Annotated in this window: 51 protein-coding genes, 1 other RNA gene, 2 pseudogenes and 1 other annotated feature (1 of these 55 running past the window's edge); of the genes and pseudogenes, 45 read left to right on the top strand and 9 right to left on the bottom strand. The window is 37.9% G+C overall.

Annotation, left to right across the window (positions count from 1 at the left end; translation table 11 throughout):
- Positions 1–1,770, top strand: the 3' portion of a protein-coding gene (locus tag A5889_RS04970) for an ABC transporter permease (RefSeq protein WP_087641175.1). Its footprint begins 225 nt before the window's first position; 1,770 of the gene's 1,995 nt are visible here — the last part of the coding sequence; the start codon falls outside the window, past its left edge; it ends in the stop codon at positions 1,768–1,770.
- A 340-nt stretch (positions 1,771–2,110) separates the two neighbouring features.
- Here A5889_RS04970 and A5889_RS04965 read toward each other — a convergent pair whose 3' ends face one another.
- On the bottom strand, positions 2,111–4,834 hold the full coding sequence (locus A5889_RS04965; protein WP_087641176.1) for a serine hydrolase: 2,724 nt from the start codon (positions 4,832–4,834) through the stop codon (positions 2,111–2,113).
- Positions 4,835–5,057: 223 nt separating this feature from the next.
- On the opposite strand from A5889_RS04965, the gene A5889_RS04960 reads away from it, so the two are divergent.
- From A5889_RS04960 to cydC, 9 genes and pseudogenes are all read left to right on the top strand, one after another.
- The gene (locus A5889_RS04960) at positions 5,058–5,375 is read left to right on the top strand and encodes a hypothetical protein (RefSeq protein ID WP_087641177.1); all 318 of its coding nucleotides are present in this window, start codon (positions 5,058–5,060) and stop codon (positions 5,373–5,375) included.
- Positions 5,376–5,414: 39 nt separating this feature from the next.
- Positions 5,415–5,837, top strand: a pseudogene (locus A5889_RS04955) (VOC family protein).
- A gap of 25 nt (positions 5,838–5,862) precedes the next feature.
- Entirely contained in the window at positions 5,863–6,555 is a 693-nt protein-coding gene (locus A5889_RS04950; protein WP_087641178.1) for an aspartate/glutamate racemase family protein, read from the top strand.
- A gap of 275 nt (positions 6,556–6,830) precedes the next feature.
- Positions 6,831–7,376: an NADPH-dependent FMN reductase gene (locus A5889_RS04945; protein WP_087641179.1), complete on the top strand. Its 546-nt coding sequence runs from the start codon at positions 6,831–6,833 to the stop codon at positions 7,374–7,376.
- A 492-nt stretch (positions 7,377–7,868) separates the two neighbouring features.
- Positions 7,869–8,156 carry a hypothetical protein gene (locus tag A5889_RS04940; RefSeq protein ID WP_087641180.1) on the top strand — a complete coding sequence of 96 codons (288 nt, stop codon included), beginning with the start codon at positions 7,869–7,871 and terminating at the stop codon, positions 8,154–8,156.
- A gap of 389 nt (positions 8,157–8,545) precedes the next feature.
- Entirely contained in the window at positions 8,546–9,961 is a 1,416-nt protein-coding gene (locus A5889_RS04935) for a cytochrome ubiquinol oxidase subunit I (protein ID WP_087641182.1), read from the top strand.
- The gene (gene cydB, locus A5889_RS04930) at positions 9,958–10,983 is read left to right on the top strand and encodes a cytochrome d ubiquinol oxidase subunit II (protein ID WP_087641183.1); all 1,026 of its coding nucleotides are present in this window, start codon (positions 9,958–9,960) and stop codon (positions 10,981–10,983) included. The genes A5889_RS04935 and cydB overlap by 4 nt, the downstream gene beginning before the upstream one ends.
- Entirely contained in the window at positions 10,980–12,710 is a 1,731-nt protein-coding gene (cydD, locus tag A5889_RS04925; RefSeq protein WP_087641184.1) for a thiol reductant ABC exporter subunit CydD, read from the top strand. Before cydB ends, cydD begins: the two co-directional genes overlap by 4 nt.
- Positions 12,710–14,467 (top strand): thiol reductant ABC exporter subunit CydC, encoded by a 1,758-nt coding sequence (gene cydC, locus A5889_RS04920; RefSeq protein WP_176372840.1) that lies wholly within the window; start codon positions 12,710–12,712, stop codon positions 14,465–14,467. Before cydD ends, cydC begins: the two co-directional genes overlap by 1 nt.
- A 67-nt stretch (positions 14,468–14,534) precedes the next feature.
- On the opposite strand, the gene A5889_RS04915 is transcribed toward cydC, so the two are convergent.
- Entirely contained in the window at positions 14,535–15,515 is a 981-nt protein-coding gene (locus A5889_RS04915) for a polyprenyl synthetase family protein (RefSeq protein ID WP_087641186.1), read from the bottom strand.
- Between the two features lie 126 nt (positions 15,516–15,641).
- Here A5889_RS04915 and A5889_RS04910 point away from each other — a divergent pair, with 126 nt between their 5' ends.
- The 7 genes from A5889_RS04910 (at position 15,642) to rlmN (ending at position 25,682) form a co-directional block, all read left to right on the top strand.
- The gene (locus A5889_RS04910) at positions 15,642–16,547 is read left to right on the top strand and encodes a prenyltransferase (RefSeq protein ID WP_087641187.1); all 906 of its coding nucleotides are present in this window, start codon (positions 15,642–15,644) and stop codon (positions 16,545–16,547) included.
- A gap of 33 nt (positions 16,548–16,580) precedes the next feature.
- Complete coding sequence (locus A5889_RS04905) at positions 16,581–17,792, top strand: NAD(P)/FAD-dependent oxidoreductase (RefSeq protein ID WP_087641188.1); 1,212 nt, start codon at positions 16,581–16,583, stop codon at positions 17,790–17,792.
- Positions 17,793–18,364: 572 nt separating this feature from the next.
- Positions 18,365–20,740 carry a DNA translocase FtsK gene (locus tag A5889_RS04900; RefSeq protein ID WP_087641189.1) on the top strand — a complete coding sequence of 792 codons (2,376 nt, stop codon included), beginning with the start codon at positions 18,365–18,367 and terminating at the stop codon, positions 20,738–20,740.
- A gap of 224 nt (positions 20,741–20,964) precedes the next feature.
- On the top strand, positions 20,965–21,666 hold the full coding sequence (locus tag A5889_RS04895) for a GntR family transcriptional regulator (RefSeq protein WP_087641553.1): 702 nt from the start codon (positions 20,965–20,967) through the stop codon (positions 21,664–21,666).
- Positions 21,667–21,814: 148 nt separating this feature from the next.
- Positions 21,815–22,564 (top strand): ABC transporter ATP-binding protein, encoded by a 750-nt coding sequence (locus tag A5889_RS04890; RefSeq protein WP_087641190.1) that lies wholly within the window; start codon positions 21,815–21,817, stop codon positions 22,562–22,564.
- A complete protein-coding gene (locus A5889_RS04885) occupies positions 22,554–24,377 on the top strand; it encodes an ABC transporter permease (RefSeq protein WP_087641191.1) in 1,824 nt (607 codons plus the stop codon). The genes A5889_RS04890 and A5889_RS04885 overlap by 11 nt, the downstream gene beginning before the upstream one ends.
- 222 nt (positions 24,378–24,599) lie before the next feature.
- Positions 24,600–25,682 carry a 23S rRNA (adenine(2503)-C(2))-methyltransferase RlmN gene (gene rlmN / locus A5889_RS04880; protein WP_087641192.1) on the top strand — a complete coding sequence of 361 codons (1,083 nt, stop codon included), beginning with the start codon at positions 24,600–24,602 and terminating at the stop codon, positions 25,680–25,682.
- 170 nt (positions 25,683–25,852) lie between these two features.
- Here rlmN and A5889_RS04875 read toward each other — a convergent pair whose 3' ends face one another.
- The 3 genes from A5889_RS04875 to A5889_RS04865 form a co-directional block, all read right to left on the bottom strand.
- Positions 25,853–26,776 (bottom strand): LysR family transcriptional regulator, encoded by a 924-nt coding sequence (locus tag A5889_RS04875; RefSeq protein ID WP_087641193.1) that lies wholly within the window; start codon positions 26,774–26,776, stop codon positions 25,853–25,855.
- Between the two features lie 103 nt (positions 26,777–26,879).
- Positions 26,880–27,647 (bottom strand): DeoR/GlpR family DNA-binding transcription regulator, encoded by a 768-nt coding sequence (locus tag A5889_RS04870; protein ID WP_087641194.1) that lies wholly within the window; start codon positions 27,645–27,647, stop codon positions 26,880–26,882.
- A complete protein-coding gene (locus A5889_RS04865; RefSeq protein ID WP_087641195.1) occupies positions 27,648–28,427 on the bottom strand; it encodes a hypothetical protein in 780 nt (259 codons plus the stop codon). It abuts the gene before it with no gap.
- Positions 28,428–28,613: 186 nt separating this feature from the next.
- Here A5889_RS04865 and ulaG point away from each other — a divergent pair, with 186 nt between their 5' ends.
- The 17 genes from ulaG (at position 28,614) to A5889_RS04780 (ending at position 42,572) form a co-directional block, all read left to right on the top strand.
- Positions 28,614–29,678: an L-ascorbate 6-phosphate lactonase gene (gene ulaG / locus A5889_RS04860; RefSeq protein WP_087641196.1), complete on the top strand. Its 1,065-nt coding sequence runs from the start codon at positions 28,614–28,616 to the stop codon at positions 29,676–29,678.
- Between the two features lie 21 nt (positions 29,679–29,699).
- A complete protein-coding gene (locus A5889_RS04855; RefSeq protein ID WP_087641197.1) occupies positions 29,700–30,158 on the top strand; it encodes a PTS sugar transporter subunit IIA in 459 nt (152 codons plus the stop codon).
- 15 nt (positions 30,159–30,173) lie between these two features.
- Positions 30,174–31,652, top strand: coding sequence for a PTS ascorbate transporter subunit IIC (locus tag A5889_RS04850; protein ID WP_087641198.1), 1,479 nt, complete (start codon positions 30,174–30,176; stop codon positions 31,650–31,652).
- Positions 31,653–31,673: 21 nt separating this feature from the next.
- Positions 31,674–31,973 (top strand): PTS sugar transporter subunit IIB, encoded by a 300-nt coding sequence (locus A5889_RS04845; protein ID WP_087641199.1) that lies wholly within the window; start codon positions 31,674–31,676, stop codon positions 31,971–31,973.
- A gap of 102 nt (positions 31,974–32,075) precedes the next feature.
- Entirely contained in the window at positions 32,076–32,714 is a 639-nt protein-coding gene (locus A5889_RS04840; RefSeq protein ID WP_087641200.1) for a 3-keto-L-gulonate-6-phosphate decarboxylase UlaD, read from the top strand.
- 4 nt (positions 32,715–32,718) lie between these two features.
- Positions 32,719–33,570, top strand: coding sequence for an L-ribulose-5-phosphate 3-epimerase (locus A5889_RS04835; RefSeq protein ID WP_087641201.1), 852 nt, complete (start codon positions 32,719–32,721; stop codon positions 33,568–33,570).
- A 1-nt stretch (position 33,571) separates the two neighbouring features.
- Entirely contained in the window at positions 33,572–34,279 is a 708-nt protein-coding gene (locus A5889_RS04830) for an L-ribulose-5-phosphate 4-epimerase (RefSeq protein ID WP_087641202.1), read from the top strand.
- A 204-nt stretch (positions 34,280–34,483) separates the two neighbouring features.
- Entirely contained in the window at positions 34,484–35,812 is a 1,329-nt protein-coding gene (locus A5889_RS04825) for an APC family permease (protein WP_087641203.1), read from the top strand.
- 563 nt (positions 35,813–36,375) lie between these two features.
- Complete coding sequence (gene comGA / locus A5889_RS04820) at positions 36,376–37,341, top strand: competence type IV pilus ATPase ComGA (RefSeq protein ID WP_087641204.1); 966 nt, start codon at positions 36,376–36,378, stop codon at positions 37,339–37,341.
- Positions 37,235–38,341, top strand: coding sequence for a competence type IV pilus assembly protein ComGB (comGB, locus tag A5889_RS04815; protein ID WP_339088119.1), 1,107 nt, complete (start codon positions 37,235–37,237; stop codon positions 38,339–38,341). The genes comGA and comGB overlap by 107 nt, the downstream gene beginning before the upstream one ends.
- Positions 38,338–38,622, top strand: a complete 285-nt coding sequence (comGC, locus tag A5889_RS04810) for a competence type IV pilus major pilin ComGC (RefSeq protein WP_087641206.1) — start codon at positions 38,338–38,340, stop codon at positions 38,620–38,622. The genes comGB and comGC overlap by 4 nt, the downstream gene beginning before the upstream one ends.
- Positions 38,623–38,630: 8 nt before the next feature.
- Positions 38,631–39,059 (top strand): competence type IV pilus minor pilin ComGD, encoded by a 429-nt coding sequence (comGD, locus tag A5889_RS04805; protein ID WP_087641207.1) that lies wholly within the window; start codon positions 38,631–38,633, stop codon positions 39,057–39,059.
- Positions 39,034–39,357 carry a competence type IV pilus minor pilin ComGE gene (gene comGE / locus A5889_RS04800; protein ID WP_087641208.1) on the top strand — a complete coding sequence of 108 codons (324 nt, stop codon included), beginning with the start codon at positions 39,034–39,036 and terminating at the stop codon, positions 39,355–39,357. The genes comGD and comGE overlap by 26 nt, the downstream gene beginning before the upstream one ends.
- Complete coding sequence (comGF, locus tag A5889_RS04795; protein ID WP_087641209.1) at positions 39,323–39,790, top strand: competence type IV pilus minor pilin ComGF; 468 nt, start codon at positions 39,323–39,325, stop codon at positions 39,788–39,790. Before comGE ends, comGF begins: the two co-directional genes overlap by 35 nt.
- Positions 39,774–40,127 (top strand): competence type IV pilus minor pilin ComGG, encoded by a 354-nt coding sequence (comGG, locus tag A5889_RS04790; RefSeq protein ID WP_087641210.1) that lies wholly within the window; start codon positions 39,774–39,776, stop codon positions 40,125–40,127. Before comGF ends, comGG begins: the two co-directional genes overlap by 17 nt.
- Before the next feature lie 226 nt (positions 40,128–40,353).
- Positions 40,354–41,361 carry a class I SAM-dependent methyltransferase gene (locus A5889_RS04785; protein ID WP_087641211.1) on the top strand — a complete coding sequence of 336 codons (1,008 nt, stop codon included), beginning with the start codon at positions 40,354–40,356 and terminating at the stop codon, positions 41,359–41,361.
- A 26-nt stretch (positions 41,362–41,387) separates the two neighbouring features.
- Positions 41,388–42,572, top strand: a complete 1,185-nt coding sequence (locus A5889_RS04780) for an acetate kinase (RefSeq protein ID WP_087641212.1) — start codon at positions 41,388–41,390, stop codon at positions 42,570–42,572.
- Positions 42,573–42,637: 65 nt separating this feature from the next.
- On the opposite strand, the gene A5889_RS04775 is transcribed toward A5889_RS04780, so the two are convergent.
- The 4 genes from A5889_RS04775 to A5889_RS04760 all read right to left on the bottom strand — a co-directional run bounded on the left by A5889_RS04775 (position 42,638) and on the right by A5889_RS04760 (position 45,214).
- Positions 42,638–43,114 (bottom strand): universal stress protein, encoded by a 477-nt coding sequence (locus A5889_RS04775; protein ID WP_087641213.1) that lies wholly within the window; start codon positions 43,112–43,114, stop codon positions 42,638–42,640.
- Between the two features lie 208 nt (positions 43,115–43,322).
- Positions 43,323–43,601: a hypothetical protein gene (locus tag A5889_RS04770; protein WP_087641214.1), complete on the bottom strand. Its 279-nt coding sequence runs from the start codon at positions 43,599–43,601 to the stop codon at positions 43,323–43,325.
- Between the two features lie 67 nt (positions 43,602–43,668).
- Positions 43,669–43,862, bottom strand: a non-coding RNA gene (ssrS, locus tag A5889_RS04765) — 6S RNA.
- A 62-nt stretch (positions 43,863–43,924) separates the two neighbouring features.
- Positions 43,925–45,214 carry a replication-associated recombination protein A gene (locus A5889_RS04760; protein ID WP_087641215.1) on the bottom strand — a complete coding sequence of 430 codons (1,290 nt, stop codon included), beginning with the start codon at positions 45,212–45,214 and terminating at the stop codon, positions 43,925–43,927.
- Positions 45,215–45,390: 176 nt separating this feature from the next.
- Here A5889_RS04760 and A5889_RS04755 point away from each other — a divergent pair.
- From A5889_RS04755 to A5889_RS04705, 11 genes and pseudogenes are all read left to right on the top strand, one after another.
- A pseudogene (locus tag A5889_RS04755) lies at positions 45,391–46,090 on the top strand (DNA-3-methyladenine glycosylase).
- Positions 46,026–46,511, top strand: coding sequence for a DUF3013 family protein (locus A5889_RS04750; RefSeq protein WP_087641216.1), 486 nt, complete (start codon positions 46,026–46,028; stop codon positions 46,509–46,511). Before A5889_RS04755 ends, A5889_RS04750 begins: the two are co-directional and overlap by 65 nt.
- 12 nt (positions 46,512–46,523) lie before the next feature.
- Entirely contained in the window at positions 46,524–47,471 is a 948-nt protein-coding gene (gene prmA, locus A5889_RS04745) for a 50S ribosomal protein L11 methyltransferase (protein WP_087641217.1), read from the top strand.
- Position 47,472: 1 nt separating this feature from the next.
- Positions 47,473–48,222, top strand: coding sequence for a 16S rRNA (uracil(1498)-N(3))-methyltransferase (locus tag A5889_RS04740; RefSeq protein ID WP_087641218.1), 750 nt, complete (start codon positions 47,473–47,475; stop codon positions 48,220–48,222).
- 17 nt (positions 48,223–48,239) lie between these two features.
- Positions 48,240–48,890 carry a deoxyribose-phosphate aldolase gene (locus A5889_RS04735; protein WP_087641219.1) on the top strand — a complete coding sequence of 217 codons (651 nt, stop codon included), beginning with the start codon at positions 48,240–48,242 and terminating at the stop codon, positions 48,888–48,890.
- A gap of 155 nt (positions 48,891–49,045) precedes the next feature.
- Complete coding sequence (locus A5889_RS04730) at positions 49,046–51,259, top strand: RelA/SpoT family protein (protein ID WP_087641220.1); 2,214 nt, start codon at positions 49,046–49,048, stop codon at positions 51,257–51,259.
- Positions 51,260–51,270: 11 nt separating this feature from the next.
- Positions 51,271–51,717 (top strand): D-aminoacyl-tRNA deacylase, encoded by a 447-nt coding sequence (gene dtd, locus A5889_RS04725; protein WP_087641221.1) that lies wholly within the window; start codon positions 51,271–51,273, stop codon positions 51,715–51,717.
- 79 nt (positions 51,718–51,796) lie between these two features.
- Positions 51,797–52,004 (top strand) — a binding site (T-box leader).
- A 601-nt stretch (positions 52,005–52,605) separates the two neighbouring features.
- Entirely contained in the window at positions 52,606–53,907 is a 1,302-nt protein-coding gene (hisS, locus tag A5889_RS04720) for a histidine--tRNA ligase (RefSeq protein ID WP_087641223.1), read from the top strand.
- 30 nt (positions 53,908–53,937) lie between these two features.
- Positions 53,938–55,707 (top strand): aspartate--tRNA ligase, encoded by a 1,770-nt coding sequence (aspS, locus tag A5889_RS04715; protein WP_087641224.1) that lies wholly within the window; start codon positions 53,938–53,940, stop codon positions 55,705–55,707.
- 150 nt (positions 55,708–55,857) lie between these two features.
- On the top strand, positions 55,858–56,625 hold the full coding sequence (locus A5889_RS04710; RefSeq protein ID WP_087641225.1) for an ankyrin repeat domain-containing protein: 768 nt from the start codon (positions 55,858–55,860) through the stop codon (positions 56,623–56,625).
- Between the two features lie 107 nt (positions 56,626–56,732).
- Entirely contained in the window at positions 56,733–57,608 is an 876-nt protein-coding gene (locus A5889_RS04705) for a YitT family protein (protein WP_087641226.1), read from the top strand.
- Positions 57,609–57,671: the final 63 nt, after the last annotated feature.

Genomic DNA, 57,671 nt, shown 5'->3' with positions numbered 1-57,671 from the left:
AATAGTTTCTTGCTAAAGCAACGAAAAAAAGAACTCGGACTGTATAATATTTTAGGGATGGGCAAAAAAGAGTTACGACATATGCTATTTTGCGAAACGGTTTTATCTTATTTTATTACTATTGTCTGTGGGACGATCATTGGGTCTATATTTTCTAAATTCTGTTTTTTGGCATTAAAAAAAATAACCCAACTCGGAGAGCAGTTTATCTATGATTTTTCGTTCCAAAGTATCCTCTATGTCATTGGGTTGTTTTTTATCATTTATATTCTGCTTTTCTCGTGGAATGTCATACAGCTGCGTTTAGCTAATCCAATTGAACTGCTTCAAGGCTCAAAATCTGGGGAAAAAGAACCTAAAACGAAAGTGTTAACGGCTATCATCGGACTCCTATGTGTGGGAAGTGGTTACTATATATCTGTAACGATCCAATCTCCGATCAGTGCGATCTATCTCTTTTTTATTGCAGTGGTTCTTGTCATTATTGGAACTTATGCATTATTTACGGCAAGCAGTATTGCAATTTTGAAAAGCTTGAAAAAAAACAAACGCTACTATTATCGACCGAATCATTTCATTTCCGTCTCAAGTATGATTTACCGAATGAAACAAAATGCGGCTGGTCTAGCAAGTATTTGTATTCTTTGTACGATGGTGCTGGTGACGATAGCGACGACAGCAAGCTTATATTTTGGTATGGAAAATGTATTGCAAAATCGTAATCCATTTGATATGACGATAGGGGCAAGTGGTCAACAATTCACTAAAGAACAGATGGAAAGTATCAATAATGAACTTGTCCATCTAGCAGAGGAACAGGATGTTAAATTGCATGACAATAAATTATTGCAGGTAGATAATAGTGTACTATTGTCTAAGAAAGCAACAGGCATCTATGAAGGATTTGTTGGTGAAATGGGGGAGACAGCATTCGTTGATTCGGCCATGTTCACCTTCATCACTGAGAAAGAATATGATCGATTAACAGGGGAACAAATAGCTTTATCAGATAATGAAATTGCTGTCTATATGTTGACAGGAACCTATAAAAAAGCATCGATCTCTATTGCAGATCACACATATAAGATCAAGAAACAGATCGATAAGATCGATTTTTTACAGCAAAGTGATTATGGGTTGGTCGATACGTTTTTTATGATTTTCAAAGACAAAGAACAGATTGCAGCATTGATCAGTTCGTTACCTGAAAAAAGTGCAAAAGGTGTAAGCTATTCTCTTTATGCAAATCTTGAAGGAAGTAAAGAAAATCGTTTAGCATTCGGAACTGCTGCACGAGAATTATTAAATCAGCAATCAACAGAGCTTGATTTTTCTTCAATCGACTTAGACAGAGAAGATTCTCTTTCGTTTATTGGCGGCTTTCTTTTTATGGGGATCATTTTTGGTCTAACCTTTACATTGGCAGCAGGAGTCATCATCTACTATAAGCAAATGTCAGAAGGAACAGAGGATCAAGGTCGTTACGATATCATGCAACGTGTGGGGATGAGTCATCAAGAGGTGCAGCAGACGATTCGTAGTCAGATCTTGATGGTTTTCTTTTTCCCGATTGGTTTAGCGGCGCTGCACTTAGCTTTTGCTTTCCCGCTGATGCGAAAATTATTAGTTCTATTTGGATTGACTGACTGGAAGTTTTTCATGCTGGTTTGCTTCCTTACAGTATTTAGCTTTTTCTTTCTTTATTTGCTGATGTACTGGCAAACGTCTAAAGTATATTATCAAATCGTTGAGCGAAAAGTAACAGGGTAGGCAACTGCTGAATTTGTTATGTAGAATAAAAAAAGAAGAGCCCAACACAAAACTACAAATTAGTTTTGTGTTGGGCTCTGATCCTGAATATACAGCGAGAAAAAATGGCTCTTTCGGAAACAAATTGAAAGTGCCGTAAAATACGATGAGGAATGAGTTGATGCTTTTTCATCAGAGACTCATCTCAGATAATCAGTGTTACACATGTCTACTTCACTTGGTTCCGATCACACAAATCTCTAAGGATCAAAGAGACTAAGAATTGAAGGACTTTGTTCACAGGTCTAAATACTTTTGTCTTAGTTTCTTCTTATAGTTGCTGATTTTACATCACTGAGAGTTATTTCATGATGTCATAAATGTCTTTTGAGAGAATCGAGATCGTTTCATAAGAGACATAGTTTTTTGTCATTACACTAAGAATATACGGTTTCTTTGCATAGACGATCGCAACATCGTGGCGATAGTCGTCTACATCACCAATTTTATGTCCGACTTTCACAGGTAAATATTTAGGGATTCTTTGATCATCATAGACAGTATCTTGTAAATATTGGTTGGCAACCCCGCCGAGTTTGTAAATGGCTTGGATCAGTTGTGCATTTTGTTTAGCGCTGGCTCTTAATGTCCAGCTAGTCCAGTTTCTACCGGTAAGGGCGTTTATTTCGTTCAGGAAAGGTTTATCATATTGATTCGCTGAATAATAACCTAAGAAATTAGCACCAACATTATCGGAATATTTTATTGTATTTCTAAGTACTGTTTGAACGGTATAAAATTGGTAGTCAGCATATTTAGGCATGATACCGGCTCCGGCAGGAGAATAAGCACCGCTGAATGAATTCACTTGTGGGGTGTAAAGTAGCGGCTGTGATAATTTCATTGCACCAGAATTCAATTTTTTCTGTGTATAGTAAATGCCTGGGAGTTTTCCTGTGCTTGCTGCAACAAACTCAGTGTTGGGATTGATGGAAGCAGAACCTGTTCCGTTAGCCGGCATAACATAAATACCTAAGCTGCTGCTGTTGTATTTTGTATTCAATAAATGCTGTACTTTTTTTAGTTTATCTGCATAATCATTTTGCTGGTAGCTTTTTGAAAGTGGAGGAGTGTATTTTCCCTTTTGGATAAGTTTCACTTCAAGTGCTTCCATGCGATAACCGTAAGCAGAAGTGCCGGCTTTTTCACCATTTTTCGTCCAGCCTAGCCAACCAAACGATTGCACATGGGCTCGGTAATAAATATCATAATATTTTTTTAAGTCACCAGTTAGACGAAGTTGAACAGCCTCGATCTGAAGGTTTCTACCTGTAGTTCCAGAAAGAGCACCATTAGCAACGAATCCTTGCCAGCCAATATTTTTAATATGACTGTTATATTGGATCGATCCGCTTAAATCGGAGTTGGGGATACTAAACTTAAGAGCTTCCAATTGGCGTTTTTTCCCTGTTGTACCAACGATTTTTCCGCTGGTATCAGCAGGCTGCCAGCCAATGCCTCCTACATGAGCTTGGGTCATTAATTTAGGCGTTTTGATTGCAGGTTTCTTCACTGCTCCAGGCGCTGCCTGACCTTTGACGACAAGTTTGATTCGAATGGCTTGGATACCAAATGAAAAGCCTGTAGTGCCAGCAATTTGATCATTTTTTGCCCAATCCAGCCATCCAAAATTTGCTGCATGAACTTGATAATAGATATCAAATTTTTCAGCATACTCACCAGTCAGTTTCAATTGAACGGCTTCCACTTGTAATTTTTTTCCCGTTGTCCCTGCAGTCAGTCCATTATTCACATAGCTTTGCCAGCCGATGTCTTTCACGTGCGCTCTATAAGAAGCTCCGACGCTTAACGCAGGTTGCTCAAGTTTGACTCTCAATGCTTCGATTGATAAATTCTGACCTGTTGTCCCTGAAGTAGTGCCATTTTTTACATAGTTTTGCCAACCAATTTTTTGGACATGTGTTTGATAACTGAGCTTGGGTGCAACCATAACTGGATGATCTGTGGCCCCAGGAGCTGTTCCATCTTTAGGAACAAGTTTGATTCGAATGGCCTGCATATCAAATGAAAAGCCTGTAGTTCCAGCGATTTGATCATTTTTTGCCCAGTCCAGCCAACCGAATTGAGCTGAATGAGCTTGATAGTACACATCGAATTTTTCAGCATACTCACCAGTTAACTTCATTTGTATAGCTTCTATTTGCAGTTTTTTTCCTGTTGTTCCCGCCATAACTCCATCTGTCACATAATTTTGCCAGCCGATGTCTTTTACATGTGTTCTATAAGAAATTCCACCAGAAAGTTCTGAGGGTTCAAGAGTGATTTTTATCCCTTCTAGTCGTAGTTTTTTTCCTGTTGTACCAGAAATGGCGCCATCTTTTACAGGTGCTTGCCAGCCGAGATCTTTGATATGGCTTTCATAGAAGACGGAAGGAACTCTTTCTGGTTCGACCGGTGTTTCTTCTATTTCTGAAGTGGACGTCTGAGTTTGGTTCTCTTTTTTTTTTTCTAAAAGAGCATCGATCGTTTTTATATGTGTTGCTTGGTCGCTTTTTTCAGCCAGTTGACCGTCGTTTTTCCATTCTGACCATTGTTCTTCATCAGAATAAACACGATACTTGATCGTATAATTCTCTGCTAGTTCATTGGAAAGAGTGAAGGAGATATTTTTAAGTGTGTGCTCTTTGAAATGCAGTGTCTCTCCATTAGTTGCTTTCAGTTGTTTTCCATCAGTCGTTTCGAGTGCATAAGTGATTCCATTTGGTATCGTTTGCAAATGTTGATCGGAAAGGCTTGCTTTTATTCCTAGAAGCGGCTGTTGTTCATCAATTGAGGTCGTCCAGCTTTCCCCAAAAAGCATTGAAAAATGCAACTGGATACCCTCTTTTTCTGTAGTAGCAGTTGTATCTGATTCTTGCGTCGTACTTTCTATTGCAGTTGACTGCTCAGCAGTAAAGCTTGGTTCACTGGAAGATTCACTTGATTCCACTGTCGTGGCTTCTACTTTAGGACTTCCAGCAAGAAAGATGAAGCATGTTAAAAGAAGACAAACAAACTTTTTCATTTTTTAATAACCATCCTTTTTTTTATATATCATAATTATAATTTATTTTGTTTTTTTTAACTAGGATAAGTTAGAAGTAAAATACAAAAATCAGTTTGTTACGGTAATAGCTATAAATTAGAGAAAACGAATATTACGTGAAGAAAAATTTAATGATATAATAGATTATTAAAAGGATTTAAAATGTTGAGAAAGAATGTCATAAATGAAAAGGGGTTTTTTTATGAATAGGAAAAGAGTATTGTTTTCTTTTTTGTTGATAGCGATACCAGTGTTGATTGGTTTTATTATTAGTTTTTTTATAAAGCTTCACGCATTATATATCATAGGTGGTGTATATGCAGTCATGCTCTGGTTCATGCTGCCATCGGATGTTTTTTCTAGAAGTACCTTAGATTACAATATCAAAAGTGTTAACCCAACCTATAAACATGAATCACCAGATTATGTCGGTGGAACAAAACAACAATTAGTGAATTTTTTATTAGTTGCGCTAATGCTTGCTGGGTGTCTATTTTTGATTTTTTTGCTAGGTGATTAATAAACAGCTAGACTCAAAAGAGTAGATTAGAGTAGAAAAATGAAACAAGCGATTGTACATATTGCATTAGTTGTCGAGGATTATGATGCAGCGATCGATTTTTATACAAAGCAGCTAGATTTTATTTTAATCGAAGATACCTACTAGCCCAAACAAGACAAAAGATGGGTCGTTGTGTCACCAAAAGGCTCAAGAGGGACGACTATTTTATTAGCAAAAGCCTCAAAGCCGATTCAAAAGGAGTTTATCGGAAATCAGTCAGGTGGTAGAGTTTTTCTATTTTTAGGTACGGATGATTTTTTAAGAGATTATCAAAAGGTGCTTGAAAAAGGGATCGAATTTGTTCGAGAACCTAAGCAAGCAGATTATGGAACTGTAGCAGTATTCAAGGATTTATATGGCAATTTATGGGACTTAGTTCAATTTAATGAAGATCATCCAATGAATGGAAGTATCGATTGATTCTAAAAAGAATGGAGAATAGAGAATGAAAATCATTGGTTTATTAGGTGGAATGAGCTGGGAGAGTACGGTCAGCTATTATGAAGCAATCAATCAAATCATCTCAAAAAAATTAGGTGGACTGCATTCAGCAAAGTGTCTGATATCTAGTGTAGATTTTGCGGAGATCGAGCATCTTCAGGCGATAGGAGATTGGCAGAAAAGTGGAAATCTTTTGGCTCGTGAAGCTAAAAGGCTGGAAAATGCCGGTGCAGATTGTATCGTCATTTGTACGAATACAATGCATAAAGTTGCCCCAATGATCGAACAAGTCATTTCGATCCCGCTTTTACATATTGCAGAGGAAACAAGAAAAGTGATCGAAAGGGATAAAATCAGCAAGATTGCTTTATTGGGAACTAAATATACGATGACACAGGATTTCTATAAGGAAAAATTGATCGAACATGGGATAGAAGTCATGATTCCTACTAAGGATGATGTTGAATTTGTTAATCAAGTGATTTATGAAGAATTATGCTTAGGAAAAATCAGAAAAGAATCTAAAGAACGTTATGTGACGATCATCGATCAGTTAGCAGAGCAAGGGGCCCAAGGAGTTATTTTAGGCTGCACAGAGATAGGCTTGCTGATCAAGCAAGAAGATACCAAGGTCAAGCTATTCGATACTACAAAGATCCATGCTGAAAGTGCGGCTCTTTATTCCTTAGCTGATTAAATGGTAGGTAATAGAATAGACAACAGATATTCAAAAATGGATGTTTGTTGTCTTTTTTTTCTTAAGTAAATGGATAAAAATATAAATCGAAAGATAACTATTGTTATTTATATAGATGATCATACGCTATTTAAACTGCTAATGAGTATGTTTGATCTAAAAGTTAAAAATAATTTCGTTATTTAAATTTTTATGCTTGAATTTTTTTGAAACTGGGGGTATACTCTGTATATAAAATAAACTTACTTTTAGTAAGTGTTTGGAGGAATAGACTTATGACAAAATATGGTGTAATTGTAGGATCAACTAGAAAGAATTCATACTCAGAAGCAGTGGCTAAAGCGATTGTGAAAGGACTTCCCGCAGATGCAGAAGTAACATTTTTGAACATCAAAGATTTACCATTATACAACCAAGATTATGATGAAAATTCTCCAGAAGCATATACAACATTTAGAAATGCTGTAGCGGCTCAAGATGCATTTATCTTTGTAACACCAGAACACAATAGAAGTATTACAGCAGCATTGAAAAATGCACTGGATGTTGCTTCAAGACCTTGGGGTCAAAGCGTTTGGGGTGGTAAACCAGCGTTAGTAGCATCACAATCGATTTCAGGAATTTCTGGAGTGTTAGCTAACCACGTTTTACGTCAATCATTAGTTTTCTTAGATATGCCGACAATGCAACAACCAGAAGTGTACATCGGTCAATCTGATAAATTATTTGATGAAAATCTTGAACCTAACAATGAGGGCACAAAAGATTTCTTGGCAAGTGTGGGTAAACAATTCAGTGAATTTGCTGCTAAGTTTGCTTAGGGAATGATTCTCTGCACCCTAGAAATTGCAGTAATCAGTTTGAAGAGGTTGGGACAGAAGCTTTTAACTCTTGCCACTTCAGCACTTAGAATTTTATTGGCTTTACTTTGTTCCTTGAACAGCAGTGAAACTGTATGTGTTAGCTGAGCTGATCGAAGCACAATGTATTAGTGCCTCTGCTTCCAGTGTTTATTGATTTTAAAGTGTGAAACAAAGCGGATTTTTCGTTTTGTTTCACACTTTTTTTGTTAGACATGTTATACTTTGGTTGGGTAGAAAAAGTTACGTTTGGAGTCGTTTAGGTCGGATGTTATATCGTTTCTCTCATGATGAGTTGGCGACGATAGCAGGTTTTAATATCATGATCGGTAGTGAAAAACTTTTTTAAAGAGCCCAAATCGTCCACAAGTGGTGAGTGGTGTGTTAAAAGAAGAAGCTGTTCAGATGTATCAAGACCATTTTCGAAACAAGACTTAAGAAAGAGGTGAGCAGATGAAAAAAAATGAGTACTTAGCTTTAGTTGCAATGGAAGAATGTGCCGAAGTTCAACAAGCGTTATCAAAAGCAATTCGTTTTGGTTTTAAAGACCACCATCCTTCTAGAGTGGATGAATCGAACGAAGAGCAAATGTTGACTGAATTTTACCAGCTGACTGCAATGATCGAAGAGCTGGAAAAGCAAGGAGCGATCAAGTGTTTCTCAGAGGAAAAAATCACTAAAATAAAGCAAGATAAAATAAAAAAAGTATATAAGTACATGGATTATCCAAAGCAGGAATGAGAAGGAATCTTAAGATAGACGAGAATAATTTTGACAGTCAGCTCAGCTGAATTCGTTTTTTTATCGGTCGAAATCGTCATTTTTAGCACGATATTTTTTCCGATTATGAGAAGTTTCATTCGTTTTCTGATTTTTTCAAGAAAAGTATACATCTTTTGATGAGAAATGAACGGAAACATTTGAATTTTCTAAATAAAAGAGTATACTCTAAATTGGAATCATTCTAAATTTAATAAAAACAGTTTTCACATTTAGTAATAAGTAAGTTTATTTTATTCGCGGTCTGAATCTCATTTTGCAGAACCAACCAACTGTACAAATGACTCTTCGTTCGAGTAGAATCGGCTTCTTTCTTTGTGTGTGGACAGTAAAAACAAGGGGGATTATTGATGTTTGATATTGTATCATTAGCTAGGTTCCAATTTGCGATGACCACAGTCTTTCACTTTTTCTTCGTGCCGTTTTCGATAGGATTAGCACTTGTTGTTGCAGTGATGGAAACGATGTATGTAGTGAAAAAAGATGAGCGTTATCGTAAAATGGCGAAGTTTTGGGGCAACATTTTTCTATTGAGTTTTGCAGTAGGTGTGGTCACAGGTATTATTCAAGAGTTCCAGTTTGGTATGAACTGGTCTGATTATTCACGATTTGTAGGAGATATTTTTGGCGCTCCTTTAGCGATCGAAGCACTGCTTGCATTCTTTTTAGAATCAACATTCTTAGGATTGTGGATCTTTACTTGGGATAAAGTAAATCCAAAACTACATTTGACATTTATTTGGTTGGTTGTATTTGGGTCAATGATGTCAGCATTCTGGATCTTAGCGGCAAATAGTTTCATGCAGCATCCAGTGGGATATACGCTGAACAATGGCCGGGCAGAATTGATCGATTTTGGTGCGGTGATCGCCAATCCAAAAGTTTGGTATGAATTTAGCCACGTATTGGCTGGTGCTGTCGTAATGGGCGGAATGATCGTTGCCGGTTTAGCAGCATTCCAAATCTTGAAAAAACGTGATGTCAGCTTCCACAAAGTATCTATGCGTATCGGTATGTGGATCGCATTGTTTGGGTCTTTAGGCGTATTATTAGCTGGGGACTTACAAATGAAAGCTTTGATCGAAGGACAGCCAATGAAATTTGCAGCAATGGAAGGTGCATATGAAGATTCTGGAGATCCTGCGGCCTGGACGTTGATTGCTTGGGCTGACGAAGCAGAGCATAAACAAGTATTCGGAATCCAAATTCCATATGTGTTAAGTATTTTATCTTATAATAGTCTGTCTGGTTCTGTTGATGGAATGGAAACAGCGAACAAAGATTTAATTGAAAAATATGGCGATAGAGATTACTTCCCGCCAGTCAATACACTATTTTGGAGCTTTAGAGTAATGGCCGGTTTCGGTGTATTGATGCTTTTGGTTTCAGCATTAGGGCTTTTCTTTACCCGCAAGAAAAAACCATCGCTTTATGAAAAACGCTGGATGGTTTGGATCGTTGCTTTATGTACATTTGCACCATTCTTAGCAAATACGACAGGTTGGTTGATCACAGAGTTGGGCCGTTATCCTTGGACTGTTTATGGATTGTTCACGATCGAAGACAGTGTTTCACCAAACGTTTCTGTCGCTTCGTTATTAACTTCAAATATTATTTACTTTATTCTTTTTGCAGGTCTTGGTTCTGTGATGGTTTACTTGATCACTGTTGAACTGAAAAAAGGTCCTGATTATGAAGAAAAGAAATTAGCACAAGCGAATGCGACTGAAGTAGATCCATTCGATAAGGAGGTCTTTGAAGGATGAGTACGTTGCAGTTACTATGGTTTGTATTGATCGGTATTCTATTTTCAGGCTTCTTCTTTCTTGAAGGGTTTGACTTTGGTGTCGGAATGTCCGTTCAAACATTAGCACATGATGAAGAAGAAAAAGAACAAATCATCCAAACGATCGGACCTGTTTGGGATGGTAATGAAGTTTGGTTACTAACAGCAGGTGGAGCGATGTTTGCCTCATTTCCATACTGGTATGCATCACTATTTAGCGGTTTTTACTTGATTTTATTCATTATTTTAGTTGGTTTGATCATTCGTGGCGTGTCATTTGAATTCCGTCATCGGATGCCTGATGGGAAACGACGTAGAATGTGGAACTGGACACTTTCAATTGGAAGCTTCATAGTACCGTTTTTCTTTGGGATTTTATTTATCAGTTTAGTCCAAGGAATGCCTTTAGATGTCGATGGCAATATGTCTGCAACTTTTACTGACTATATCAATGTCTTTTCTGTAGTCGGTGGTGTTGCGTTGACCTTATTATGCTACTTGCATGGATTAAACTATATTACCTTGAAAACAGAAGGACCGGTTAGAGAACGTGCACGTAATTATGCCTCATTCTTTTACTGGGTGCTATATGTTGGACTAGTTGTATTTGCAGCATTGTTGTACTTCAAAACAGATTTCTTTGACAATCATTTTGCTGTGACGCTAGTACTTGTTCTAGCAATCGTTATTTTGACAGTAGTTGCGAATGTAAGTGTCTTTAAGAAAAAAGAAATGGCAGCATTTATTGCCAGCGGATTAACACTTGTTGTGTTGGTTGCTTTATTGTTTAGCGGTTTATTCCCACGTGTGATGATCGGCAGTGAAGGTTATTACGATATCTTGATCAAAGACGCATCAAGCAGCCCGTATACGTTAAAAACAATGACTTGGTTGTCATTGACGATTTTACCATTTGTATTGGCTTATACTGCTTGGTCATACTATATCTTTAGAAAACGAATCAAACATCCGGCAATCGCTGCTTTGGGGTATGAAGGATGATCGATAAAGCCATCTTAAAGATGCCTAAAATTAAACAGACGATGATTTTGCTTGCAGGTTTTTCTTTCCTGCAAGCAGTCTTTATAATCGGGCAGGCATTTTACTTAGCTAAAGCAGTTGTTGGACTTTGGGAAGGCGGCAAGCTTCATGATCAGTTGTCCGCGATCCTTCTTTTCTTTTTATTTTATACGGGCAGACATGTTATAACCTATGTACGAGAAAAAAAACTGGATCATTTCAGCTATGATCGTTCACGTGAATTGAGAGAACAGTTGCTGCAAAAAATCTTTCGTTTAGGACCAACAGTCGTTCAAAAAAATGGGACTGGTAATATGGTCACGATGGCACTTGAAGGAATCAGTCAGGCAGAAAATTATCTTCATTTGATTTTGATGAAAATCATGAATATGATGATCATTCCCTGGTTGATCTTGATTTTTATTTTTACTCTGGACATTCGTTCTGGAGTGGTTTTGCTGGTCGTTTTTCCAATGATTATTATTTTTATGATCATTTTAGGGTATGCGGCACAAAGTAAAGCTGATAAACAGTATAAAGCCTTTCAATTGTTGTCGAATCATTTTATCGACTCATTGAGAGGGATCGATACACTAAAATTATTCGGGTTGAGTGAAAAATACGCCGGCAGCATTTACAATACGAGTGAGCGTTTTAGACGTGCGACAATGAGTACACTTAAAATTGCCATTTTATCTACCTTTGCTTTGGACTTTTTCACTACATTGTCCGTTGCAGTTGTTGCGGTTTTTTTAGGTTTAAGTTTGTTGGAAGGCGGTATTCTACTTTTTCCTGCCTTGACGACCTTGATTTTAGCACCGGAATTCTTTTTACCTGTCCGTGACTTTGCCAGTGATTATCATGCAACATTAGATGGAAAAAATTCTTTCCAAGCGATCCAGGCAGTGTTGGATTTAAAAGAAGTCGAAGAAACAGATACTTTGTCCTTAGAGGACTGGACGGCGTTAAGCGAGCTATCAGTTGAACAATTGACTTATAGCTATGAAGAAGCGCCTCAACCAGCCTTAAAAGCCCTGAATTTTAGTGCAAAAGGGTATCAAAAAATTGGGATCATTGGTGCTAGTGGTTCGGGCAAATCAACATTGATCAATGTTTTAAGTGGTTTTTTAGAGCCTGACACGGCGACAACGGAAATTCAGATCGATGGACAGAAACTCCCTCATTTTCAGCAAAAAGAATGGCAAAAACAAGTGGTTTATATTCCTCAAACACCGTATATTTTTCAGGATACGCTGGCAAACAATGTCCGCTTTTATACTCCGGATGCTTCGGATGAGCAAGTTGCAGCCGCAATTGAATTAGTTGGACTGCAAGCACTAGTTTCGAGCTTGGCTCAGGGTATTCATACAATGATCGGTGAAAGCGGCAGAGTTTTAAGTGGCGGTCAAGCACAAAGAATCGCCTTAGCGAGAGCCTTTTTAGATCAGGAACGCCGTGTTTTGCTGTTTGACGAGCCGACAGCTCATTTAGATATTGAAACAGAAGTTGAATTAAAAGAAAGAATGTTACCGTTGATGGAAGATCATTTGGTATTCTTTGCTACTCACCGTCTACATTGGATGGCTGAAATGGATTATATTTTGGTCATGGATAAAGGGCAGCTTGTAGAAGCAGGAACATTGACTGAATTAACAGAAAAAAATGGCTATTATGTACGATTAATGAATCAAATGAGGGGGACAGAATAATGGAAAATACCCCAACGAATAAAGAATTATATAGGAAAGATCAATGGGTCAAACCGTTTTTGAAAAAGTACAAAGGACTGTTGTATCTTGCTTTGTTCCTAGGCTTTTTAACATTTTTCAGTGCGGGTGCCTTGATGTTCAATTCAGGTTATTTGATCAGTCGGGCGGCTTCGCTTCCTGAAAATATTTTGATGATCTATATTCCGATCGTTTTGACGCGGGCTTTTGGGATCAGTCGTCCAGTATTTCGATACATTGAACGTCTGGTCAGTCATAACTGGGTCTTAAAGATGACGTCTGATTTACGTTTGAAGCTGTATTTGGTTTTAGAGAAAGATGCGATTTTCTTTAAATCAAAATATCAAACGGGAGATATTCTTGGCTTGCTTTCAGAAGATATCAATCATTTGCAAAATTTATACTTGCGGACGATTTTTCCCACAGTGATCGCCTGGTTGTTATACATTTTTATTATTATCGGTTTAGGTCTTTTTTCCTGGTGGTTCGGGCTATGCATGTTGTTGATGCTTGGCGTAGTTGTGTTCTTACTGCCCTTGGTTTCTGTGCTGGTAAATGGCGCGAAACAGGAAAAGCAAAAAGTATCTAAAAATGAATTGTATAAGAAATTGACGGATAATATCTTGGGTGTCTCAGATTGGGTATTCAGTCAAAGAGGACATGAATTCGTTCATTCATATGAAAAAGATGAAGCGAAGCTGCGTGAATTAGATGAACAGATCAAACGATTTAATCGGTTCCGTGATTTTGTTCTTCAAGTAATCTTTGGGGGCATCACGATCGCTATTTTAGCATGGGCGAGCATGCGTTTTCCAGGAAATCATGGTGGAGCGGCAAATTGGATCGCAGCGTTTGTATTGACGGTCTTTCCATTGATCGATGCCTTTGCGCCGTTGCCAGATGCTGCACAAGAGACCAATATTTACAAAGATTCGATCAAACGTCTGAATGATCTGCCTGAAATTAGTGAAACAGTAAAGGTCACAGACCTAGAAGTTAAAAATACGGAAATAGTCATCGACGATATCTCCTTTTCATATGATCAAGCAGAACATACTGTTTTAGAACATCTAACGTTGAAGATCGAGCCAAAAGAAAAATTAGCTATTTTAGGACGAAGCGGTTCTGGAAAAAGCACATTGGCTAGCTTGATTCGCGGAGATTTGCGTCCAAGTAAAGGAACAATCACTTTGGGAGATGTTCCAATGACCGATTTTGGCGATCAAATCACGCAATCGATCAGTGTGATTCATCAAGCACCATATCTATTTAGAACATCTATTTTAAACAATATTCGCCTTGGTCGAGAAGAAGCTTCTGAAGAAGAGGTTTGGCAGGTTCTGGATAGTGTGGGACTGAAAGAAATGATTCAAGAATTGCCGGAAGGCTTACAAACGATGGTTGACGAAGCAGGATTGCGTTTTTCAGGTGGAGAGCGTCATCGATTGGCTTTGGCACGGATTTTATTACAAGATACACCGATTGTTTTGTTGGACGAGCCAACGACAGGTCTAGATCCAATCACTGAACAGCAATTGCTGAATACCTTTTTTGAAACTCTGAAAGATAAAACGATCATTTGGATCACCCATCACTTACAAGGGGTACACATGATGGATCGAGTGATATTTATTGAGGACGGGCGTTTGGAAATGAGTGGGACACCGGAAGAATTATTGGCAACGAATCAACATTATCAACAACTGTATGCCATTGATCGAGGGATGACCACCGATTGATTTTTTACAAAAAGACGAGGCAAAACTCTCTGAGCTTTGCCTCGAACTTTTCTTTTTTTGCAGTCGCTTAAAATGAACGTTGAAGCAACAGTTGTGTTAGCTGTTCTAGTTGGTTTTTACCTAAACAATCAGGTAATTTTTGAATATCGAACAGCGCCTTTTCAGTCACTTTTTTTGCAAAATTTTTGGCATCTGTCACGCCATCATATTTGTGGACCAGTTGACCTAATTCGATAGCTTCTTCTATTGAAATGTCTGACTTTTTCTCTAAATAAGGATAGAAGTGTTCAGGTGCTTTTTGTATAGCAAAAATCAAAGGTAAAGTATAGACGCCTTGGGCTAGATCTTCTAAAACAGGTTTTTTCAATGTTTTGCTATCAGCCGAGTAGTCTAAAATATCATCATAAACTTGAAAAGCGATGCCGATATTTCGGCCGATACGTGCAGCTAAACGCTGGATTTCTTTATTGGCATAGCCGAAATGAGCCCCCTCTAAGCAGCTTAGAGAAAATAGCTCAGCAGTTTTGCCGTTGACACTACGTAGATAATCAAAGACAGTGATATTTTTTTTATAGCGTGTGTGCATTTGATCCAATTCGCCAAGCAATAGTCGTTTCATTGCAACAGCATTTGTATGTAAGAAATCAGAACCATTCATTGTATCTGCTAGTAATTCAAAAAATTCAGTGAATAGTAAATCACCTGTATAAACGGCGATATCTTTACCATAACGAGATTGAATCGTTGCAGCACCGCGTCTTAGTGGTGAATCGTCAATGATGTCGTCATGGACAAGAGTGGCCATATGCAAAATTTCGATCGATGCGGCGATCTTGAGTAGTTGTTGATGATCTTGTTTTTGTTTATCACCAATTTGGGCAAACAAGAAAAAGAAAGCGGGGCGTAATAATTTACCGCCAGAACAAGTCAGATCGATCAATGCTTGTTCGATATCTTTGTTGCGTACTTTCACTTGGTGTTTGATCAGGTCACAGGTTTCATTCAATTGTTGTTGGATCACAGGGAAATCTTTCCAAAACTCATTCATAGCATAATAATCCTTTCGGTCGTTCAATTGTTCAATACTATTGATTGTATACGAAGTTGGCTAAGAAATACAGTAAATTATTTCATGAGCATAAAACTAAATATTAAAAGAGGAGAGTAGTATAATTTGAATAAAGAAGTATTTTTTGAACTTGTTGAACTTAAAGCAAAAACAGCTAGTGTGTTACCTTTTCTTTTAGGCATTTGTTTTAGTTGGTATCATTATCAGAATTTGCATTTATTTTATGTATTGATCTATTTTATTGCGATGTTCATTTTCAATATGGCTGTCGATATTTTAGATAATTATAACGACTATCATCATGCAAAAGAAGGGCATGACTATAAGGAAAAAACCAATATCATCGGACGGGAAAACTTATCATTATCGATGATTCGCAGTTGGATCATTTGGATGATCGTTATTTCTGCATTGATAGGCATTGGTTTATCTGTGATCGTGGGCTGGCCTTTGTTGTGGCTGGGCTTATACTGTTACTTGATTGGAATTTTTTATTCTTCGGGACCTAAGCCACTGTCTAGTTTACCTTTAGGTGAAGTATTTTCCGGTTTTACGATGGGCTTTATGATCATGTTGATTTGTGTCTACATCAATACCTTTGACTCGTTTCAATGGACACTGACGAATCTAGGGAGTATCTTCTTAGTGGCATTGCCAAATACATGCTTGATCGCTAATCTGATGCTAGCCAATAATATTTGTGATTTGGAAGAAGATGAGATGAATCACCGCTTTACCCTGGTTCATTATTTAGGGAAAAAGGTTTCGCTTCGTTTATTTGTAGGTCTGATCATTGTAGCTTTCAGTTCGATCATTTTAAGTGTATTTTTAGGTCTGACACCAATCACGATGCTATTGATGATCGTCACGGTCCCGTTTACCTGGAAACAAACGAAACTGTTTTTAAAGGAACAAATCAAAACGAAGACATTTATCTGCGCAGTCAAAATTTTAGCTGTCGGTGCTTTTTCACAAGTTGTTTTTTTTGCCATAGGATTGTGGTTTAAATAATAAAATCAAACAGGTCAAAAGGAGAGTTTTAACATGAGCAAACACGTTGTTATTTTAGGCGCTGGCTATGCGGGCTTAAGAGCGCTGCATGAATTACAAAAAGGAAACGATGACATCAAGATCACATTAGTGGATCAAAATGATTACCACTTTGAGGCAACAGATATTCACGAAGTTGCAGCTGGGATCCAAACTTCTGAGCGGATCACTTATCCAATTAAGGATGTAGTTAAATCAGCATGTACGACTTTTGTACAAGGAACAGTAGAAAAGATCGACAGTGAAAATCAAGAGGTTCACCTAAAAGATCAAGCACCACTTTCTTATGATTATTTAGTCGTAGCATTGGGCTACGAATCTGAGTCTTTTGGAATTCCTGGTGTGGAAGAATTTTCATTAAAAATGGTAGATATTCCTACTTCAGAAAAAGTTTACCAACATTTAACAGAGCAAATGAAGGTTTATAAAGAAACAAAAGATGAGAATTGCTTGAAGATCGTTGTCTGCGGTGCCGGTTTTACTGGGATCGAGCTATTAGGTTCTCTAGTTGAAGGGAAAAAGAAACTTGCGGCAGTGGCTGGAGTTGAACCTGACAAAATTCAATTATACTGTGTCGAGGCAGTTACACGTCTGTTACCGATGTTTAGTGAAAAACTAGGCGGATACGGGATCGATCATCTAAAAAAATGGGGCGTCAATTTCCTAGTTGGCAAACCAATCAAAGAAATCAAACAAGATACAGTAGTTTATTTAGATGATCAGGAAACCAATGAATTAAAAGAGTTAGCAGCAAAAACGATCATTTGGACAACTGGTGTCAGCGGCAGTCATGTGGTCGGTGATTCTGGCTTTGCAGCAAAACGCGGTCGTGTGATGGTTCAACCAGATTTGACAGATGCTGAGCATAGTAATGTATACATTATTGGTGACTGTTCTGCTGTCATGGACAAAGAATCAAATCGTCCGTATCCAACAACTGCACAAATTTCTCTTAAAATGGGAGAGCATGCAGGAAAAAACATCAAAGCGCAATTAAAAGGTGAACCAACAAAAGAATTTACGTTCAAATCATTAGGATCTGTGGCTTCTATCGGCAATAGCCATGCATTCGGTGAAGTCGGAAAAATGGAAGTCAAAGGCTATCCGGCTTCTGTGATCAAAAAGGCGATCATGGACCGTTCACTATTTGAAACAGGCGGCATCAAAGAAATGCTTGCTAAAGGACGTTTTGATTTTTATCGTTAAACAATAGAATGATTACCAGTTAAAGCGGTTGAGACAAAAAGCGTTTAGCTCCGAAAAATAAGAAGGAGTTGCTTTTTTTCTCGCCGTTTATGCAGATTTAGGGCCTGAAGGGATTGGGACATAACTCTACGAGTTACGACTCAGTCCTTTTTAAAACGAATAAATGCTGGAAGCAGAAGTAACTACTACTCTACACTTCGTTTCGATCTCATTAACTTCTACGCATGAAACATGCTAGAGTTAAAGGCCTTCGCTTCGATCACATCAGCTAACGCATACAGTTTCACTATTGTTCAAAGAACAAAGTGAAGCTAGCAACATTCTAAGTGCTAAAGTACTAAGATTTGAAGGCTTCGGAAATAAGCTGAACTTGCTGTAAAACACAACGAGGAACGAGTTGATGTGGCACAGTACCTACTTGGTTCTAGGAGTTGAACACTTCTGTCCCATCCTGCTCTGGCTCTAAACGTTTTGCAATCAAAAAATTAAAATTGTAAGAGAAACAATGGGGGTACTTTTGTTCGGCTCACTTTTTAGGTATAATGGATACTGAGTGAAAAGAGGGATGTTACATGGCACAAAAAAGAAAACGTGCAAAAAAGAAAAAAACGAAAAAACAGCAACAGCAGCAAGAGCATCTGAATTTCATTTTTCTTGGAATCTTTTTTATTTTCTTTGGCTTATTCGGCCTATTAAAACTGGGCTTTTTAGGAACCTTGATTGCAAATGGCTTGCGTGTTGCGATTGGTAATACATTTCCTGCCGCAGCTTGCTTATTGATGCTTTATGGGCTATCTTTGGTGATTTTTGGTCGTGAGTTTCCCATCAAAAAGACTCGTCCGATCATTGGCGGCGTTGTGATCTATTTAGGGGTATTGCTGTTTTTCCATGCGTACATGTTTCGCAATGTTGGAACGCAGACACCTGATATCTTAGGTACGACATGGGATTTTCTAAAAATCGATCTCAAAGGAAATGTCGTTGCTCAAAATGTCGGTGGTGGAATGATAGGTGCTGCGCTTTACAGTATGACCTATTTCCTGATTGCACAGTTTGGCAGTTATTTGGTTGCTACATTATTGATTCTGCTAGGAATTTTTCTTGTAAGTATGCTTGAAGTCCAACAAGTAATGGGCGGTCTGCAGATCATTCGCGAAAAAATCGGGCATTTCTTTGCTAAAAGCGAAGCAAAACAGTCAGAGAGAGAAGCGAAGCGCGCAGAAAAACGTGCAGCTAAACAAGCTGAGATCGAAAGACTAGCGCAGGAACGTTTAAAAAATGATGTGCGTGAGCTGACTCCTGGTGAGAAATTGGCACAAGAATCTTGGGAACAAGAAGAAAAAGAAGTACAAGAACCAGAACAGCTGACGTTAGTACCGATCGATAGTTTTCAAAGTCAAGCTGAGATGCAGCCTATACATTCAGAACAAGCAATTGCTGAGCCGGAGATCGATGAAGGCGGCGATCTGGACTTTGAAATTTCAGAAGAAGCAGAGGACCGCGATTACGAACTACCGCCATCCACATTATTAGATTCGATTCCTTCTGCTGATCAAAGCGGTGAATACCAAAAAATCGAAAAAAATATTGGTGTATTGGAGCAGACCTTCAAAAGCTTTGGAGTCGATGCTAAAGTAGTGAAAGCTAGCCTGGGTCCTGCGGTGACAAAATTCGAAATCCAACCTGCTGTAGGGGTTAAAGTGAGCAAAGTTGTCAGTTTGACAGATGACATTGCTTTAGCATTAGCGGCGAAAGATGTGCGGATGGAAGCACCGATTCCAGGGAAATCACTGATAGGGATCGAGGTACCTAATAGTACGGTCAGCACAGTTTCCTTTAGAGATATTATCGAAGCACAGCCAAGTCATCCAGACAAGCTGCTGGAGGTTCCTTTAGGCAGAGATATTTCAGGGATGGTCCAGTCAGCAGATTTAACCAAAATGCCCCATTTACTGATCGCAGGATCGACAGGGAGCGGGAAGTCTGTTGCGATCAACGGTATCATTTCAAGTATCTTGATGCGGGCAAAACCTCATGAAGTGAAATTGATGATGATCGACCCCAAAATGGTCGAGTTAAATGTTTATAATGGAATTCCGCATCTCTTGACACCAGTTGTGACAAATCCTAGAAAAGCAGCGCAAGCACTTCAAAAAGTTGTTCAGGAAATGGAATTTCGTTATGAAAAATTTGCGGCCACGGGTGTTCGAAATATCTCCGGGTACAATGATTTGGTCATTCAAAAGAATTTAGAGGATGGTGAAAACCGGCCGATTTTACCATTTATTGTTGTGATCGTAGATGAGTTAGCTGACTTGATGATGGTTGCTAGTAATGAAGTCGAAGATGCAATCATCCGTTTAGCACAAATGGCTCGTGCAGCTGGAATCCATATGATCTTAGCAACACAACGTCCAAGTGTGGATGTCATTACAGGAATCATCAAAGCCAACGTACCGTCAAGAATGGCATTTGCTGTTTCCAGCGGAACAGATTCTCGCACGATCATCGATAGTAATGGTGCAGAAAAATTATTGGGACGAGGCGACATGCTGTTCTTACCAATGGGCGAAAATAAACCGATCCGGGTACAGGGTGCTTTCATATCTGATCAGGAAGTTGAACGAGTTGTCGCTTTTGTGACTGAACAGCAAGAGGCAGAGTATCAAGAAAGTATGATGCCGACAGAAGAAGATACAACTAGCACAAGCAGTGAAGCTTCACAAGATGAATTATATGAAGACGCGAAAGCTTTAGTCGTAGAAATGCAGACAGCAAGTATATCGTTGCTTCAAAGACGCTTTAGAATCGGTTATAATCGTGCAGCTCGTTTAGTAGATGAGCTGGAAGAACATGGGGTGATTGGACCGTCAGAAGGCAGCAAACCAAGAAAAGTATTTATTGAACCTATGCCGGAAGAAGGACTTGCCGATCATGAATTAGAGTAGTCAAAAAGAGTGGCCAAAGTGGTCCACTCTTTTTTTACTGCAGCTGTATTTCATCTAAATGAGTTTCATATAGTAATAATGTTTGGTACAATGTAAGAAATAATGACAATGGAATTGAAGGAAAGTTGAATTAATTTATATTTGCGATTAAAATGAGGATAATCGTATATTATGACTAAATAAATCATGAGGATAAACCCAATAAACGAATAAGGATGGATGAAATGAGAAGAAAAAGTGTACTATACTTAGACGTCGCAGAAGAAATAAAAGCCAATATTATGAACGGTACATATCCAGTGGGTTCTCTTTTACCAACTGAAACAGAGCTTGAACAACTATTTGATGTCAGCAAAATCACTGTACGCCGAGCAATCGAGCTTCTTTCATCAGAAGAATTGGTGGAGAAAAAAAGCGGCAAAGGGACTACGGTCTTAAGCAATCGACCGTATAACAAATTATCGAAAGCGGGTACATTTACGGAGTATTTGAATGATTCAGGACAAAAAGTGGCAAAGAAAATATTAAGTTTGGAACAAGTAAAATTGTCAGAGGATTCACCAGTCTATGAAAATATGGGAACAAATGTAGTAAAATTTTCCCGTTTATATACGCTGGATGGAAAGCCATATATCTATTTTAATTATTATTTACCTATCACATTAGTTGATGTTCCAATGGAAGATTTTGAAAATGAGTCACTGTATCGCTTGATGGATCAACATGGCATCGAGATTTTAACATTTGAAGATAGTTTTCAAACGGTTGAATTGACTAAAGAGCAGCAGCGTATTTTAGAAACAAAAGAAAAAAATGGGCTAAAAAGAATTCGAAAGTCTATGAATCCTTCCGGAAAAGTCGTTGAATTTTCAGAGGCTATCTACAATACCGCTCTTTATCCATATGTGATCGAATATGAAGCATAGACAAATAACAGATCGCTTACAAAAGTGTAAGTGATCTGTTATTTTTTTCTATGGTGTGTTCGTCATAATTGGATTAGACTAGCAAAGTAGAGAAGTAAGAGTTGGTTCATTTGTGAGATGAACAGCCACACATAGAGGAGCGATAAGAATGTTACAAGTAGAAAATCTATCTAAAACATATGGAGAAGAAATCAAATATGAAGCTTTAAAAGGTCTGAACTTAACTGTAAATGATAGTGAGTTTATCGGAATCATGGGACCGTCCGGAAGTGGGAAAAGTACCTTTTTGAACCTTTTGGCAACGATTGACCAACCGACATCTGGACAGATTTTATTAAACGGTAAAAATCCAAATCAGTTGAATCAAGAACAAATTGCTAAATTTCGACGTAGAGAATTAGGATTCATTTTCCAAAGTTTCAATTTGATGCCAACACTGACGGTTGAAGAAAATATCGTATTGCCTTTGACTTTAGATGGGGAAAAAATCTCTGTGATGAAAAGACAATTGAATCTTTTAGCTGATCGTTTAGGAATAGCTGGCTTGCTGAAGAAAAGAATCGCAGAAATATCCGGTGGACAAGCACAACGTGTCGCAGTTGCCAGAGCAATGATCCATCAGCCGCAATTACTGTTAGCAGATGAGCCCACAGGGAACCTTGATACGAAATCGTCGAAAGATGTTATGCAGCTATTACAGCAGTTGAATGAAAATGAACAGGCAACGATTTTGATGGTTACCCATGATCCACTGGCAGCTAGTTATTGTAAACGAATTGTTTTCATCAAAGACGGTCAATTGGTTGATGAAATTCATCATCTAGGAAATCAAAAAATGTTTTATGATGAAATCATGATGAAATTAGCTGAGATTGAAGGTGTCGATAGTGAATTTTAGTCAATTTGTTATTCGAAATACGGTAAGAAATAAACATTTATACATGGCCTATTTCTTAAGTACTCTCTTTTCAGTGATGGTCTTTTTCACATTTACAGTTTTTGCTTTTCATCCATCATTATCTGATGGCTTGAATAAGCAAGCCAAAATTGGCATGTTATCTGCAGCTATCATTATTTACGGATTTGCGTTCTTTTTCGTATTGTACTCGATGGATGTGTTTATTCAATCCAGAAAAAAAGAATTTGGTCTTCTGATGATTCAGGGGATGAGTCCTAAACAATTGAAGAAAATGATCTTTATTGAAAATCTCGTTATCGGTTTTTTTGCAACGATCATTGGCAGTCTTGCTGGTATTGGTTTTTCTCAACTGATTTTGTGGTTGAGTAATAAAATGATGCATTTGAATTTTGGTTTTTACTTCCCGATACAGGCGCTTGGGTTGACCATCATTTCATTTAGTATTTTGTTTTTAGCGATCTCATTTTTCATTCAGTTCCGTTTACCAAAATTAAGCTTACAAGAATTATTGAAAGCAGGAGATCTAGGCAAGGGAACGATCAAAAACTCTCTTATAAAAGCATTGCTGGCTGTTTTATTGATCGGTACAGGTTATGCCGTGGCTCTTTTAGTCAAAGGAATGCTGGTGCCAATTGTGATGATTCCAGTGATTTTCTTAGTGGTTGCTGGTACACGTTTTTTATTCAATCAACTGAGTGTGTCAGTCATCGAACGATTGAAAAAGAAACAATCTATTTTTTGGAAGAAAACAAATATGGTGGTTTTTTCCGATCTAGCATTTCGAATGAAGGACAATGCACGTTCCTTTTTCTTGGTTTCGATTATTTCGACGGTTGCTTTTGCAGCAATCGGGACATTATATGGTTTTCAAAACATGATTTTAGATGCGATGAATCAGGAGCCTTTTGAGTTTCAAATTGTTGGTTCTGATGAAGAGACTGCTCACATCAAACAAGACTTTTCTAAACTTCTATCAGAGAAGGGAATCAGTGTTGATGAGGGAGAATTAACAGAATATGTGAATGCCGACAATGTTAGTTTTGTCAAAGAATCAAATTATAATCAATTAGCAAAAATAGTCAAGAAACCAACTATTGAAACAAATGGACAAGCTGTTCAATTATTACCACAGAACGCTGTGGGGATGGAAAACGCTGCTGTGCATGAAGCAAACTTACCAGACGGCTCAAAAATAGCTGTTGAAAGACAAGAAAAAACAGCGGTGGTTTCTGCTTATGGAACAAAAGTCGTTGTCCCTGACAATACAGACTTGGAAACTCTAGAACAGCAGACAATGACTGTTTGGCAGCCCAAAAACACCAGTTATGAAGAATTAGTTTCAATTGGAAAATTCCAAGATAAGAACATGCCGTTTATGGCTAAAAGCTATTCTAAACAAATGATCACTGACCAATATGCGCCATTTCTATTTGTTGGTATCTTTATCGGAATCGTCTTTTTTGTTTCAGCTGGGAGCTTCTTATATTTTAGATTGTATAGTGATATGGATGTAGATGTAGAAAAATTCAAAATGATCTACAAGATGGGATTAGCGAAAAAAGAATTGAAGAAAATGATTTACCAGCAAGTTGGTATTCTCTTTTTCACACCGATCATTATTTCGGTGATCCATGGAGCTGTTGCGCTGACAGCAATGTATCATATATTTGATCAAGGGATGCAGATGGCGGGCTGGAAAGTTTTAGGAGTCTTCATTTTGATTCAGATCGTATACTACTTGATTGCACGAATTTTTTATTTCAAAAAGGTTTATCATTTGGTTCAAGCGTGATAAAACTAAGAAGGTTGAGACAGAAGTGCTTATTTCCGAAGCGATTGCTTCTGTTCTCACCGTTTATCTGAATTACAGGTGTCTGGGATTTGACTTGCAGAGTTTTGTCCCAGACACTTGTTTTTTTATTTGCTTCTAATTGTTTCAAGCGCTTATAGACAAAACGAGGACAATAAGTTATAGTATGAAGCGAATGTTTAGAAGAAATGAGGCAGAAAATCAATGGAAAAAGCATCCATTTATGGTTTAACGAAAGAGGAATTGATCGCGTGGTTCATCGATCATGGCGAGAAAAAATTCCGAGCGACTCAAGTCTGGGAATGGCTGTATATCAAGCGCGTGACAGCTTTCAACGAAATGACGAATCTATCAAAAGAATTAATCGCTCTTTTAGAAGAAAATTTTATCATCAATCCATTGCGTCAAGTGATCATCCAAGAAGCAAAAGACGGTACGGTGAAATACCTATTTGAATTGCCGGATAAAAATATGATCGAAACGGTTTTGATGCGCCAAGAATATGGATTATCTGTTTGTGTAACGACTCAAGTTGGCTGCAATATTGGCTGTACATTTTGTGCAAGTGGGTTATTAAAGAAACAACGGGATTTAACAGCAGGAGAAATCGTTGCGCAAATCATGCTGGTTCAGCACTATTTTGACCAACGTGGACAAGGTGAGCGAGTAAGTCATGTTGTGGTTATGGGAATCGGTGAGCCATTTGATAATTACGATAATTTGATGAACTTTTTACATACGATCAATGATGCGAAAGGATTAGCGATAGGTGCACGCCATATCACTGTTTCAACAAGTGGTCTAGTACCGAAGATCAAGGAATTTGCAGATAATGGATTACAAGTCAATCTGGCGATTTCTTTACATGCACCAAATAATGATGTTCGGACATCGATCATGCGAATCAACCGCAGCTTCCCGATCGAAAAATTGATGGAGGCAGTTGACGAATATATCGAGAAGACAAATCGGCGAATCACGTTTGAATATATTATGTTAAGTCATGTCAATGATCGACCAGAGCATGCCCAACAATTAGCTGACTTACTGAAAAACAAAAAGAAACTAACATATGTGAATCTGATTCCATATAATCCAGTTAGTGAACATGATCAATATAGTAGAAGTGACAAAGCAGATGTGCTGAAGTTTTACGATGTCCTTAAGAAAAATGGTATCAACTGTGTGATCAGAAAAGAACATGGGACGGATATTGATGCTGCCTGTGGACAATTAAGAAGCAAGCAAATAAAAAAAGCCGAAAAAAAAGCTGAGAAAAGCGTTTAGCTCTGCAGAAAGTTAGGAATTCCAACATGAAATGCAACTTGTTTCATGTTTGGAATTGTCCACTTTACCAAGAGCTTCTTTTAAAAGCTAGCCTAAAAAGGCTGAGAAAAGCATGAAAGAAATAGAAAAGCTCAAAAAAATCAACTTGATTTTTTTGAGCTTTTCTATTTTTATTCAATAATCGTAAAACCATAATCGATGATATGCTCTTTCAAATAGCGTAGATATTCTTCAGCCATCGGGGACAAAGGTTTTTGGATCGGATGTATCCATCCGAGTTCCATTGTTTCATCTACTTCTAAAGGTAATGCGACAATGTTCTCATCATTCAATTCTCGACTTAGAACACCAGAGCTGATCGTATAGCCATCAAGTCCGATCAAAAAATTGAATAAGGTTGCTCGATCACTGACTCGTATACTTTTTTTATGGTACAACGTACTTAATATCTCTTCAGAAAAATGGAATGAATTGACACGACCTTGTTCAAAAGACAAGTAAGGAAAATCTTCTAAATCAGCTAAAGTCACTGATTTTTTTCCTACCAAGGGATTCTTCTTACTAACGAAAACATGAGGTGCTGCAATAAATAATGGATGAAAAACCAATTGCTTTTCTTTTAAAAGTTTGCGGATCACTTTTTCATTGAATGCATTGAGATACAAAATGCCCAGTTCGCTATGGAATGTACTGACATCTTCAATAATGTTATTCGTCTGTGTCTCTCTAAACGTAAATTCATATTCGTTTTCTTCATAGGAGCGGATCAACTGAACGAATGCATGAACTGCAAAAGCATAATGCTGGGCAGAAACAGAAAATAATCGTCGCCGTTTGTCTGTTCCTTTGTATTTTTCTTCGAGAAGGTCTACCTGTTCTAGAATTTGTCTAGCGTAAGCTAGAAACTCTGTGCCTTCTGTCGTAAGCACCATGCCTTTTTGTGTTCGCTGAAAAATTTGGATACCCATTTCCTGTTCTAATTCCTTGACGGCATTTGATAGGCTGGGTTGCGTAATGAAGAGATGCTTTGCTGCTTCATTGACTGAGCCTAACTCAACGATTTTGACGATGTAATCTAATTGTTTGATCCGCATGAGCATCCCTCCAAAGTAAGAATAATGAAACAATAACAGTCATTTATTTCTAACTAGATTATAGCATGGATGGATGTCGATGTTTAGGAAAAAGTAAATAGTCTCAGACTTCGACCTGAATGACTTGTACCCCTTGCTTTTCGATTTCACGAATGACTGCTGGTGAGGCAAAGGTATCTGTGATCAAATAATTGATATCTTTGATGTGTCCACTAGTAAAGTTTGAGGAAACACCGATTTTTCGATAATCTGCAACAACGATAACTAAACCATTTGTGCGTTCGATGATCAAAGAATTGATTTTAGCTTCATGTAAGACAGGAGTAGTGATACCATTTTCGATGCTTAAACCAGAACAGCCAATGATCGAAATATCAGAGGACATTTTTGAAAACGACTCGATCGCGATGTCTCCGACTAAAGCTTCTTTAGGAAATCGGATTTCACCACCGGATAAAATCACAGTTGAATTTGGATTGTGATCAAGGTTTGCTACCTTGACATTATTACTGACGATCGTCACGCGTTTATCTTCCAAATGTTTTAAAGAGGATAAAGCAGTGGAACCAGTGTTTATGAACAATGTATTGCCCTCAGCTACAAATTCAGCTGCCTTTTTAGCGATCGCATTTTTTAAAATTTCGATCTCTTCATTATGATCCTCTGTTCCGATTTTGTTAACAATTTCAGCTTTTCCATGTGCTCGTTTTACAAGGCCCATTTTTTCTAGGGCGGTAAGATCACGGCGGACAGTGATTTCTGATACGTCAAGGGACTGACTGATTTCTTTCACTTGTAAGCTAGTATGTTTATGTAGTAGATCGAGTAATGCATCGCGACGCTCTTTGATCATTGTATGTGAGCTTTTCATTCAAATTCCTCCATTCTGTATCACTTGAACAATCGCTAACGTATTTCCGATTGTTCTTGCCTTTTTTAATAAACGATTGCCTTCACTTGGTTTATTTAATTTTAGAAGACAGTGACCTTGAAGATACAAAAGATAGCTTAGTTCACGATTATTTAAACGTGCGGTATCGATCAGTGCCAGCTCTTGCAAACACTTTTGATTTCTTTGCTGATGAAAATACTGAAGACCCGAAATTTCATGCCATGAAAATAATCCGCGCATTTTCTTTTTTTGTTTGTCTTTCAATTGAAAAAGCTTTTCAAAAGCGATCGTCAAATTTTTTTCATCTTTCAAAAAAGAATAGCAGTACATTTGCGTATGATAATAAATGAAGAGGTAATCTAACGTTCCATGAAAAAACTTTTGATGTTTATCCAAATGCGCCAAGCAATCTGTATATTTTCCCGCATCTAATAAGAGCAGGCTGTCAAAAATAATAATAGACTGTTTGAAGCCATTAAACAAATCTTTTCTCTTTAATTGTTCTTTTAAGCGGGCTGCTTCTTCCAGATCACAGTGAACATTCAGTGCATAAATCATTTTTTCATATACGATCTTTAGATGTTCGAAGAGTCCAACGATACACAACACGACAAAACCGATACTACCGAAGAAAAGTTGAGCTCCGAGTGTTTCAGAAGAATAGATCAAAAAATAAATATAGAGTGCAAATAGCAGATAAATAGACCAAATAAACATCTTTTTTCCATAATAAAAACTTTTCCAAACGAAATATTTCATCTCCATCACCTCTACGTCACTATATCATATAAAAGAATATATGAACATAAAAAAAGAATTAATTTCTTCTTTTTGTGTATAAACGATCTTAAAAATATAAAACGCTCTTAAAAATAGATTGAAAACGGTTTAAAATATTGTAGAATAAAAAGTGTAATCGAGATTGAGATAAGGTGGAGGGATTTTATGGCAACAATTCATGATGTAACAAAAGAAAGCTGGATTTTGAGTACGTTTCCAGAATGGGGCACATATTTAAATGAGGAGATCGAGCAAGAACAAGTTGCGCCCGGTAGTGTTTCTATGTGGTGGCTGGGCTGTACGGGAATTTGGCTAAAGTCTCATGAAGGAACAAATATTTTATGTGATTTATGGTGTGGAACAGGCAAACGATCACATGGAAACGGAAAAATGAAGAAAGGACATCAAATGATGCGCATGAGCGGCTGTGAAAATATGCAGCCTAACTTAAGAACACAACCATTTGTGATCGATCCATTTGCAGTTAAAGACGTAGATGCATTAGTCGTGACACATATCCATTCAGATCATTTAGATATCAATACCGCTGCGGCTGTTCATCAAAACTGTCCTGAAGCGCGTTTTATTGGACCGCAGGAAGTTGTGAATACTTGGCTGAAATGGGGCATTCCAGAAGAGAAGACAAGGATCGTAAAGCCGGGCGACCGAGTAACAGTCAATGATATAGAAATTGTTGCGTTGGAGGCGTTTGACCGTACAGCGTTAGTGACATGTGAAGACCCTGACGAGATATTGAAGGGAAAAATGCCGCAGGATATGGACTTGATCGCTGTTAACTACTTATTTGAAACTAGTGGTGGAAATATCTATCATGCCGGTGACTCTCATTATTCTAATTTATTTGCCAAACATGGCAATGAACATAAAATCGATGTTTGTTTAGGCGCGTATGGAGAAAATCCCCGCGGTATTACAGATAAAGTAACTTCTGTGGATATGCTGCGAATGGCTGAGTCATTGAATGCAAAGGTTGTGATCCCAGTACATTATGATATCTGGGCAAACTTTATGGCTGATCCAAAGGAAATCACTGAGATATGGAAGTTCAAGAAAGATCGCTTGAATTATCAGTTTAAGCCATTTATTTGGCAGGTTGGAGGAAAGTTTACTTATCCAAATGATAAAGACAAACTAGAATTTAATTTCTATCGTGGCTTTGATGATGTATTTACGACAGAGAATGATACTCCGTTTCCATCATTTTTATAAAAATAAGAAAGGAGAATCTAAATGTTAAAGTATTTTTATGATAATGACCTCATTCGTTTTTGCGAAGAAGGCCCTTCAAATTGGGAGGAAGCGGTCGTACTTAGCTGTCAGACACTGCTAGAAAAAAAGATGATCACTCAGCAATATGTAGATGAAATCGTGGATTGCGTGAAAAAATATGGTCCATATATTGTCATTGTTCCAGGAGTGGCGATGCCTCATTCTTCAGAAGATAGTCAAGGTGTTTTGGGAACAGCAATATCATTTACAAAAATGAAAGATGAAGTTGTGTTTGAAGAGGGAAATCCAGAAAAAAATGCGTCTCTATTTTTTACATTAGCTGCTAAAAATAGTGAAGAGCATGTAGAAAATATCTCTAATCTTTCTGAGATGTTGATGACGGATGGATTGATTGAAGCACTGATGGAGATTGAGACGATTGCAGATTATGAGAAGGTAATGATGACGTTCGATATGTAGAAAGAAGGGAAATGAATGAAACAGGTGTTGGATTTTCTATTAGGGATTTGGGACTATTTTGCAGCGAATATTTTGACTCAGCCAGCCTTTTTGATTGGATTTATTGTTCTTTTGGGCTATATCTTATTGAAAAAACCGATCTATGAAAGTATTGCAGGGTTTTTAAAAGCCACCGTAGGATACCTGATTCTAACTGTCGGTTCTGGAGGGCTCGTTAATAACTTCCGCCCGATCCTTGTAGGTTTAAAGGAACGTTTTGATCTAGATGCCATGGTCATCGATCCTTACTTTGGACAAAACGCAGTGACTGCTGGGATTGAAGAAACATTCGGGCGAACCTTTAGTGATACGATGATTTTGCTGCTGATTGCTTTTGTCATGAATATTTTATTAGTCCGCTTTAAGAAATATACCAAATTACGTGCCGTTTTTACGACTGGAAATGTTCAGATTCAACAAGCAGCTACCGCATTTTGGATTTTATTATTCTGTTTTCCGAGTTTAGGACAACTGCCGATTCTATTGATCATGGGTCTTATATTAGGCTGTTATTGGGCAGTCGGTTCTAATTTGACAGTAGATATCACTCAAGATCTAACAGAAGGAGCAGGTTTTGCGATCGCTCATCAACAGATGTTTGGTGTTTATATTTTTGCTCGACTTGCTGAAAAAATGAAGAAGGATAAAAATAATCGTAAGTTGGAAGATGTCCAATTGCCGGGGTTCCTATCTATTTTCAATGAAAACATGGTTGCAACATCTATTTTGATGCTATTTTTCTTCGGAATCATTTTGATTGTTTTGGGACCTGCCTATTTGATAGAAGCTGGTTTTATGGTTGAAGGACAAAGTTTTCTTTTCTATATTTTACAAACTGCACTGTACTTTGCTGTTTATTTAGCTATCTTGCAACTAGGTGTGCGGACGTTTGTTTCGGAACTGACAGAATCTTTCCAAGGCATTTCCAACACATTACTTCCGGGCGCGGTTCCAGGGATCGATGTTGCAGCAACATTTGGATTTGGTTCGCCGAATGCAGTAACGATTGGCTTTTTATTTGGCGCCTTAGGTCAGTTTATCACGATCGGTCTATTGATTTTATTCAAGTCACCGACTGTTGTTATTGCTGGTTTTATTCCACTGTTCTTTGATAATGCGGTAATTGCAGTTTATGCAAATAATCGCGGTGGGTTTAAAGCAGCTTGCCTGTTTCCGTTTATCTCAGGCGTGATCCAAGTTCTGGGATCTGCACTGATCGCTACATTTATTGGGCTTTCCCAATATGGCGGATATATTGGCATGTTTGACTGGGCAACAGTTTGGCCGATCATGACGATCGTAATGAAGTATCTCGGCTATTTTGGTATTGCTTTAGTCGTTGTTGCACTGCTAGCTATCCCGCAGCTTCAATATCGGGCAAATCCCAAAGGCTATTTCTTGATTGCGGAAGATTATGACGAATATGTAAAAGAAATGGGTACAAAAAATGCGTAACAACATGAGGAGGAAATAATAATGAGAGTATTAGTATCGTGTGCAAATGGATCTGGAACAAGTTTGATGATGAAAAAAAGCGTGGAAAAAGCATTAAAAGAGCTAGGATTTACGATCACAAACATTCATCACTGTGCAATCTCAGAAGGGAAAAGTACTGCTGGTCAATATGATGTCGTGTTTTGTCCAATGAATTTTTTAAATATGTTTGAAGATGCTAAGAAAAAAGGAATCACTGTTGTAGGAGTAAAAAATGTAATGTCAGCAAAAGAAATCAGTGAACGTGTTCAGGAAACAGATTTAGCAGCTAAATTCAAATAACTGATTAAGATAAAAAAATTTGACATAAGAAGTTGGAGCAACTGAAAATGTAACATGAATATTTGATGTTGCTCCAATTATTACGAAGTAAGGAGAAACGATATGACGAGACCAAATTTGCAAATTGCTTTGGATCATTCTGATTTACCAAATGCATTAAAAGATGTAAAAGAAGTAGGAGATATTGTAGATATCTTAGAGGTAGGAACGATTCTATGTTTACAGGCAGGAGAAGAAGCCATTCGTTGTATTCGTGCATTATATCCGGATAAAAAAGTTGTGGCAGATACCAAATGTGCCGATGCTGGTGGAACTGTTGCTGCTAACTGTCGCACTGCTGGTGCAGACTGGATGACAGTGATTTGTTGTGCTACAGTGCCTACCATGTCAGCTGCTGCAAAAGAGATAGAGGAAGTTCAGGTTGAGCTGTATGGTGATTGGACGTATGAACAAGCACAAAAATGGCTTGACGCGGGCATTTCACAAGCGATTTATCATCAAAGTCGAGACGCTCTTTTAGCGGGCGAAACTTGGGGTGAAAAAGACTTAGTAAAAGTCAAACGATTAATTGAAATGGGATTTCGTGTTTCCGTGACAGGAGGCTTAACTGTCGAAACACTGCAATTATTTGAAGGACTTGATGTATATACTTTTATTACAGGACGAGGAATTACAGGAGCTGAAAAACCGAAGCAGGCGGCTCAAGAATTTCAAGCTGAAATCGAACGTATTTGGGGGTGAACGAATGACGACGCTAGGTATTTATGAAAAAGCACTTCCCAAAAATATCAGCTGGTTAGAACGATTACAGCTCGCTAAAAAATTAGGTTTTGATTTTGTTGAAATGTCGATCGATGAGACGGATGAACGCCTGAAACGATTGGACTGGACGAAAGAGGAGCGACAAGAAATCAGAGTAGCTATTGAAGAAACTGGTATTCAGATTCTTTCGATTTGCTTAAGCGGTCATCGACGTTTTCCTTTTGGTTCTCAGGATAAGGAAAAACGTTCACAGGCACTCATTTTGATGGAAAAAGCAGTTGATTTGGCATCTGACTTAGGGATCCGTACGATTCAATTAGCGGGCTACGATGTTTACTATGAAGAAAAAACAGTAACTTCAAGAGCTTTTTTTATTGAAAATTTGAAAAAAGCAGTAGCGATCGCCGCTGCAAAAGAAGTTGTCTTGTCTATTGAGATCATGGATGATCCGTTTATCAATTCAATTACTAAGTTTCTAAAGATCAAGGAGCAAATTCGCTCGCCGTATCTGCAAGTGTATCCAGATTTAGGTAATCTGTCAGCTTGGCCGGAAAATGATGTTGGGTATGAATTGGCGCTTGGTATCGACCAAATTACTTGTATCCATTTAAAGGACACACTTGCTGTGACAGAAACATTTTCAGGGAAATTTAAAGAAGTTCCTTTTGGCAGCGGATGTGTCGATTTCTTAGGCTGTTTAAAAACATTGAAGCAATTAGACTATAATGGTCCATTTTTGATCGAAATGTGGAGTGAAACAAGCGAAACGCCTGAAAAAGAGATTGAGCAGGCGAAAAAATTTCTTATTCCTTATTTGAAGAAGGCGGGGTATTAAGATGAACGAACAATTGATCAAGGAAATGAAGGAACGAGTATTTGCAGCAAATTTGGCTTTACCCGATGCAGGATTAGTTAAGCTGACTTGGGGCAATGTCAGTGAGATCGATCGAGAAACAGGTATCGTTGTCATCAAACCTAGTGGTGTACCGTATGGACAAATGAAAGCTGATGATATGGTAGTCACAGATTTAGAAGGACATGTATTAGCAGGTGCGTTGAAGCCATCTTCAGATTTAGAGACACATCTTGAATTATATAAGGCCTTTAAAGAGATCAATTCAGTTGTACATACGCATTCAAAAAATGCGGTTATGTGGGCGCAGGCAGGCCGAGGAATACCAGCCTATGGAACGACACACGCAGATACATTTTATGGTGTTGTTCCCTGCACGCGGCAATTGACTTCAAAAGAAGTAGAATCCGCATATGAACTCGAGACAGGTAAAGTGATCATTGAAACATTCACAAAAGAAAAAATCGATCCAATGGCAGTACCTGGTGTTTTAGTTTATGGACACGGACCGTTTACTTGGGGAAAAACACCTCAAAAAGCTGTCGAAAATAGTATTGTTTTAGATGAAATAGCAGAAATGGCGGAAGTCACAGAAATCGTAAATAAAAACATTCTTCCGATTCCGCAATATTTACTGGATAAACACTACTTTAGAAAACATGGTGTGAACGCATATTATGGTCAAGGATAAATACTCTATCTTTTGTTGAGACTGAGATAAAAGCGTTTATCTCTGGAGGGCTGCTTTTTTCTCATCGATTATTTAGGACTAGAGAGCAAAATAAAACTGATTTTTAGTTTTGTTTCACTCTCTTTTTTGTTTTTTAAAGTACTTGAAATTAAATGAAGAAAAGCTATACTAAAGGATAATATACAAGATGGAAAGAGGATGGTTATGGAAGAAAATCAATTAAAGCGGGAAATTTCATTATTTGGAGCTTTTTCAACGGTTATGGGAACAGTTATCGGTGCGGGTGTTTTTTTTAAAACAGCTAGCGTGGTAAGCTTTGCCCAATCGTCAAGCTTGACGATTTTTGCTTGGATATTAGGGGGCTTCTTGACACTTTGTGCTGGATTGACTAGTGCAGAACTAGCAACAGCTATTCCTAAAACCGGTGGAGCAGTTAAATATATTGAATATACATATGGAAAATTACCAGGTTTTTTATTGGGCTGGGCACAAAGTGTGATTTATTTTCCTGCCAATATAGCAGCACTCTCGATTATTTTTAGTACACAATTTCTTCACTTATTTCATTTATCCGATAATCTACTATTACCAATAGCGATTGGTACAGGATTAAGCGTGACGATCGTCAATTTATTAGGAACTAGAATAGCATCAAACTTGCAATCATTCACATTAATAATCAAGATGGTTCCCATCGCATTGATCGTACTCGTTGGATTATTTATGCCGGCAGTCAGTGAAGTGTCGCTATTTCCTATTCGTTCGGGTGGCAATACTGGGTTTATTCAAGCTTTAAGCGGCGCTTTATTAGCCACAATGTTTGCTTATGATGGATGGTTAGGTGTTGGTGCAGTTGCAGGAGAAATGAAAAAACCAGAAAAAGATTTACCTAAAGCAATCTTTTTAGGGTTGACCTTTATTACGATTGTTTATGTCCTGATCAATTTTGTTTTCTTAAAAACACTGCCAATTCAACAAATTTCAGGTAATTTGAACGCGGCGTCTGATGCAGCGAATCAAATTTTTGGTTCTGTTGGCGGAAAAATAGTTACGATCGGTATTTTGATTTCAGTATATGGGGCATTGAATGGGTATACAATGACAGGGATCCGTGTTCCTTACGCCTTAGCTTTGGAAGGGCTGATTCCTTTCAGTAAACAATTTAAAAAGTTATCTAAACAGTTTGTGGTTCCTTATGTCGCAGGTCTATTTCAATTTAGTATTGCTGCTGTTATGATGTTTTTGGGAAGCTTCGATCTACTGACAGACATGCTGGTTTTTGTTATGTGGCTATTTAGTATTTTGATTTTTGCAGCTGTTTTGATCTTAAGAAAAAGAGAACCAGAGCTGTTGAGACCCTACAAAGTACCGCTGTATCCGATCATTCCAATAATTGCGATCCTCGGTGGGTTATTCATTTTGATTACAACTTTATTCACCCAAACGATTTTAGCAAGTATTGGGATCGGTATTACATTGTTAGGCATTCCAGTTTACTATTTTAATAAGAAAATATCTAGAAAAATGGATTAAAACACTAGTTTTGTCAAAAATTTAGTTCTTTATATCAAAAATTTGAGAGAAATATCATAAATTATCAGGTATAATAGATATGATCTAAGTCTTTATTTTAAATGATAAAGCATGGCTCCTGCTTATCCCTTTTAAGCAGGAGCTTATTTTTCTCAAAAATTTTAATATAATTCATAATTTCTGAAAGTTATTCGACCATTTTTTTTAGTATAATGAGTATATCAAAACGATAAACTATTTTGGGGAAGATAGTGCATCAGAACTCTTGATAAGCTGTAAATGTTGATTTTCGACATTTGCAGTTTTTTTGCTTTTTAATGACTAGTGATTATAGAGATATGAAGATGAGGGGAGGAAAGGACAGAGGTGTTAAGCTCTGAGAGCCAAAATCTTCAATTCTTTTAGGGATTAGTATGATCGAAACAAAGTGGAGTAATTTCTTCATTTTTCAGCGTTTATTATGTTTTAGAGTGCGAGCAAAACTGATTTTTAGTTTTGTTCGCACTCGTTTTTTTTCGATACTATTTATCTTTTTTGCGTATATTACTGTAAGGAGGGAAAAAATGGATATTAAGGAGCTTTCTCTAAAATTAATTGAATGGGGCGTATCAGAGCATTTACAGGATATTTATATTTTACCAGTTGAGCAGAAGATACATGTATTTGCCAGAAAAGGATACAACAAACTGATGTTTGAAGAGCTTGATGAACAAGAAGGGGAAAAATTGATTTTTCACTTTAAATTTATTGGAAGTATGGATGTTGGTGAGAAACGTAAAGCTCAGGTCGGAGCTGTTACATACAGGATCAGTAATGATAAAATTGTGCGTTTACGTTTATCGACAGTGGGAGATTTTTGTCAAAGAGAAAGTTTGGTCATTCGTTTTTTGCATCAATTTGGTAATAGTCAGGAGAATTATTTTTTACCTAGGCAATTATCGGATATTCGTAAACAGGTCCATAGACGCGGACTACATCTTTTTTGTGGTCCAGTTGGCTCAGGTAAAACTACGTTGATGTACAAATTAGCAAAAGAAACGGATCGCTTTCAGCAAGTCATCACAATCGAAGATCCGGTAGAACTGGAGGAGCAAACATTTCTTCAATTGCAGACGAACGATAAGATCGATCTAACCTATGATGCGCTGATCAAAGCTTGTTTGCGCCATCGGCCGGATATTTTGATCATTGGCGAAATCAGGGATCGTTCTACGGCGCAAGCAGCGATCAGAGCTGCGCTGACGGGACATACTGTTTTTGCGACGATCCATGCAAGAAGTACTACGGGGGTTTATGAACGATTAAAAGAGCTTGGTGTAAAGGAAAAAGAAGCAGCAGAATGTATCACAGGAATCATCTATCAACGCTTGTTGTTTGTTCAAGGAATGAAACAACAAGATATGAGCGGACTATTGTTAGATTATGATTTTTCTAAAAGAAATGTTTCTAATTGGGAAAAACAACTTAGAAAGGTTTGGGCGTATGGCTTTATTGATGATCGAACATTTGAAGAAGAAAAAGAGCAATAAGTTGTCGAAAAGACAGCAAAATTTTTTTATTCAGCTTTTAGCAGATTTATTAAGAAATGGATTTACTATACAAGAGAGTTTACTTTTTATGAAGAAGTCACGTTCTATTCCAGAAGAAGCACTCAATTATTTGACTGCTACGATGGAACGAGGAGATCAATTTTATTCAGGCTTAGCTTATCTAGGATTCAAAACGACGATCATAACTCAAATAGAATTTGCTCAAGCTCATGGAGATCTATCAGGAACATTAGATAAAATCAAAGATCATACTCTTGTTGCAGATAAACAGCAGCAACATTTATTTAAGGTATTGAGTTATCCTGTTCTGCTTTTAGTTTTTTTATCTGTAGTCTTGATCAGTATCAGACAAATTTTACTGCCGCAACTATTAGTCAACGGGACGGTTCAAGCTAAAAATCCAGGTATTCAATTCATTCAGCAAAGCCCCTATTATGTCATTGGATTACTGTTATGTAGCTTTTTTGTCATAGGCACATATTATCTTCACTTTAGAAAGAAAACATTTTTGGAAAAGGCGCTATTTTTTTCCAGACTGCCTTTTATAGGAAGCTTGTATAAAAAATACTGTTCAGCTTTCTTTGCACTTGAGTGGGGAAAATTATTCGCACAAGGTTTAGAGATCAAGAATGTTCTTCGATTGATGAAAACGACAAGCCAGCGATCTCTGATTTATGAGCTTGCAGAAGAAATTGAGACAAAAGCTTTGGCTGGTACTACTTTTTACGATCAGTTAAGAGCATTTCCGTTTTTTTCATCTGAATTAGCTTTGATCATCCAGCAAGGAGAGGTAAAAGGAAATTTAGGTAAAGAATTGATCGTATACAGTGAGTTATGTTGGCAGCAATTTTTTAGACGAGTTGAAAAAATGATCCAATTGATCCAGCCTGTGATTTTTTTACTTGTTGCTTTGATGGTAGTGGGTATCTATGCTGCAATGCTATTACCGATTTACGGTGGAATGGAGGAATATTTATGACCAAAAAAAAGAAACGAATCAATTACAGTGGTTTTACCTTATTAGAGATGCTGGTTGTTCTGTTGATTATTTCTGTTTTAATTTTGCTATTTGTTCCAAATCTTTCAAAACATAAAGAAGGTGTGGATAAAAAAGGCAATGAAGCAATCGTCAAAATCGTTGAAACACAGATAGATCTTTATGTGATGGAGAAGAATCAGACGCCGACTGTCGAGCAACTATTGAAAGAGGAATATATCACTCAAGAACAGTATGAAAAATACCAAACAAGTGAAAAATGAAGAAGAAAATGTTAAAGGGATTTACATTGATCGAATCACTTGTAGTAGTATTTGTGTGCACTTTTTTTATGTTGCTACCAGCACTTTCAATCGAGCGCTGGCAGCATATGATAGAAATAGAACAATTTCTATCGACCTTTGAAAAACAGTTACTGTTTACACAGCAAATGGCAATTATTAAGATGACGGACACACAGATCGTCTTTGAAGAACAACAACAGCTATACTTTATCGTTTCAGAAAACGAACCAATACATTTATCTGTTCCAACAGATTTAAACGCTTCTGGTCCAAATAAAATTGTCTTTAAAGCGGTATCTGGAAACAATGGGAAATTGGCAAAATTCACTTATGATTGGCCGGAAAAAAAGCAATCGATCGAGTTTCAATTTCAGTTAGGAAGTGGTCGATATGTCAAAAAAATCAATCGATTATAAAGGATACATCTTATTGGAAGGACTAGTTTCATTTGGGATCATGGGAATAATTGTCGGGATTTTTATGTCATCAAGTACCTTTTTATTATCTAAGAAAGCAAAAGCAACCGATGAGCTAAGGTTACATCGAATACTCTATGAAGAAATGAAGAACTATGAAAATCATGGCAGAGCTATGCAAAAAAAAGTTCAACTTAATGGTCGAACATACTCGTTTTATATATATAAGACGAAGAACAAAATAGACAAAGTGGTGATTACAGATGCTAAAGAACAGTTTTCCCTTGAACAGAAATAAAGAATACGCGGGCTTCACCTTAATTGAATGTTTGTTAGCGTTGTTTTTATTATCTATTATCTGCTTGCTTTTTTCTGCTGCAATAAAACATGCGAAAGTTGTATCTGAAATCTTAAAAAGTGAGAAAGAAAAAGAATGGCATATTTTTGTCATTCAGTTGGAAAATGAGCTAGCCGGCTGTGCGTTCAAAGTAATCCAAGGGAATAAGATGATTTATGAAAATCCAAAAAAAGAAAGAGGCATTTGGATCGAATATAAATTAGGAAAAATCGTTAAAGTTGATAATGGTGGTTATCAGCCATTGTTGATCGATGTTCATGAAGCTGATTTCAAAGAGGAGGATGATTTTGTGGTTATTCGTGCAGTATTTAAAAATGGACAGCAATATAGTGCAAGATGGTCAATGATCAAGACAAATGAAAAAGAGCTATAAAGGTGGGATATTACTGACGTCATTGCTTTTGGTTTTTTTGTCCAGTTTTCTATTTTTACTAGTACTAGAAGAGTTTAAATTGGCACAGCAATTTTCGCAAAAAACAAAAGACTATTATATTGCTAAAACAATGGTCAGTATGTTTCTCGCCGAAGTAAAACAAAAAAGCGACCCCCTTGACCCAAAAGGAACTCAGGAATTTTCAGCCGGTCGTTTAACATATAGTTACGCTCACCAAACACTTACTATCGTTGTTAAGATGAATCATACGACTTACACGTTTAATGAAGTGTATCAACCTCAAGTGTCGAAGGAAAAAGCAGATATCAGTGAATGAATGTTTTTTGTGAAATGTGTATCAAACTATGTGTAAATCGACTGATACAGAAAGGTTCTTTAGTTTCAATTTTAAAAAGCCAATCAAGAGCGACAGAAAAAGAACAGTTATAAAACAAGCTTTTACAAATATTGTTGGGAAATTGATTGATTATTAGATCTTTTTTCGTTAAAATAGAACAGGTATGAAAATTGTTATACTATAGATGGAAATAGAGGTGTTATTTTTGTTCTCTGAGAAAATAGAAAAGGCTTTCGAATTAATGGAACAATCGATTCAATTACTTCAACGATCCTTAGACACTTCTTTTTTAGATGCGTATATTGAAAATGGTGAGAATATCATCGATGATTACCAAGTGCGTATTCTCGATGGAGTACCGGATGAGCAGACAGTCCAACAACTAAAAACCATTTATCAACAATTAAAAGCGATCGATTTAACTCCAGAAGAAATCAGACGATTATCCCAGTTGATTTTACTAAAAGGGAATAAAACAGAGTCCTTACAAGCAAATCATCAATTGACACCAGACGGTATTGGCTTTTTATTCGTCTACTTGATCGAACAATTGTACGATCAGGATCAATCATTGAAGGCTCTGGACATCGCCGCAGGTATGGGTAATCTTTTATTGACAGTTGTCCTTAATTTGTCATTGGCTAAGTATGATGTCAGCGGCTTTGGTGTAGATATCGATGATACATTGTTAGCAGTTTCTGCAACAAATAATGAATGGACACAAGCTGCGATCCAGTTATTTCACCAAGATGGACTGCAGGATTTATTGATCGATCCAGTTGATGTTGCTTTGAGTGATCTACCCGTTGGCTTTTATCCGAATGATGAAAAAGCAGCTGGTTTTGATTCCGCAGCAGAAGAAGGACATAGCTATGCACATCATCTATTGATGGAGCAGGCGATGAAATATGTCAAGCCGGATGGATACGGATTATTTTTGATTCCTACGAATATTTTAGAAACGGAACAAAGTGTGTTCTTTAAGAACTGGATTCAAAAGAATGTCTATCTGCAGGGAATGATTCAATTACCAGATGAATTATTCAAATCTGCTCAGTCTAGAAAAAGTATCTTAGTTGTCCAAAATAAAGGTAAGCATAGTGAACAGGCAAAAGAAGTTCTGATAGCAAAATTAGGCTCATTGAAAGATCCAGCAAAAGTGACACAATTTTTTCAACAATTTGAGGCTTGGAAGTCTTCAAATTTAAAATAAAACAACCGATAAAAGAGGAGAGTATTATGTCTAAAACAATTGCAATCAATGCAGGAAGCTCAAGTTTAAAATGGCAATTATACCAAATGCCAACGGAAGAAGTCGTTGCTAAAGGGATCGTTGAACGAATTGGTTTGAATGATTCGATCTTTACAATCAAATATGGAAACGATGAAAAATATGAAGAAATCGTGGATATCAATGATCATGATGTTGCCGTAAAAATGTTATTGGACAAATTGATTGAATTGAACATTCTATCTTCTTATGATGAAATCACTGGTGTTGGACACCGTGTGGTTGCTGGTGGGGAAGACTTCAAAGATTCAGTTGTGATCGATGATGATGTTTTAGCAAAAATCGAAAAATTAGCTGATCTTGCTCCATTACACAATCCTGCAAATGCTATGGGAATCAAAGCATTCAAAAAAATCTTACCTGATATCATCAGTGTAGCGGTTTTTGATACAGCTTTCCATACAACGATGCCTAAACACAATTTCTTATACAGTATTCCAACTGAATACTATGAAAAATTCTCAGCACGTAAATATGGTGCGCATGGAACAAGCCACAAATATGTTGCTCACCGTGCTGCCGAAATGCTTGGTCGTCCGATTGAAGAACTAAAAATCATCACTTGCCATTTAGGAAATGGTGCTTCGATCACAGCGGTCGATGGCGGAAAATCTGTTGATACATCAATGGGCTTTACACCACTTGCAGGAGTAACGATGGGTACTCGTTCTGGCGATATCGATCCTTCATTACTAGCTTACTTGATGGAAAAACTAGAATTGACTGATATCAAAGATATGATCAATATTTTAAATAAACAATCAGGACTTTTAGGATTGACAGGTATCTCTAGTGACATGCGTGATCTAGAAGCAAATATGGATAAAGAAGCAGTTCAAGTAGCTTATGATATCTTTACTGACCGCATCCGTAAGTATATCGGAAGCTATGTCACAGTATTAAATGGTGTTGATGCGATTGTCTTTACTGCTGGTATTGGTGAAAATGACGCACATGTCCGTAGTGAAGTTATCAAAGGCATGACTTGGTTCGGTTGTGAGTTAGATGCTGATAAGAACAATGTTCGTGGAAAAGAATCAGTGATCTCAACAGACGATTCTAAGGTGAAAGTACTATTGATTCCAACTGATGAAGAATTGATGATCGCACGTGATGTTGAACGTTTAAGATAATAAAATAAGTAAAAATAAAAAACCACCACTCGCTTGCCGAATGGTGGTTTTCTTTTAGGAAGAAACTATTTGTCATCCTGATCCACAGGAACTTTATTTTCTAAATCTGTTCTTACGACTAAGACATCGCATGCTGCATGACGTATAACGTATTCTGAAACAGAACCTATAAATAATCGTTCCACAGCATTAAGTCCAGTAGCACCCAGCATGATTAAATCTACGCCTTGGTCTTCAGGAATTTGTTTTGCGATCCAAGGTTTTGGTGAGCCATATTCGATAATACTAGAAACTTTTTCGCAGCCATGCTCTTTTGCTTGTTTTTTATATCCTTCGAGTGTTTGTTTTGCCATTTCAGTTGCCTGTTCAGCTAAAACACCATCAAAAGATGAAACAGATTGAAAAGCACGTGTATCGATCACATGAGCAAGTAGTAATTCTGCATCGTTTCTCATTGCGACGTTCATAGCCTTTTGAAAAGCTAGTTCTGCTTCTGTCGATCCATCTACGGCGACCATGATTTTACGATAATTTTGTAACATTTGACCACTCCTTTCGCTCCTGCACTTAATTACTGCAGATAAGCGGTGCTGTAAAAAAACAGCGAATATTTTTATGAGCAAGCAACAAGCACGCTGTATACTTCTCATAGTAGACAGTAGTAGTGAAACTAAAAAATGTATTTATCGGTCTCTATAGTTTAATTGTAAAGCAAAATCGTTAAAAAAGAAAATAAAAAAAGAAGAATCATCAAAGAATCTTCTTGGCAAGCATCACACTGAATACAGTTGAAATAACAAGTAATCCGAATATGTAAAATAAAGAAAAAAATGTCAAATTGACGACCCCTACTAAAAGACCAATGGCGGCCAGTATCAAATAGAATACGCCGAATTGATGTAGAAACTGTCTATTTTCGTCAGGATCATCGTTTGGCATCAAGGGCAAAAATACAGAGGATTTCTTTAATAAGAAAACACTGATGACTACGAGTAAAACAACAGATGCAAAGATAAGTAGGCGAATCACTATATAACCTCCATCAAAGAAAAAACAATTTGCACTAGAGCAAATTGTTCAACTAGCTAATAAAAAAGGAAAATCCGTCGATGCCGTTATTCGTCCTATAGTATTGAACCCGCAAACAAAGCAGGTGGGTTCCACGACTGACAGCTTCGAACTACCAAATGATAAGGCATGTTACCAGCTTAGGTACCAGAAGGATCCCAAGATATCAATAAAATGTTCGGTCAACACACAAAAAAGACAACGCGCACATCACAGATTTACCATCTTTATAATAGCACAACATGATTTAAACAGCAACGAGAGAGCTTGAATTTCAGCCTGTTTTATTTTGTTTTTTTACCGGCTTTTTTCCAGTCCAAGATCCGTTGGTACTGCTGATGTAAAGCCTGTTCGTACTTTCCTGTATCTATTGGTTCATAATAATGAGCATTTTTTATTTTGTCAGGCAAATATTGCTGATCGACCCAAGCATGTTCAAAATTGTGTGGGTATTTGTAGCCAAGCCCGCGTTGTAAATCTTTTGCACCAGAATAGTGACTATCCCGCAGATGGTCAGGAACTTCTCCTGCTTTTCCATCTCGTATATCTGCCAGTGCGGCATCGATCGCATTGATCCCTGAATTTGATTTAGGAGATAAACAAAGATCGATAACGACACTTGCCAAAGGGATCCGTGCTTCCGGAAAGCCTAGCTTTTCAGCTGCTTGAACTGCAGTGACTGTTCGTGCCGCCGCGGCCGGGTTACCAAGACCGATGTCTTCATAAGCGATGACCATTAAACGCCTGCAGATGATTGGTAAGTCACCAGCCTCAACTAAGCGGGCCAAATAATGGAGAGCAGCATCGACATCACTGCCGCGAATCGATTTTTGAAAAGCGGAAATAACATCATAATGTGCGTCACCATCTTTATCATGAGTCAGAGCTTTTCTTTGAACACATTCTTCTATGATCGAAAGAGTGATATCGATTTTTTTGTCCTTTGTTTCAGGTGTCGATTTTACAGCAAGCTCTAAGCCATTTAAAGCACTGCGCAGGTCGCCGTTAGTAGCACGAGATAGATGCTGAAGGGCTTTGTCTTCTAACAGCACAGGATAATCTCCTAAACCGCGCTCTTTATCAGTTAAAGCATCGTTGATTGCCTTTTGAATATCTGTTTCGTTTAAAGGCTTGACTTCAAAAATTTGTGTTCTGCTTCTGATCGCCGGATTGATCGTAATATAAGGATTTTCAGTTGTTGCGCCGATCATGATGATACGACCGTTTTCTAAATGGGGCAATAAGAAATCTTGTTTTGTTTTATCTAAGCGATGTACTTCATCTAAAAGTAAAATCACAGTGCCGCTCATTTTTGCTTCTTCTGCGACGATCTGTAAGTCTTTTTTTGTATCTGTTGCGGCATTCAACATGCGAAAGGCATAGTTTGTAGAGCCGGCGATAGCACTAGCGATACTTGTTTTTCCGGTTCCAGGAGGACCATACAAAATCATTGATGATAGCATTTTTGCTTCAACCATTCTACGAATGATTTTTCCAGGACCGACAAGATGTTCTTGTCCTACAACTTCATCTAAGTTGCGCGGACGCATACGATAAGCTAAAGGCTGCTGCATCGTTGAACCTCCTTTTTTGTTCTATGATTACTATTATACCATAAAGAACGTATGTTTGTTATCGGCTGGAATTCAGATGATTTATAGAGAGAAATTATTGATTTATCACACGAATTGTTCGTTGTTCAATGGATAATGACAGCTATTTCGTGTATGATAGAAAGTGGTGAAAAATAATGAATGAAACGATCCATTTTTTTAATACAAAAACAACAGAAGAGATCGCTCAGTTTTTATTGGGCATGTATTTAGAGCATAAAACAGAAGCAGGTACACTAGCCGGCTATATTGTGGATACAGAGGCTTATTTGGGGCCTGATGACGAAGCAGCCCACAGCTTTGGGCTACGAAAAACACCTAGATTAAGGGCGATGTATGAGAAACCAGGAACAATCTATTTATATACGATGCACACCCATTTGATCTTGAATATGGTCACAAAAGATAAAGGCATACCGCAAGGAGTCATGATCCGGGCGATCGAACCTGTCGAAGGGCTTGAACTAATGGAAGCGAATCGTAATGGTAGAAAAGGTGCAGAGCTATCAAATGGTCCAGGAAAATTAGTCAGTGCCTTAGGTATTACCAAAGATTCATATGGACAATCGATCTTTGACAGTACACTTCGGATCGTTCCTGAAAAAAGAAAACAGCCGAAAAAAATTATGGCCCTTCCTAGAATAGGCATTCCCAATAAAGGAATTTGGACAGAATTACCTTTGAGATATGTAGTTTCTGGAAATCCTTATATCTCTAAACAAAAAAGAAGTGATATCGATCAAAAAACGTTTGGCTGGAAGGAAGAAATAGAATGAAAAAACCAACAATATTGACTTATTTGGATCAACAATTAACAAAGAAAATCACAGAATATGATGTAGCTCTTGATTGGAATACTAAAAATCATTCAATCGAAGTCGTTTTTCGTTTATTTGCTGAAAATAGTGCACATGAACAAATCGATGATGCTTCAGGAACCTTGTCAGAAGAGGAGATCATTGAATTTGAAGATGGTATTTTATTATTTAATCCTGAAAAGAGCGTAGTGGATGAAGAAGATTATCTAGCTGTGATTCCATATGAAGGAAAAAAAGGAATCAAGCAATCTATTTTAGATGGTCTTGTTGATTACTTAAATGAAGTCTTAAACGAAGGTCAAAGTGACTTATTAGATTTTTTGACAGATGAAGAACAAGAGATTTTTGAATTGAAATGGTCTGAGACAGCATTTAATGAAGCAGTACAAAACTATCAAACAGCTGATGGCGATACATATATCGCTTATCCAAGCTATTAAAGAGGTGTGTTTATGAAATGGACGGAAGTAAAAGTAGAAACAGCTAGTGAAGCAGTAGAGGCAATCTCAAATATCATGATGGAAGCTGGTGCAAGCGGCGTAGCGATCGAAGATGCATTGGATGTTGAAAACTTTCAAAGCGATTTGTATGGTGAACTCTTAGATAAAGAACAGTTTACGCATATCAAAGAGGGTGCTTTAGTAATGGCTTACTTTCCTGAAACAACTTTTTTACCAGAAATTTTGCCCTTTATCAAAGAAAGTATCGCACGCTTACCAGAATTTGGCTTGAGTATCGGCAAGAATGAAATGCTGATCAGCGAGGTAGCAGAAAGCGACTGGGCTACAGCGTGGAAAAAATATTATCATCCTGTACGTGTGACTCGTTTTCTAACAATCGTCCCAAGTTGGGAAAAATACGAGACAACAGATACTGCAGAAAAGATCATCACGTTAGATCCTGGAATGGCTTTTGGAACAGGGACCCATCCAACCACTCGTTTGACTTTGCAAGCATTGGAAACAGTTTTGCGTGGTGGAGAGACAGTGCTTGATGTAGGGACAGGCTCTGGAGTATTAAGTATTGCTAGTAAGTATTTAGGCGCAAAAGAAGTCCATGCATTTGACTTAGATGATGTTGCAGTGACTGCAGCTAAAGAAAATATGGCGCTTAATCCAGTTGCTGATGATGTCTACGTCTCAGCGAATGATTTACTCAATAATGTAACGATCGAAGCAGACGTGATCGTTGCAAATATTTTAGCGGATATTATTGTTTTAATGGTGGAAGATGCTTTTCGTTTATTGAAAAATGACGGAACATTGATTGTTTCAGGAATCATTCAAGATAAAAAAGCGATGGTGATCGAACGAATGACAGCTGTCGGTTTTCTAGTGGATCAGATATTCCAACAAGGTGACTGGTATGCGATTATTTTAAAGAAAACAGAGGAAGAATAAGATGCAGCGTTATTTCATGACAGAGCCTTATGAAGTAAGAGAACACTATGAAATCACTGGGGAAAATTATCATCATATGATCCGAGTGATGCGTATGGAGCCGACACAGCAAGTTTATCTTGTATTCAGTGATCGAATTGCACTTATTGCAGAAATTACAGAGGTGACGGAAGAGGCTGTTCGTTTAAAAGAAATCAGTAAAGAGCAAGGTGAAAAAGAATTACCTGTCAATGTGACGATTGCTTGTGGTTTTCCTAAAGGAGATAAATTAGATCTGGTTATCCAAAAGACGACAGAATTGGGTGTTCATAAATTCGTAGCGTTTCCCGCAAAAAACTCTGTTGTCAAATGGGATCATAAAAAATTAGTCAAAAAAGCTGAACGATTTAAAAAGATCGCAACAGAAGCTGCCGAGCAATCTCATCGCCAGTTTGCGCCGGATATTGTATTATTAGAAAATAAGCTAGAATTGATCGACTCTTTTTCTGCCTATGATAAGATTTTGATCGCCTATGAAGAATCCGCAAAGACAGGGGAAAAAAGTCGTTTCGCTCAAGCATTGGCTGAAACGAAAATCGGGGATTCGATTTTGCTTGTTTTCGGGCCGGAAGGCGGTTTTGCTCCGGAAGAAATCGAAGCGTTTGAAAAAAATGGCGGAATCTTATGCGGATTGGGTCCGCGGATTTTACGTGCAGAAACAGCACCTTTATATGCTTTGAGTGTAATCAGTTATCAATTTGAATTAGTGTAAGGTCTGAGGGGGTATTTATGGAGTTAGAACTGGAAAAACTATCAATCATGTTGCTTGACCCTGCACTTACGGATCAGCAACTAACAGATGAACTTCTTTTTCTAAAAGATTTTTCGATTCATTCGATATTTGTCTTACCATGCAATGTTGCTCGCGCAAAGCAGTTATTGACAGGAACAAGGATTCGGATCGGAAGTTTTACTGATTTTCCTTTAGGCGGAGGAACATTAGCTAAAAAGGCATTTGAAACTGGAAAGCTTTATCGAGAAGGTGCTTCCGAAGTTTTTGTGGCGATGACACCTGATCAACTGACTTTTGGCGGACATCAAAGCTACCAAACATTGGCTCCTTTAGCATTTGGACATGATGGTTTAGGCTTTTTTATCGATAGCAGTCAGTTGAATGAGTACCAGAAACAACAATTGACGATAGATCTTGCTAAAATGGAGGATGTAAAATTTATGTCTATTGGGCTGGATTTATCTATGAAAGAGGCTTTATACGATATGAGTATTTTCAGATCAGGAGTCAAAAGTCAAAGAGTATTTCAAGTTAATGTAAAGGCACCAACATTGCTGGAAATGGAGTTATTGTTCCAAGCAGGAGCTTCTCGAATAGGTCTTAGTAATGGTCGAGAGATTTTACCGCTGATCTCTAAGTGGGATTAGAATATGAGGAATTGAAAATTTAGAGAATTTTAGTATAATAATAAGTGTTGGAAGTGCTACTGTTTCAAGTGGTACTTTTCTTTTTTTAATCGCTAGTCATTTACATAAATAAAGTACTGGAATAGACGGCTGTAAGAGCCCAAGGAGTGAGAATCATGCCAAAAGAAGAAATTATGACAGGACCAGGAGTCATCAAACTTGTATCAAAATATATGGCGCCAAAGCATGTCGCGTTTGTGCAAAAAGCACATGACTATGCAGAAAAAGCGCACGAAGGTCAAGTAAGGCAATCTGGTGAACCTTACTTTATCCATCCAATTCAGGTTGCAGGTATTTTAGCTGAACTTAGAATGGACCCACATACAGTTGCTACTGGTTTTTTACATGATGTTGTGGAAGATACAGACGTAACACTAGAAGATTTACAAGATGAATTCGGTGCAGATGTAGCGATGTTAGTCGACGGCGTGACGAAACTTGGGAAAATAAAATACAAATCTCACGAAGAACAATTAGCTGAAAACCATCGAAAGATGCTTTTGGCGATGGCTCAGGATCTACGCGTGATCATGGTGAAATTAGCTGACCGCTTGCATAACATGCGGACACTTAAACATTTAAGAGAAGATAAGCAGCGTCGGATCGCTCAGGAAACGATTGAAATCTATGCACCACTTGCTCACCGCTTAGGGATCAGCAGGATCAAATGGGAATTAGAAGATACTGCGTTACGTTATATCAATCCAAATCAATATTATCGAATCGTCAACTTGATGCAAAGCAAGCGTGAAGAACGGGAAGCTTATGTTGAAGAGGCAGTTGAAGATATTCGTCTTGCTACTGAGGATCTAGATATTTACGCAGAAATTTATGGACGTCCAAAGCACATTTATTCGATCTATCGCAAAATGAAAGATCAAAAGAAACAATTTAATGAGATTTATGATCTATTGGCGATTCGTGTGATCGTGGATTCAATCAAGGATTGTTATGCTGTTTTAGGAGCGATCCATACCAAATGGACACCGATGCCGGGACGTTTTAAAGATTATATTGCTATGCCGAAAGCGAATATGTATCAATCGATCCATACAACAGTGATCGGACCTAAAGGTAATCCAGTCGAGGTGCAGATCAGAACACACGAAATGCATCAAATCGCTGAATTCGGGGTTGCTGCTCACTGGGCTTATAAAGAAGGAAAAACTGAAAAAGTTGATGAAGATTCTGATTCAAAACAATTGAGCTGGTTCCGTGAAATATTGGAACTTCAAGATGAAAGCTATGATGCATCTGAGTTTATGGAAAGTGTCAAAGGAGATATTTTCAGTGACAAGGTCTATGTATTTACACCGACCGGAGAAGTGACAGAGCTGCCAAAAGGCTCAGGACCGCTTGATTTTGCGTACAGCGTACATACCGAAATCGGAAATAAAACGACAGGTGCTAAGGTCAATGGCAAAATGGTTCAGCTGGACTATACCTTGAAAAACGGTGACATCATTGAAGTTTTGACCTCGCCAAATTCATTTGGACCAAGCCGTGACTGGCTCAAAATGGTAGCGACAAGTAAGGCGCGAAATAAAATCAAACGATTTTTCAAGGTCCAAGACAGAGAAGTCAATATCATCAAAGGACATGATGCGATTAGTAAATATTTGACAGAGCATGGCTTTGCTCCAAAAGAATTTTTGAGTAAGACGAAGCTGGCTGAAGCCTTGGAGCGTTTTAACTTTCAAACAGAAGATGATTTATATGCTGCTGTCGGCTATGGAGAAATCAGTGCTCAAGTCGTTTTCAACCGACTAACAGAAAAAGAACGTAAAGAGCAGGAAATGGAGCGCCAAAAGCAAGAAGCAGAAGAATTGATGACCCAGCCTGTCAAAAAAGAATCAGATAAAATGAAAGTCCGTCATGAAGGCGGCATCGTGATCCAAGGGGTAGAAAATCTGTTGATTAGGATCAGCCGCTGTTGTAATCCCGTTCCAGGAGATGAGATCGTTGGCTATATTACCAAAGGTCGTGGGGTTTCTATCCATCGTGCAGACTGTCCAAACGTACAGCATCAAGAAGAATTGGCACAACGTTTGATTGAAGTAGAATGGGAAGATACTGAAAATCTAAATAAAGAATATGATGCCGATTTAGAAATATACGGGTACAACCGCAGCGGGTTACTGAATGATGTGTTACAGGTAATCAGTTCGATGACTAAAAATCTTGTTAGCGTTGAGGCAAAACCAACCAAAAATAAAATGGCGATGATTCATGTGACAGTTAAAATCCAAAACTTGTCTCATTTAAAAACGATCGTTGATAAAATCAAAAATATACCGGATGTGTACAACGTCCGTCGAACCAATGGCTAGGAGGCGAGCAGATGAAAGCAGTCATTCAGCGAGTAACAGAGGCGCAGGTGCAAATAGAAGGCAAGGTTGTTGGTAAAATCGATCAAGGGTTTATGATTTTACTAGGGATTCATGCAAAGGATACGAAAGAAGATGTAGACTATCTTGTTCGGAAAATCAGCAAATTACGTGTATTTGAAGACGATCAAGGTAAGATGAATCTTAGTTTGCAGGAGATTGGTGGCAGTATTTTAAGTATTTCACAATTTACATTGTATGCAGATACAAAAAAAGGCAACCGTCCAAGTTTCATCGAAGCGGCTCGACCTGAAACAGCGATTTCTTTATATGAGATGTTCAATAAACAGCTGAAAGAAATCGGCATTCCGACTGAAACAGGAGAGTTTGGTGCAGATATGAAAGTAACACTGACCAATGACGGACCTGTGACTATTATTATTGATACAAACGACAAATAGACTTTGTGAAATGAGCGGGCTATTTTTTACTGAATCCCCTTGACTTTAGTAGAGAATTTTAGTAGTTTATATGTAATATCAAAATTCGATGAAAGAACGAGTAAATTTCATTCTGACTGTATAAGAGAAAGTTGCCTAGGCTGAAAGCAGCTTCATCAGCGAAATTGAAAGACATTCTAGAGAAGAACGGAAGAAAAGCCGTTCCGTCGCGAGCGTTAATCGTTAGAGGAAAGAGCAATCTTTCGAACTTAGGTGGTACCGCGTGTGTCTATTCACTCGCCCTTGTATATATACAAGGGCGAGTTTTTGTTGTTCATCACTACGATTGGCTCCGCCAGAGTAGATGATGAACAATACTTGGCGAACAAAGTGAGCGAAGTGTCCATACTAGGAATCACACTTAAGCATACTAGCTTTGATCAAGCACAAAGGACTAAAGTACTAAGAATTGAAGGCCCACAATCGTCTCCGCCAGAGTAGATGATGAACAATACTTGGCGAACAAAGTGAGCGAAGTGTCCATACTAGGAATCACGCTTAAGCATACTAGCTTTGATAAAGTACAAAGGACTAAAGTACTAAGAATTGAAGGTTTACGATTGGCTCTGCCAGAGCAGTTGATAAACAATAAATAGTTAAAGCGTTAAGAATTGAAAGTGTGCAACTGGTTCCAATCAAATAGACGACGAATAACGATAAGACAAGCATGTTAAGCTCACTGAGTAATACCTAAATAGAACGATCAAGATTTTCTAAAATGTAAAAACAATAAAGTATCACTGGGTATTCTAGTAAAGATTCAAAAGAGATCGTTAGCGTAAACTTTTTTACAGCAGCACACATTTACCATTAGAGGTAAAAGATGAATAATAAATTGGAGATGAAAGAATGAGTTATCAAAAACCAAAAGGAACGAATGATCTATTACCAGGAACTTCCGAGAAGTGGCAGTTCGTTGAAGAAACAGCACGCTTGATTTTTCGTGATTATCAATATGAAGAAATCCGCACGCCGATCTTTGAACATTATGAAGTGATTTCTCGTAGTGTGGGAGATACGACAGATATCGTTTCCAAGGAAATGTATGATTTTTACGATAAAGGGGAACGTCACATTACATTGCGTCCAGAAGGAACTGCACCGATCGTTCGGTCGTTCGTGGAAAATAAACTATTTGGTCCTGAGTTTTCTAAGCCTTATAAGACCTATTATATGGGACCGATGTTTCGCTATGAGCGTCCGCAGGCAGGTCGCTTAAGACAATTTCACCAAATCGGGGCTGAAGCATTTGGCAGTGAGAACCCAGCTGTAGATGTAGAAAGTATGGCGATGGCATTAGACTTTTTCAAGCAATTAGGGATTCAACAAATCAAATTAGTAATCAATTCATTAGGCGATAAGGAAACCAGAGCAGCGTACCGTCAGGCGTTGATCGATTATTTAGAACCTAAGTCTGCTGAACTAAGTGAAGATTCAAAACGCCGCCTACATGAAAATCCGCTGCGTGTCCTTGATAGTAAAGATAAGAAAGATAAAGTGATCGTTGCAGAGGCGCCGTCGATTTTAGATTATCTGAGTGAATCGTCTAAACAACATTTTGAAACAGTTAAAACGATGTTAACGGAATTGAATATTCCTTTTGAAGTTGATAGTAATATGGTTCGGGGACTTGATTATTACACCAACACGATTTTTGAAATCATGAGTGAAGCACCAGGAATGGGCGCCCAATCGACAATTTGTGCGGGTGGACGTTATGACGGATTAGTAGAGGATTTAGGCGGACCTGCAACACCAGGTTTTGGTTTTGCTTTAGGAATCGAACGTGTATTGATCACAATGGAAGCAGAGCAGGTAGTTGTTCCTGTGATCAATGAAATCGATGCTTATGTTGTCGGCATCGGAGAACAAACGAATGTCGAAACACTAAAATTAGTTCAAGCGATCCGCAATTTTGGTTTTTCAGCAGATCGTGATTTTATGGATCGTAAAGCAAAAGCACAATTTAAAACAGCAGCTAAGCTAAATGCCAAATTAGCATTGACATTGGGTGAAACAGAATTAGCCGAAGGTGTTGTCAATGTTAAATCAATGGAAAGCCGGAAAGAAAAAGCATTTCCTTTATCAGATATTTATGAAAAATTTGATGAAGTCTATGATGAAATGATGACAAAAATGTTTGATGAATAACGTGTAAAAAATGAAGAGGAGCAAAAACGAATGACAAAAAGAACAGTATATTGCGGAGAAGTTTCCGCAGATTTAGTAGGACAGATCATCACATTAAAAGGCTGGGTGCAAAAACGCCGCGATTTAGGTGGAGTTATCTTTATCGACCTACGTGACCGCGAAGGCATTGCACAAGTTGTTTTCAATCCAGCACATTCAAAAGAAGCGTGGGAAAAGGCTGACAAATGCCGTAGCGAATATGTGATTGAAATTACTGGAGAATTAACTTATCGAGATAAAGAAGCGATCAACCCAAAAATGAAAACAGGCGAATTTGAAATCATGGCAACAGATATCACGATTTTAAATACAGCTAAAACACCACCATTTTTGATCGAAGATGAAAATAACGTTGGGGATGAATTACGCTTGAAATACCGTTATTTAGACTTGCGCCGTCCACAAATGACAGCAAACCTAAAATTACGTCATCAAGTGACTAAAACGATTCGCCATTATTTAGATGATACTGATTTTATGGATATCGAAACACCTTACTTAGGGAAATCTACACCAGAAGGCGCTCGTGATTACTTAGTTCCTTCACGTGTTCACGCTGGACATTTTTACGCTTTACCACAATCACCGCAAATTTTTAAACAATTATTGATGAATGCTGGTTTTGACCGCTATTATCAAATCGTTCGTTGCTTCCGTGACGAAGATTTACGTGGTGATCGTCAGCCTGAATTTACACAAGTGGATATTGAAACGACGTTCTTGACTCCAGAAGAGATCCAGACGATGACGGAAGAAATGCTGGCAAAAGTAATGCGTGAAACAAAAGGAATCGAAGTTACTTTACCATTCCCACGTATCAGCTATGATGAAGCAATGGCACGTTACGGCAGCGATAAACCAGATACCCGTTTTGACATGGAGTTGATCGACATTGCAGATGTTGTGAAAGATGTTGATTTTAAAGTGTTCCAAATGGCTTTAGAAAACGGCGGACAAGTCAAAGCGCTAAATGCCAAAGGTGCCGCAGATAAATACTCAAGAAAAGATATGGATAACTTAGGTACGTATGTGAGTCAATTTGGAGCAAAAGGCTTGGCTTGGCTAAAAGTAGAAGAAGATGGACTTAAAGGACCGATTGCTAAATTCTTGACAGACGTTTCTGATGACTTGATCAAAGCGACAAATGCTGAGGTTGGCGACATATTAATGTTTGGTGCAGATAAGCCAGAAGTTGTCGCTGCTGCTCTTGGAGCTATTCGTTCTCGTTTAGGCAAAGAGTTGGGCTTGATCGACGAGTCTAAATTCAACTTTTTGTGGGTCGTTGACTGGCCATTATTTGAATATGATGAAGAAGCTGGTCGCTATGTATCTGCTCATCATCCGTTTACCCAGCCAAAAGAATCTGATGTAGAGCTGCTTGCAACAGATCCTGCAAAAGTCTATGCAGAAGCTTACGATATCGTGTTGAATGGCTATGAACTAGGTGGCGGTTCTCTACGTATCCATAAACGTGAATTACAAGAAAAAATGTTCGAAACGCTTGGTTTCACGAAAGAATCAGCACAAGAACAATTTGGTTTCTTGCTGGATGCACTAGACTATGGTTTCCCTCCACACGGCGGGATCGCTTTAGGGTTAGATCGTTTAGTCATGCTTTTAGCTGGTGAAAACAATATTCGTGAAGTGATCGCTTTCCCTAAAAACGGAAAAGCTGCTGATCCAATGACAAGTGCGCCAAGTGTTGTATCACCTTTACAACTATTTGAATTGAATATTGATGTAACTGCAATCGACGAATAAAAAATAAATGGGTTGAACATGGTTCAGGCGAAAACTAGCCGAGATCGTGTTCAGCTCTTTTTCTTTTTAAACTAGATCGACTCCGTTTATAATTTGTTTATATTTATCCTTTATACTGAATTTACAATGATTTGGCAGGAGGAAAAAATCATGGAAAGAACAAGAGTAGCTTTATTGATATCAACCAGTTTAGGACTGCTTATTTTTTCTGGTTGCCAGCAAAAAGTAAGTACTCAACAAAAAATAGAAGAGGAGTCGACGATCATGTCAAAAAAAGAAATAACAGAACCTTCAAGTAATGAAGCTGCTGAATCAAGTAAACAAACATTTCCACAAGGAACATTGCTTCAAGCAGTGAGCGATAATGATATGAAAACAGTTCAAGAGGTCCTTGCAACGGATTATAAGATCAACGAAGTAAATGAAAAAGGAGAAAGTCCGCTTTTAATTGCGACACATCAAAATTTTATTGAGATCGCCAAACAACTGATCGATGCCGGTGCTGATATCAATCAACAAGATCAAATTTCTGATAGTCCTTATCTCTATGCAGGCGCTCAGGGGAAAACTGAAATCTTGGCTTACATGCTGGAAAAAGCAACTCCTGATCAACAAAAGGTCAATCGTTTTGGTGGAAACGCGTTGATTCCAGCGGCAGAAAAAGGACATCTGGAAAATGTTAAGCTACTATTGAAAGATGGTCGTTCAAACATCGATCATCAAAATAATTATGGCTATACTGCTCTAATTGAAGCTGTTGCGTTAAGAGATGGTTCCGAAATTTATCAACAAATCGTTCAAGTTTTAGTGGAGGCAGGAGCAGATAAAACGTTGAGAGACAATACTGGGCGTACGGCAGAGGATTACGCGAAAAGCTTAGGCTACTCAGAAATGTTGTCTATCTTAAATGCAAATTAAAATGGAAACAGAAATTTCTTTTCTTTCATTTGAATAATTATGCTTTTTTTCTGATTGCAAAGCACGTATAATGAGAGCTAACAATCAGAAAAAGAGAGGCCCTTTTCATGAAAAAATTCTTTGACAGCTTGCCGGTCCATGATTATACAACAAAACTGTCCGTATCGATCGTTTATGCGATTTTAGCATCTGTGGCGATGAACTTCTTTTATCAGCCGGGCAATATTTATTCTAGTGGGATCACCGGTTTAGCTCAAATTTTGACTACACTATCGACGCGTGTCATAGGATTTAATGTTCCTGTTTCAATCACGCTGTATGCATTGAATATCCCATTATTTTTTGTAGCATGGCTCAAAATAGGAAAGAAATTTACGATTTTTACAGTATTGACGGTTACTTTGACCTCCATATTTATGCAAATCGTCCCGCAGACGATCCTTTCTAATGATCCGATCATCTGTGCGATCTTTGGTGGAGCTGTGATGGGTTCAGGTATTGGTTTTGCACTAAAAAATGGCTTGTCTTCCGGTGGATTAGATATCTTTAGTATTACGATCCGCAAAAAAACTGGACGTTCAGTTGGCTCGATTTCTATGTATTTCAATGGATTGATCATTTTTGTCGCTGGCTATTTGTTTGGCTGGCAGTATATGTTTTACAGTGCCTTATCGATTTTTGTCAGTGGTAAAGTGACGGATGCTGTCTATACGAAGCAAAAGAAAATGCAAGTCATGATCATCACTAAAAATCCTGATGCAGTGATCGAAGGGATCCAGCAAAAAATGAGAAGAGGTATCACGATCATCCATGAAGCAGAAGGGGCGTATCGTCATGATAAACAAACCTTGCTGTTAACAGTTGTGACACGATTTGAATTGCCGGCGCTGGAAGCGGCAATGAAAGACTCGGATCCCTCTGCTTTTGTAAGTATTTCAGATAATGTCAAAATCCTTGGACGATTTTATGAAGAGGACTTATAGAAAACGAAACGAAGAACCTAAATCTCTTTTTAAAAGAAAGTGGGTTCTTTTTTTTGTTCATTC

Source organism: Enterococcus sp. 9D6_DIV0238, assembly GCF_002174455.2.
GTDB classification, from domain to species: Bacteria; Bacillota; Bacilli; order Lactobacillales; family Enterococcaceae; genus Enterococcus_L; species Enterococcus_L dunnyi.
Note: the sequence above shows the minus strand (reverse complement) of the source record. Positions and strands in the feature narration are given on the sequence as shown.

What these genes read in the sequence shown, in the direction of transcription:
- A5889_RS04965 (WP_087641176.1), bottom strand. Translation starts at nt 4,834, where the DNA reads ATGAAAAAGTTTGTTTGTCTTCTTTTAACATGCTTCATCTTTCTTGCT.
- A5889_RS04960 (WP_087641177.1), top strand. Translation starts at nt 5,058, where the DNA reads ATGAATAGGAAAAGAGTATTGTTTTCTTTTTTGTTGATAGCGATACCA.
- A5889_RS04950 (WP_087641178.1), top strand. Translation starts at nt 5,863, where the DNA reads ATGAAAATCATTGGTTTATTAGGTGGAATGAGCTGGGAGAGTACGGTC.
- A5889_RS04945 (WP_087641179.1), top strand. Translation starts at nt 6,831, where the DNA reads ATGACAAAATATGGTGTAATTGTAGGATCAACTAGAAAGAATTCATAC.
- A5889_RS04940 (WP_087641180.1), top strand. Translation starts at nt 7,869, where the DNA reads ATGAAAAAAAATGAGTACTTAGCTTTAGTTGCAATGGAAGAATGTGCC.
- A5889_RS04935 (WP_087641182.1), top strand. Translation starts at nt 8,546, where the DNA reads ATGTTTGATATTGTATCATTAGCTAGGTTCCAATTTGCGATGACCACA.
- cydB (WP_087641183.1), top strand. Translation starts at nt 9,958, where the DNA reads ATGAGTACGTTGCAGTTACTATGGTTTGTATTGATCGGTATTCTATTT.
- cydD (WP_087641184.1), top strand. Translation starts at nt 10,980, where the DNA reads ATGATCGATAAAGCCATCTTAAAGATGCCTAAAATTAAACAGACGATG.
- cydC (WP_176372840.1), top strand. Translation starts at nt 12,710, where the DNA reads ATGGAAAATACCCCAACGAATAAAGAATTATATAGGAAAGATCAATGG.
- A5889_RS04915 (WP_087641186.1), bottom strand. Translation starts at nt 15,515, where the DNA reads ATGAATGAGTTTTGGAAAGATTTCCCTGTGATCCAACAACAATTGAAT.
- A5889_RS04905 (WP_087641188.1), top strand. Translation starts at nt 16,581, where the DNA reads ATGAGCAAACACGTTGTTATTTTAGGCGCTGGCTATGCGGGCTTAAGA.
- A5889_RS04900 (WP_087641189.1), top strand. Translation starts at nt 18,365, where the DNA reads ATGGCACAAAAAAGAAAACGTGCAAAAAAGAAAAAAACGAAAAAACAG.
- A5889_RS04895 (WP_087641553.1), top strand. Translation starts at nt 20,965, where the DNA reads ATGAGAAGAAAAAGTGTACTATACTTAGACGTCGCAGAAGAAATAAAA.
- A5889_RS04890 (WP_087641190.1), top strand. Translation starts at nt 21,815, where the DNA reads ATGTTACAAGTAGAAAATCTATCTAAAACATATGGAGAAGAAATCAAA.
- rlmN (WP_087641192.1), top strand. Translation starts at nt 24,600, where the DNA reads ATGGAAAAAGCATCCATTTATGGTTTAACGAAAGAGGAATTGATCGCG.
- A5889_RS04875 (WP_087641193.1), bottom strand. Translation starts at nt 26,776, where the DNA reads ATGCGGATCAAACAATTAGATTACATCGTCAAAATCGTTGAGTTAGGC.
- A5889_RS04870 (WP_087641194.1), bottom strand. Translation starts at nt 27,647, where the DNA reads ATGAAAAGCTCACATACAATGATCAAAGAGCGTCGCGATGCATTACTC.
- A5889_RS04865 (WP_087641195.1), bottom strand. Translation starts at nt 28,427, where the DNA reads ATGAAATATTTCGTTTGGAAAAGTTTTTATTATGGAAAAAAGATGTTT.
- ulaG (WP_087641196.1), top strand. Translation starts at nt 28,614, where the DNA reads ATGGCAACAATTCATGATGTAACAAAAGAAAGCTGGATTTTGAGTACG.
- A5889_RS04855 (WP_087641197.1), top strand. Translation starts at nt 29,700, where the DNA reads ATGTTAAAGTATTTTTATGATAATGACCTCATTCGTTTTTGCGAAGAA.
- A5889_RS04850 (WP_087641198.1), top strand. Translation starts at nt 30,174, where the DNA reads ATGAAACAGGTGTTGGATTTTCTATTAGGGATTTGGGACTATTTTGCA.
- A5889_RS04845 (WP_087641199.1), top strand. Translation starts at nt 31,674, where the DNA reads ATGAGAGTATTAGTATCGTGTGCAAATGGATCTGGAACAAGTTTGATG.
- A5889_RS04840 (WP_087641200.1), top strand. Translation starts at nt 32,076, where the DNA reads ATGACGAGACCAAATTTGCAAATTGCTTTGGATCATTCTGATTTACCA.
- A5889_RS04835 (WP_087641201.1), top strand. Translation starts at nt 32,719, where the DNA reads ATGACGACGCTAGGTATTTATGAAAAAGCACTTCCCAAAAATATCAGC.
- A5889_RS04830 (WP_087641202.1), top strand. Translation starts at nt 33,572, where the DNA reads ATGAACGAACAATTGATCAAGGAAATGAAGGAACGAGTATTTGCAGCA.
- A5889_RS04825 (WP_087641203.1), top strand. Translation starts at nt 34,484, where the DNA reads ATGGAAGAAAATCAATTAAAGCGGGAAATTTCATTATTTGGAGCTTTT.
- comGA (WP_087641204.1), top strand. Translation starts at nt 36,376, where the DNA reads ATGGATATTAAGGAGCTTTCTCTAAAATTAATTGAATGGGGCGTATCA.
- comGB (WP_339088119.1), top strand. Translation starts at nt 37,235, where the DNA reads ATGATTTTTCTAAAAGAAATGTTTCTAATTGGGAAAAACAACTTAGAA.
- comGC (WP_087641206.1), top strand. Translation starts at nt 38,338, where the DNA reads ATGACCAAAAAAAAGAAACGAATCAATTACAGTGGTTTTACCTTATTA.
- comGD (WP_087641207.1), top strand. Translation starts at nt 38,631, where the DNA reads ATGTTAAAGGGATTTACATTGATCGAATCACTTGTAGTAGTATTTGTG.
- comGE (WP_087641208.1), top strand. Translation starts at nt 39,034, where the DNA reads ATGTCAAAAAAATCAATCGATTATAAAGGATACATCTTATTGGAAGGA.
- comGF (WP_087641209.1), top strand. Translation starts at nt 39,323, where the DNA reads ATGCTAAAGAACAGTTTTCCCTTGAACAGAAATAAAGAATACGCGGGC.
- comGG (WP_087641210.1), top strand. Translation starts at nt 39,774, where the DNA reads ATGAAAAAGAGCTATAAAGGTGGGATATTACTGACGTCATTGCTTTTG.
- A5889_RS04780 (WP_087641212.1), top strand. Translation starts at nt 41,388, where the DNA reads ATGTCTAAAACAATTGCAATCAATGCAGGAAGCTCAAGTTTAAAATGG.
- A5889_RS04775 (WP_087641213.1), bottom strand. Translation starts at nt 43,114, where the DNA reads ATGTTACAAAATTATCGTAAAATCATGGTCGCCGTAGATGGATCGACA.
- A5889_RS04760 (WP_087641215.1), bottom strand. Translation starts at nt 45,214, where the DNA reads ATGCAGCAGCCTTTAGCTTATCGTATGCGTCCGCGCAACTTAGATGAA.
- A5889_RS04750 (WP_087641216.1), top strand. Translation starts at nt 46,026, where the DNA reads ATGAAAAAACCAACAATATTGACTTATTTGGATCAACAATTAACAAAG.
- prmA (WP_087641217.1), top strand. Translation starts at nt 46,524, where the DNA reads ATGAAATGGACGGAAGTAAAAGTAGAAACAGCTAGTGAAGCAGTAGAG.
- A5889_RS04740 (WP_087641218.1), top strand. Translation starts at nt 47,473, where the DNA reads ATGCAGCGTTATTTCATGACAGAGCCTTATGAAGTAAGAGAACACTAT.
- A5889_RS04735 (WP_087641219.1), top strand. Translation starts at nt 48,240, where the DNA reads ATGGAGTTAGAACTGGAAAAACTATCAATCATGTTGCTTGACCCTGCA.
- A5889_RS04730 (WP_087641220.1), top strand. Translation starts at nt 49,046, where the DNA reads ATGCCAAAAGAAGAAATTATGACAGGACCAGGAGTCATCAAACTTGTA.
- dtd (WP_087641221.1), top strand. Translation starts at nt 51,271, where the DNA reads ATGAAAGCAGTCATTCAGCGAGTAACAGAGGCGCAGGTGCAAATAGAA.
- hisS (WP_087641223.1), top strand. Translation starts at nt 52,606, where the DNA reads ATGAGTTATCAAAAACCAAAAGGAACGAATGATCTATTACCAGGAACT.
- aspS (WP_087641224.1), top strand. Translation starts at nt 53,938, where the DNA reads ATGACAAAAAGAACAGTATATTGCGGAGAAGTTTCCGCAGATTTAGTA.
- A5889_RS04710 (WP_087641225.1), top strand. Translation starts at nt 55,858, where the DNA reads ATGGAAAGAACAAGAGTAGCTTTATTGATATCAACCAGTTTAGGACTG.
- A5889_RS04705 (WP_087641226.1), top strand. Translation starts at nt 56,733, where the DNA reads ATGAAAAAATTCTTTGACAGCTTGCCGGTCCATGATTATACAACAAAA.